Annotated in this window: 46 protein-coding genes, 1 tRNA gene and 1 pseudogene (1 of these 48 only partly in view); 30 read left to right on the forward strand and 18 right to left on the reverse strand. The window is 69.8% G+C overall.

Features of this window, described 5'->3' with window-relative positions:
- Positions 1-120 precede the first annotated feature (120 nt).
- Positions 121-936 carry an inositol monophosphatase family protein gene (gene suhB / locus LMJ29_RS06340; protein ID WP_229604666.1) on the forward strand — a complete coding sequence of 272 codons (816 nt, stop codon included), beginning with the start codon at positions 121-123 and terminating at the stop codon, positions 934-936.
- Positions 937-1,048: 112 nt separating this feature from the next.
- On the opposite strand, the gene secF is transcribed toward suhB, so the two are convergent.
- The 5 genes from secF to queA all read right to left on the reverse strand — a co-directional run bounded on the left by secF (position 1,049) and on the right by queA (position 6,456).
- Positions 1,049-1,963, reverse strand: a complete 915-nt coding sequence (gene secF / locus LMJ29_RS06345) for a protein translocase subunit SecF (protein WP_229604667.1) — start codon at positions 1,961-1,963, stop codon at positions 1,049-1,051.
- Between the two features lie 13 nt (positions 1,964-1,976).
- A complete protein-coding gene (gene secD / locus LMJ29_RS06350; protein ID WP_229604668.1) occupies positions 1,977-3,839 on the reverse strand; it encodes a protein translocase subunit SecD in 1,863 nt (620 codons plus the stop codon).
- 62 nt (positions 3,840-3,901) lie between these two features.
- Positions 3,902-4,243, reverse strand: coding sequence for a preprotein translocase subunit YajC (yajC, locus tag LMJ29_RS06355; protein WP_229604669.1), 342 nt, complete (start codon positions 4,241-4,243; stop codon positions 3,902-3,904).
- 36 nt (positions 4,244-4,279) lie between these two features.
- Positions 4,280-5,395: a tRNA guanosine(34) transglycosylase Tgt gene (tgt, locus tag LMJ29_RS06360; protein ID WP_229604780.1), complete on the reverse strand. Its 1,116-nt coding sequence runs from the start codon at positions 5,393-5,395 to the stop codon at positions 4,280-4,282.
- 5 nt (positions 5,396-5,400) lie between these two features.
- Positions 5,401-6,456, reverse strand: coding sequence for a tRNA preQ1(34) S-adenosylmethionine ribosyltransferase-isomerase QueA (queA, locus tag LMJ29_RS06365; protein ID WP_229604670.1), 1,056 nt, complete (start codon positions 6,454-6,456; stop codon positions 5,401-5,403).
- Positions 6,457-6,727: 271 nt separating this feature from the next.
- Here queA and LMJ29_RS06370 point away from each other — a divergent pair, with 271 nt between their 5' ends.
- From LMJ29_RS06370 to LMJ29_RS06390, 5 genes are all read left to right on the forward strand, one after another.
- Entirely contained in the window at positions 6,728-7,915 is a 1,188-nt protein-coding gene (locus tag LMJ29_RS06370; protein WP_229604671.1) for an acetate kinase, read from the forward strand.
- A 142-nt stretch (positions 7,916-8,057) separates the two neighbouring features.
- On the forward strand, positions 8,058-10,187 hold the full coding sequence (pta, locus tag LMJ29_RS06375; protein WP_229604672.1) for a phosphate acetyltransferase: 2,130 nt from the start codon (positions 8,058-8,060) through the stop codon (positions 10,185-10,187).
- Positions 10,188-10,289: 102 nt separating this feature from the next.
- Positions 10,290-10,376: transfer RNA gene (locus LMJ29_RS06380), tRNA-Leu, on the forward strand.
- A gap of 66 nt (positions 10,377-10,442) precedes the next feature.
- Positions 10,443-10,937, forward strand: a complete 495-nt coding sequence (locus tag LMJ29_RS06385; RefSeq protein ID WP_229604673.1) for an RDD family protein — start codon at positions 10,443-10,445, stop codon at positions 10,935-10,937.
- 83 nt (positions 10,938-11,020) lie between these two features.
- Positions 11,021-12,433 (forward strand): hypothetical protein, encoded by a 1,413-nt coding sequence (locus LMJ29_RS06390; protein WP_229604674.1) that lies wholly within the window; start codon positions 11,021-11,023, stop codon positions 12,431-12,433.
- A 46-nt stretch (positions 12,434-12,479) separates the two neighbouring features.
- On the opposite strand, the gene lptG is transcribed toward LMJ29_RS06390, so the two are convergent.
- Positions 12,480-13,541: an LPS export ABC transporter permease LptG gene (gene lptG, locus LMJ29_RS06395; protein WP_229604675.1), complete on the reverse strand. Its 1,062-nt coding sequence runs from the start codon at positions 13,539-13,541 to the stop codon at positions 12,480-12,482.
- Positions 13,528-14,655, reverse strand: a complete 1,128-nt coding sequence (gene lptF, locus LMJ29_RS06400; RefSeq protein ID WP_229604676.1) for an LPS export ABC transporter permease LptF — start codon at positions 14,653-14,655, stop codon at positions 13,528-13,530. Before lptF ends, lptG begins: the two co-directional genes overlap by 14 nt.
- Before the next feature lie 145 nt (positions 14,656-14,800).
- Between lptF and LMJ29_RS06405 the strand changes: the two genes are divergently transcribed.
- From LMJ29_RS06405 to LMJ29_RS06440, 8 genes are all read left to right on the forward strand, one after another.
- On the forward strand, positions 14,801-16,291 hold the full coding sequence (locus LMJ29_RS06405; RefSeq protein WP_229604677.1) for a leucyl aminopeptidase: 1,491 nt from the start codon (positions 14,801-14,803) through the stop codon (positions 16,289-16,291).
- Between the two features lie 41 nt (positions 16,292-16,332).
- Positions 16,333-16,752, forward strand: coding sequence for a DNA polymerase III subunit chi (locus tag LMJ29_RS06410; protein WP_229604678.1), 420 nt, complete (start codon positions 16,333-16,335; stop codon positions 16,750-16,752).
- Positions 16,753-16,768: 16 nt separating this feature from the next.
- On the forward strand, positions 16,769-17,134 hold the full coding sequence (locus tag LMJ29_RS06415) for a DNA polymerase III subunit chi (RefSeq protein ID WP_229604679.1): 366 nt from the start codon (positions 16,769-16,771) through the stop codon (positions 17,132-17,134).
- 336 nt (positions 17,135-17,470) lie between these two features.
- Complete coding sequence (locus LMJ29_RS06420) at positions 17,471-20,302, forward strand: valine--tRNA ligase (protein ID WP_229604680.1); 2,832 nt, start codon at positions 17,471-17,473, stop codon at positions 20,300-20,302.
- A gap of 168 nt (positions 20,303-20,470) precedes the next feature.
- Positions 20,471-21,832 carry a sodium:proton antiporter NhaD gene (gene nhaD, locus LMJ29_RS06425; RefSeq protein ID WP_229604681.1) on the forward strand — a complete coding sequence of 454 codons (1,362 nt, stop codon included), beginning with the start codon at positions 20,471-20,473 and terminating at the stop codon, positions 21,830-21,832.
- Between the two features lie 15 nt (positions 21,833-21,847).
- A complete protein-coding gene (locus LMJ29_RS06430; protein ID WP_229604682.1) occupies positions 21,848-22,144 on the forward strand; it encodes a winged helix-turn-helix domain-containing protein in 297 nt (98 codons plus the stop codon).
- Positions 22,145-22,241: 97 nt separating this feature from the next.
- A complete protein-coding gene (gene rlmF, locus LMJ29_RS06435; RefSeq protein ID WP_229604683.1) occupies positions 22,242-23,285 on the forward strand; it encodes a 23S rRNA (adenine(1618)-N(6))-methyltransferase RlmF in 1,044 nt (347 codons plus the stop codon).
- A 3-nt stretch (positions 23,286-23,288) separates the two neighbouring features.
- The gene (locus LMJ29_RS06440; RefSeq protein WP_229604684.1) at positions 23,289-23,873 is read left to right on the forward strand and encodes an IMPACT family protein; all 585 of its coding nucleotides are present in this window, start codon (positions 23,289-23,291) and stop codon (positions 23,871-23,873) included.
- 182 nt (positions 23,874-24,055) lie between these two features.
- Here LMJ29_RS06440 and LMJ29_RS06445 read toward each other — a convergent pair whose 3' ends face one another.
- Positions 24,056-24,475 (reverse strand): Lrp/AsnC family transcriptional regulator, encoded by a 420-nt coding sequence (locus LMJ29_RS06445; RefSeq protein WP_229604781.1) that lies wholly within the window; start codon positions 24,473-24,475, stop codon positions 24,056-24,058.
- Between the two features lie 144 nt (positions 24,476-24,619).
- Between LMJ29_RS06445 and yjeH the strand changes: the two genes are divergently transcribed.
- The 4 genes from yjeH (at position 24,620) to LMJ29_RS06465 (ending at position 28,375) form a co-directional block, all read left to right on the forward strand.
- Entirely contained in the window at positions 24,620-25,888 is a 1,269-nt protein-coding gene (gene yjeH, locus LMJ29_RS06450; protein ID WP_229604685.1) for an L-methionine/branched-chain amino acid transporter, read from the forward strand.
- Between the two features lie 430 nt (positions 25,889-26,318).
- Positions 26,319-27,497: an MFS transporter gene (locus LMJ29_RS06455; RefSeq protein WP_229604686.1), complete on the forward strand. Its 1,179-nt coding sequence runs from the start codon at positions 26,319-26,321 to the stop codon at positions 27,495-27,497.
- Between the two features lie 126 nt (positions 27,498-27,623).
- The gene (locus LMJ29_RS06460) at positions 27,624-27,983 is read left to right on the forward strand and encodes a cupin domain-containing protein (RefSeq protein ID WP_229604687.1); all 360 of its coding nucleotides are present in this window, start codon (positions 27,624-27,626) and stop codon (positions 27,981-27,983) included.
- 2 nt (positions 27,984-27,985) lie between these two features.
- Positions 27,986-28,375 carry a DUF2784 domain-containing protein gene (locus tag LMJ29_RS06465; protein ID WP_229604688.1) on the forward strand — a complete coding sequence of 130 codons (390 nt, stop codon included), beginning with the start codon at positions 27,986-27,988 and terminating at the stop codon, positions 28,373-28,375.
- A gap of 30 nt (positions 28,376-28,405) precedes the next feature.
- Here LMJ29_RS06465 and LMJ29_RS06470 read toward each other — a convergent pair whose 3' ends face one another.
- The gene (locus LMJ29_RS06470) at positions 28,406-28,939 is read right to left on the reverse strand and encodes a flavin reductase family protein (protein WP_229604689.1); all 534 of its coding nucleotides are present in this window, start codon (positions 28,937-28,939) and stop codon (positions 28,406-28,408) included.
- Positions 28,940-29,057: 118 nt separating this feature from the next.
- Between LMJ29_RS06470 and LMJ29_RS06475 the strand changes: the two genes are divergently transcribed.
- Entirely contained in the window at positions 29,058-29,768 is a 711-nt protein-coding gene (locus tag LMJ29_RS06475) for a Bax inhibitor-1 family protein (RefSeq protein WP_229604690.1), read from the forward strand.
- A gap of 35 nt (positions 29,769-29,803) precedes the next feature.
- Positions 29,804-30,010, forward strand: coding sequence for a hypothetical protein (locus LMJ29_RS06480; protein WP_229604691.1), 207 nt, complete (start codon positions 29,804-29,806; stop codon positions 30,008-30,010).
- 114 nt (positions 30,011-30,124) lie between these two features.
- Here LMJ29_RS06480 and LMJ29_RS06485 read toward each other — a convergent pair whose 3' ends face one another.
- Positions 30,125-30,919 (reverse strand): amidohydrolase, encoded by a 795-nt coding sequence (locus LMJ29_RS06485; RefSeq protein WP_229604692.1) that lies wholly within the window; start codon positions 30,917-30,919, stop codon positions 30,125-30,127.
- Between the two features lie 117 nt (positions 30,920-31,036).
- Positions 31,037-32,185, reverse strand: a complete 1,149-nt coding sequence (locus LMJ29_RS06490) for a pyridoxal phosphate-dependent aminotransferase (RefSeq protein WP_229604693.1) — start codon at positions 32,183-32,185, stop codon at positions 31,037-31,039.
- A gap of 167 nt (positions 32,186-32,352) precedes the next feature.
- Between LMJ29_RS06490 and LMJ29_RS06495 the strand changes: the two genes are divergently transcribed.
- A complete protein-coding gene (locus LMJ29_RS06495) occupies positions 32,353-33,411 on the forward strand; it encodes a serine endopeptidase (RefSeq protein WP_229604694.1) in 1,059 nt (352 codons plus the stop codon).
- Positions 33,412-33,414: 3 nt separating this feature from the next.
- On the opposite strand, the gene LMJ29_RS06500 is transcribed toward LMJ29_RS06495, so the two are convergent.
- From LMJ29_RS06500 to LMJ29_RS06515, 4 genes are all read right to left on the reverse strand, one after another.
- Positions 33,415-34,755, reverse strand: a complete 1,341-nt coding sequence (locus tag LMJ29_RS06500; RefSeq protein WP_229604695.1) for a DEAD/DEAH box helicase — start codon at positions 34,753-34,755, stop codon at positions 33,415-33,417.
- A 65-nt stretch (positions 34,756-34,820) separates the two neighbouring features.
- The gene (locus LMJ29_RS06505; RefSeq protein ID WP_229604696.1) at positions 34,821-35,336 is read right to left on the reverse strand and encodes a LabA-like NYN domain-containing protein; all 516 of its coding nucleotides are present in this window, start codon (positions 35,334-35,336) and stop codon (positions 34,821-34,823) included.
- Positions 35,337-35,369: 33 nt separating this feature from the next.
- Complete coding sequence (locus tag LMJ29_RS06510) at positions 35,370-36,209, reverse strand: SDR family oxidoreductase (RefSeq protein ID WP_229604697.1); 840 nt, start codon at positions 36,207-36,209, stop codon at positions 35,370-35,372.
- Between the two features lie 33 nt (positions 36,210-36,242).
- Positions 36,243-36,482, reverse strand: a complete 240-nt coding sequence (locus tag LMJ29_RS06515) for a CDGSH iron-sulfur domain-containing protein (protein WP_229604698.1) — start codon at positions 36,480-36,482, stop codon at positions 36,243-36,245.
- A gap of 298 nt (positions 36,483-36,780) precedes the next feature.
- Between LMJ29_RS06515 and glgA the strand changes: the two genes are divergently transcribed.
- Genes glgA through LMJ29_RS06560 form a run of 9 tightly spaced genes read left to right on the forward strand, consistent with a single transcriptional unit; the run spans position 36,781 to position 50,556 of the window.
- Complete coding sequence (gene glgA / locus LMJ29_RS06520; protein WP_229604699.1) at positions 36,781-38,337, forward strand: glycogen synthase GlgA; 1,557 nt, start codon at positions 36,781-36,783, stop codon at positions 38,335-38,337.
- Between the two features lie 8 nt (positions 38,338-38,345).
- Positions 38,346-40,127, forward strand: a complete 1,782-nt coding sequence (treZ, locus tag LMJ29_RS06525; protein WP_229604700.1) for a malto-oligosyltrehalose trehalohydrolase — start codon at positions 38,346-38,348, stop codon at positions 40,125-40,127.
- Complete coding sequence (gene malQ / locus LMJ29_RS06530) at positions 40,117-42,195, forward strand: 4-alpha-glucanotransferase (RefSeq protein ID WP_229604701.1); 2,079 nt, start codon at positions 40,117-40,119, stop codon at positions 42,193-42,195. The genes treZ and malQ overlap by 11 nt, the downstream gene beginning before the upstream one ends.
- Positions 42,192-44,996: a malto-oligosyltrehalose synthase gene (locus tag LMJ29_RS06535; RefSeq protein WP_229604702.1), complete on the forward strand. Its 2,805-nt coding sequence runs from the start codon at positions 42,192-42,194 to the stop codon at positions 44,994-44,996. The genes malQ and LMJ29_RS06535 overlap by 4 nt, the downstream gene beginning before the upstream one ends.
- Positions 44,993-45,301 carry a DUF2934 domain-containing protein gene (locus tag LMJ29_RS06540; RefSeq protein ID WP_229604703.1) on the forward strand — a complete coding sequence of 103 codons (309 nt, stop codon included), beginning with the start codon at positions 44,993-44,995 and terminating at the stop codon, positions 45,299-45,301. Before LMJ29_RS06535 ends, LMJ29_RS06540 begins: the two co-directional genes overlap by 4 nt.
- A 21-nt stretch (positions 45,302-45,322) precedes the next feature.
- Positions 45,323-47,476 (forward strand): glycogen debranching protein GlgX, encoded by a 2,154-nt coding sequence (gene glgX / locus LMJ29_RS06545; RefSeq protein WP_377656434.1) that lies wholly within the window; start codon positions 45,323-45,325, stop codon positions 47,474-47,476.
- A gap of 25 nt (positions 47,477-47,501) precedes the next feature.
- Positions 47,502-48,335 carry an endonuclease/exonuclease/phosphatase family protein gene (locus tag LMJ29_RS06550; RefSeq protein WP_229604704.1) on the forward strand — a complete coding sequence of 278 codons (834 nt, stop codon included), beginning with the start codon at positions 47,502-47,504 and terminating at the stop codon, positions 48,333-48,335.
- A complete protein-coding gene (clsB, locus tag LMJ29_RS06555; protein WP_229604705.1) occupies positions 48,332-49,573 on the forward strand; it encodes a cardiolipin synthase ClsB in 1,242 nt (413 codons plus the stop codon). Before LMJ29_RS06550 ends, clsB begins: the two co-directional genes overlap by 4 nt.
- Positions 49,570-50,556 carry a lysylphosphatidylglycerol synthase domain-containing protein gene (locus LMJ29_RS06560; RefSeq protein WP_229604706.1) on the forward strand — a complete coding sequence of 329 codons (987 nt, stop codon included), beginning with the start codon at positions 49,570-49,572 and terminating at the stop codon, positions 50,554-50,556. The genes clsB and LMJ29_RS06560 overlap by 4 nt, the downstream gene beginning before the upstream one ends.
- A gap of 95 nt (positions 50,557-50,651) precedes the next feature.
- On the opposite strand, the pseudogene glgB reads toward LMJ29_RS06560, so the two are convergent.
- From glgB to LMJ29_RS06575, 3 genes and pseudogenes are all read right to left on the reverse strand, one after another.
- A pseudogene (glgB, locus tag LMJ29_RS06565) lies at positions 50,652-52,862 on the reverse strand (1,4-alpha-glucan branching protein GlgB); the annotation flags it as partial.
- Positions 52,859-56,191: a maltose alpha-D-glucosyltransferase gene (treS, locus tag LMJ29_RS06570; protein ID WP_229604708.1), complete on the reverse strand. Its 3,333-nt coding sequence runs from the start codon at positions 56,189-56,191 to the stop codon at positions 52,859-52,861. The gene treS and the pseudogene glgB, both read right to left, overlap by 4 nt.
- 12 nt (positions 56,192-56,203) lie before the next feature.
- Positions 56,204-57,149 carry the 3' end of an alpha-1,4-glucan--maltose-1-phosphate maltosyltransferase gene (locus LMJ29_RS06575; protein ID WP_229604709.1) on the reverse strand. Its footprint extends 1,070 nt past the window's final position, so 946 of the gene's 2,016 nt are visible here — the last part of the coding sequence; its start codon lies beyond the right edge, outside the window; its stop codon occupies positions 56,204-56,206.

Consider the following 57,149-nt stretch of genomic DNA (forward strand, 5'->3'; position numbering starts at 1 on the left):
CACCCCTGAAAAAGGAGACGAATCTTACCCAAGCCCCGCCGCCGGCGCCACGCGCCCTTCATGCCCCCCGCTTTTCTGTTAGAATGTTCGGCTTTCTTTAACAGCCCAGGTGAACCTTCCATGCAGCCCATGCTGAATATCGCGCTGCGCGCGGCCCGCAGTGCCGGCGAACTCATCTTCCGCTCGGTCGAACGCCTGGATGTGCTCTCGGTCAACGAGAAAGATGCCAAGGACTACGTGACCGAGGTCGACCGCGCCGCCGAGCAGACCATCATCAGCGTGTTGCGCAAGGCCTATCCCAACCACGGCATCCTCGCCGAGGAAAGCGGCCTGCAGCCGGGCAGCGGCGAAGGCGCCGACTACCTGTGGGTCATCGACCCGCTGGACGGCACCACCAACTTCATCCACGGCCTGCCGCACTTCGCCGTCAGCATCGCCTGCAAATACCGCGGCCGCGTCGAACACGCCGTGGTCCTCGATCCGATCCGCCAGGAAGAGTTCACCGCCAGCCGCGGCCGCGGCGCCGCCGTCAACGGCAAGCGCATCCGCGTCAGCAACCGCAAGGGCCTGGAAGGCGCCCTGCTCGGCACCGGCTTCCCGTTCCGCGACAGCCAGCTCGACCACCTGGACAGCTATCTGGGCATGTTCCGCAGCCTGGTCGGCCAGACCGCCGGCATCCGCCGCGCCGGCGCCGCCAGCCTGGACCTCGCCTACGTCGCCGCCGGGCGCTTCGACGCCTACTGGGAGTTCGGCCTATCCGAGTGGGACATGGCGGCGGGCGCGCTGCTGGTGCAGGAAGCCGGCGGTCTGGTCAGCGACTTCACCGGCGGCCACGAGTTCCTCGAGAAGGGCCACGTCGTCGCCGGCAACACCAAGTGCTTCAAGGCGGTGCTGACCGCCATCCAGCCGCATCTGCCGCCGGCGCTCAAGCGCTGATTCCGGCAGTCGCCCCGAAAACCCGGCCGTTGCGCCGGGTTTTTTATTGCCCGCCAGAAGCGGGGCATGAAAAAAGCGCCCGCAGGCGCTTTCTTCATTGGCGAGCGATACGTTACGGACGTCCGTCCGCCGCATCCTCGACCACCGGCGGGATCAGGTCCTCGGTGGTCAGGCTCAGCCAGATCAGCACCACGTTGGCGATGTAGATCGACGAGTAGGTACCGGCCAGCACGCCGACGAACAGCGCGATGGAGAAGCCCCACAGGTTGTCGCCGGCGAACAGCAGCAGGGCGGCGATCGCCAGCAGGGTGGAGAGCGAGGTGACCATCGTGCGCAGCAGGGTCTGGGTGGTCGAGATGTTGATGTTCTCGATCAGACTGGCCTTGCGCAGCACACGGAAGTTCTCGCGCACCCGGTCGAACACCACGATGGTGTCGTTCAGCGAGTAACCGATGATGGCCAGCACCGCCGCCAGCACCGTCAGGTCGAAGGTGATCTGGAAGAACGACAGGATGCCCATGGTCACCACCACGTCGTGCACCAGGGAGAGAATCGCGCCGACGGCGAACTTCCACTGGAAGCGGAAACCGACGTAGACCAGGATGCCGCCCAGAGCCAGCAGCATGCCCAGGCCACCCTGGTCGCGCAGCTCCTCGCCCACCGCCGGGCCGACGTACTCGACCTTCTTCACCTTCAGCGGGTTGCCGCCGTTGGCCGCCTGCAACGCCGCGGCCACCTTGTTGCCCAGCTGCGGATCGTCGCCCTGCAGGCGCACCACCACGTCGGTGGTGGCGCCGAAGCTCTGCACCACCGCGTCGCCGTAGCCGGCCGCGGCCAGTTGCTCGCGCACCTGACCGAGGTCGGCCGGACGCTCGTAGCTCAGCTCGATCTGGCTGCCGCCGGTGAAGTCCAGACCGAAGTTCAAGCCCTTGGTGAACCAGCTGCCGAGGGCGATCAGGGTCAGGATCATGGTCAGGGCGAACGCGACATTGCGCACGCCCATGAAGTTGATAGTTCCAAGTTTCATGACTGGCTGCCCCTTAGATCCACAGCTTCTTGAAGTCGCGCCCGCCGAAGATCAGGTTGACCATCGCACGGGTCACCATGATGGCGGTGAACATCGAGGTGACGATACCCAGCGACATGGTCACGGCGAAGCCCTTGATCGGGCCGCTGCCCATGGCGAACAGGATGCCGCCGACCAGCAGGGTGGTCAGGTTGGAGTCGAGGATCGCCGTGTAGGCACGGTCGAAGCCCTCGTGGATGGCGCGCTGCACCGACATGCCGTTGGCGATTTCCTCACGGATACGCGAGTAGATCAGCACGTTGGCGTCCACCGCCATACCCATGGTCAGCACGATACCGGCAATACCCGGCAGGGTCAGGGTCGCGCCCAGCGCCGACATCAGCGCCAGCAGCAGCACCATGTTGAAGGCCAGGGCGACGGTCGCCAGGATGCCGAAGAAGCGATAGATGCCGATGATCAGCAGCGACACGAAGACCATGCCCCAGATCGAGGCATCGATACCCTTGGCAATGTTGTCGGCACCCAGGCTCGGGCCGATGGTGCGTTCCTCGGCGAAGTACATCGGCGCTGCCAGACCGCCGGCGCGCAGCAGCAGGGCCAGCTCGGAAGACTCGCCGGGGCCGTCCAGGCCGGTGATGCGGAAGCTGTTGCCGAGCGGCGACTGGATGGTCGCCAGGCTGATGATCTGCTTCTCCTCCTTGAACGCGGAGACCGGCACTTCCTTCTCCACGCCGTCGACCATCTGCTTGACGTAGCGGGTCACCGGCTTCTGCTCGATGAACACCACCGCCATGCTGCGGCCGACGTTGCTGCGGGTGGCGCGGTTCATCAGCTCGCCGCCGTGGCCATCGAGGCGGATGTTGACCTGCGGGCGGCCGTTCTCGTCGAAGCTGGCCTGGGCGTCGGTGACCTGGTCGCCGGTGATGATCACGCCGCGCTCCAGGTCGACCGGCGGGCGGCCTTCCTGACGGAAGCCGAAGCTCTCGGAGCTGGCGCGCGAGGCGCTGGCGTCGGCGGCCAGGCGGAACTCGAGGTTGGCGGTCTTGCCGAGGATCCGCTTGGCCTCGGCGGTGTCCTGCACGCCGGGCAGCTCGACCACGATGCGGTTGGCGCCCTGGCGCTGCACCAGCGGTTCGGCCACGCCCAGCTCGTTGACGCGGTTGCGTACGGTGGTGAGGTTCTGCTTGATCGAGTACTCGCGGATTTCCGCCAGCTTGGCCTGCGTCAGGGAGAGACGCAGCACCTGCAGATCGTTGCGCTCGCTACGCTGCAGGTCGAATTCGGTGTAGGTCTTGCGGATCAGCGCTTCGCTTTCGCTCAGGGTTGCCTCGTCGGTGAAGCCGAGCTGGATGGCGCCGTCCTGCACCGGCAGCGAGCGGTAGCGCACGCGCTCCTTGCGCAGCAGGCTCTTCACTTCGCCTTCGTAGACGTTCAGGCGCGCCACGAGCGCCTTGTCCATGTCCACTTCGAGCAGGAAATGCACGCCGCCGGACAGGTCAAGACCGAGCTTCATCGGACTGGCGCCCAGCTTGCGCAGCCAATCGGGGGTGGTCGGCGCCAGGTTGAGGGCCACCACGTAGTCGTCGCCGAGGGCGCGGCGCACCGCTTCCTGCGCCGGCAACTGGTCTTCCTGACGGGTCAGACGCAGCAGCGCGCCCTTGTCGGTCAGATTGGCGGCCTTGAGCGCGATGCCGGCGGTCTTGAGCGCCTGCTCGGCGCGGCCGAGGTCGGCCTGCTCGATCTTCAGCGCGGTGCTGGCACCGGTGAGCTGGATGGCCGGATCGTCGGGATACAGGTTGGGCGCGGAATAGATGAAGCCGATCCCGAGTACCACGAGGATCAGCAGATATTTCCACAGGGGATACTTGTTGAGCATGACACAGCCCGTTCAGAACGCGGGGCGCCTTGCGCGCCCCGTCGATAGGTAGAGATGGAGACTCAGATCGCCTTCAGGGTGCCCTTGGGCAGTGCGGCGGCGATGGCCATCTTCTGGATCTTCAGCTCGACGGTGTCGGACACCTCGAGCACGACGAAGTCGTCGGCGACCTTGACCACCTTGCCGGCGATGCCACCGGAGGTCACCACCTCGTCGCCCTTCTGCAGGCCGCCGATCAGGTTCTTGTGTTCCTTGGCACGCTTGGACTGCGGACGCCAGATCATCAGATAGAAGATGACCACGAAGCCGGCCAGCATCAGGAACTGCATGTACTCGCCGCCCGGCGGAGCACCGGCCGGAGCGGCCGCATCGGCGGCGTGGGCGACGGAGATCAGAAAGCTCATGTACTACTCCTGTTGCGAGGTCTGGTAAGGATCGAATCAGTCCAGCGGGGGCACCGGCAGGCCGCGTCGCGCGTAGAAGCCGGCGACAAAGGCGGCCAATGTACCTTGGGCAATGGCGTCGCGCAAACCGGCCATCAGACGCTGATAATGTCGCAAATTGTGAATGGTATTCAGCATGCTACCCAGCATTTCGCCGCATTTATCCAGATGGTGGAGGTAGGCGCGCGAGAAATTGCGACAGGTGTAGCAGTCGCAGGCCGGGTCCAGCGAGGAATCGTCGTGCTTGTGCACCGCGTTGCGGATCTTGATCACCCCGGTTTCGGTGAACAGGTGGCCGTTGCGCGCGTTGCGGGTGGGCATCACGCAGTCGAACATGTCGACGCCGCGGCGCACGCCCTCGACCAGATCCTCCGGCTTGCCGACGCCCATCAGATAGCGCGGCTTGTCCGCCGGCAGCTGCGGCGGCAGGAAGTCGAGGATGCGGATCATGTCCTCCTTGGGCTCGCCCACCGACAGGCCGCCGATGGCCAGGCCGTCGAAGCCGATTTCCAGCAGGCCTTCCAGCGAGCGCAGGCGCAGTTCCTCGTGCATGCCGCCCTGGACGATACCGAACAGCGCCGAGGGATTGCCCTCGTGGGCGATCTTCGAGCGCTTGGCCCAGCGCAGCGACAGCTCCATGGAGCGCTGCGCGGTGTCGACGTCGGCCGGATAGGGCGTGCACTCGTCGAAGATCATCACGATGTCGGAGCCCAGGTCGCGCTGCACCTGCATGGACTCCTCGGGGCCCATGAACACCTTGGCGCCGTCCACCGGCGAGGCGAAGTACACGCCCTCCTCCTTGATCTTGCGCATGGCGCCCAGGCTGAACACCTGGAAGCCGCCGGAATCGGTGAGGATCGGCCCCTTCCACTGCATGAAGTCGTGCAGGTCGCCGTGCTTCTTGATCACCTCGGTGCCCGGACGCAGCCACAGGTGGAAGGTGTTGCCGAGGATGATCTGCGCGCCGATCTCCTCGATGTCGCGCGGCAGCATGCCCTTGACCGTGCCGTAGGTGCCCACCGGCATGAACGCCGGCGTCTCGACCACCCCGCGGGGGAAGGTCAGGCGGCCGCGACGGGCCTTGCCGTCGGTGGCCAGCAGCTCGAAGGACATGTGACTCATCGGGTTTCCTCGGGGCCGCGCGGGGCGGGATTGCGGGTGATGAACATGGCGTCGCCGTAGCTGAAGAAGCGGTAGTCCCCGGCCACCGCCGCGCGGTAGGCAGCCATGGTCTCTGGGTAGCCGGCGAAGGCGGCGACCAGCATGAGCAGGGTGGACTCGGGCAGGTGGAAGTTGGTGACCAGGGCGTCGACCACATGGAACGGCCGCCCGGGGTAGAGAAAGATGTCGGTGTCGCCGCTGAAGGGTTTCAGCACCCCATCGCGGGCGGCGGACTCCAGCGAGCGCACGCTGGTGGTGCCCACCGCGACGACCCGGCCGCCGCGCGCCTTGCAGGCGTTGACCGCGTCCACCACGTCCTGGCCGACCTCAAGCCACTCGCTGTGCATGTGGTGGTCCTCGATGCGCTCGACGCGCACCGGCTGGAAGGTGCCGGCACCGACGTGCAGGGTGACGAAGGCGGTGTCCACGCCTTTCTCGCGGATCGCCGCCAGCAGGGCGTCGTCGAAGTGCAGGCCGGCGGTCGGCGCGGCCACCGCACCGGCCTTGTCGCGATCCGAGTAGACGGTCTGATAGCGCTCGCGGTCGGCGGCCTCGTCGGGGCGGTCGATGTACGGCGGCAGCGGCATGTGGCCGACGCGCTCGAGCAGCACCAGCACCGGCTCATTGAAGCGCAGCTCGAACAGCGCGTCGTGGCGCGCCAGCATCTGCGCTTCGCCGCCGCCGTCGATATGGATCAGGCTGCCCGGCTTGGGCGACTTGCTGGCGCGCACGTGGGCCAGCACGCGCCGCTCGTCGAGCAGGCGTTCGACGAGGATCTCCAGCTTGCCGCCGGAGTCCTTGTGGCCGAACAGGCGCGCCGGGATCACCCGGGTGTCGTTGAACACCATCAGGTCGCCGGGGCGCAGGTACTCCAGCAGGTCGGGGAACTGGCGGTGGCTGAGCTCGCCGCTCGGGCCGTCCAGCACCAGCAGGCGGCTGGCGCGGCGCTCGGCCAGCGGGTGGCGCGCGATCAGCCGGTCGGGAAGCTCGAAATGGAAGTCTGCAACACGCATCGGGGGACTCTCGAAGGGCCGCACAGCTTACCGGAAATGCACTCCAGCCGCCACGCGACGGACCTTCGCCAGGGTCCGGTAAACCCCCTACTTGTCGGGGGTTTTGATTCGACTAAAGAAGAACGGCGGTAGCAAATCCCCCGTGTCAGGATACCGACATCCCTGATTAGTCCATGTTCCACAAGAACGCCGGGCACCCCAACCATAAGAAGTTAGCTTTGAGGTGACCGCACGCGCGTGGTCCCCTCGCGACATTTTCAGGAGCCCTCTCATGTCCGCCCGCAATATTCTGGTGATCAACTGCGGCAGCTCGTCCATCAAGTTCGCCCTGGTGAACGAAGCGCAGAGCAGCTTTCCGCTGCAGGGCCTTGCCGAACGTCTCGGCAGCCCCGAAGCCGTCATCCACTTCGAGAACGCCGCCGGCAAGGAAAGCTTGAGCGTACCGGATGCCGACCACCAGGCGGCGCTGGCCCAGATCCTGCCGCGCGTCGAGGAAGCCGCCGGCGGCCACCTGGACGGCATCGGCCATCGCGTGGTGCACGGCGGCGAGAAGTTCTTCGCCTCCACCCTGCTCAACGGCGACACCCTGGCCGGCATCGAGGCCAACATCCAGCTGGCCCCGCTGCACAACCCGGCCAACCTGAGCGGCATCCATGCCGCCATGAATCTGTTCCCCGAGCTGCCCCAGGTCGGCGTGTTCGACACCGCCTTCCACCAGAGCATGCCGGAGCACGCCTACCGCTACGCCGTGCCGGACCTGCTCTACAAGGAATACGGCGTGCGCCGCTACGGCTTCCACGGCACCAGCCACCGCTATGTCAGCAAGCGCGCCGCCGAACTGGCCGGCCTGCCGGTGGAGAACAGCAGCTGGCTGGTCGCTCACTTGGGCAACGGCTGCTCGACCTGCGCCGTGGTCAACGGCGAGAGCCGCGACACCAGCATGGGCCTGACCCCGCTGGAAGGCCTGGTGATGGGCACCCGCAGCGGCGACGTCGATCCGAGCCTGCACAACTTCTTGCACAACACCCTGGGCTGGGAGCTGAGCAAGATCGACGCCATGCTCAACAAGGAGAGCGGCCTGAAGGGTCTGTCCGGCCTGTCCAACGACATGCGCACCCTGACCGAAGCCCGCCAGGCCGGCCACCCGGGTGCCACCCTGGCCTTCGAAGTGTTCTGCTACCGCCTGGCCAAGTCGCTGGCCGCCATGGGCTGCGCCCTCGAGCAGCTGGACGGCCTGGTGTTCACCGGCGGCATCGGCGAGAACTCCGCCGTGGTGCGCGAGCGCACCCTGGCGCACCTCAAGCTGCTCGGCTTCAAGGTCGACGCCGAGGCCAACGCCCGCTGCACCCGCGGCGTGGCCGGCGAGATCCAGGCCGCGGGCAGCCCGCGCATCCTGGTCGTGCCGACCAACGAGGAGCGCCAGATCGCCCTCGACACCCTCGCGCTGCTCGACGCCTGAGCCAGCCGACTCCGTATGCAGGACGGAACATGACCTGCCGCCGAAACCCGACTGCCATCCCGGCGTCGGGTTTTGTCGTCCTGATCGCCCCCTGCGCCCCGCATTCCACAGTCTGAGCACCTAGCTCCCCCCAGGAGAAACCATGCACACTCTGTTCCTCGCCCCCACCGGTTTCGGCGTCGGTCTCACCTCCATCAGCCTCGGCCTGATCCGTGCCCTCGAGCACGCCGGCCTGAAGGTCGGCTTCTTCAAGCCGATCGCCCAGCCGCTGCCCGGCGACCAGGGCCTCGAGCGCTCCAGCACCCTGATCCAGCGCACCCTCGGCCTGGCTTCCCCCGAACCGCTGCCGCTCGCCCAGGTGGACCGCCAGCTGGCCAGCGGCGAACTCGACCTGGTCCTCGAAGACGTGGTCAGCCGCTACCAGCAGGCCGCCGCCGGCAAGGACGTGGTGATCGTCGAAGGCATGCTGCCGACCCGCGAAACCGACTACGCCTCGCGCCTGAACACCCACCTGGCCAAGAGCCTGGACGCCGAGATCATCCTGGTCGCCGCCCAGGGCAGCGACGGCGTCAAGCAGCTGGCCGAGCGCATCGAGATCACCGCCCAGCAGTTCGGCGGCGCCAAGGACGCCAAGGTGCTCGGCGTGGTGCTCAACAAGGTCAAGAGCGCCGAGGGCCTGCCGGCCTTCGTCGACAGCCTCAAGGCCAACCTGCCCCTGCTCGGCAGCAGCGACTTCCAACTGCTCGGCGCCGTCCCGTTCGCCGAGGAACTGAACGCCCTGCGCACCCGCGACGTCGCCGACCTGCTCGGCGCCAACGTGCTGAACGCCGGCGAAGCCGAGCAGCGCCGCGTCGGCAGGATCATCCTCGGCGCGCGCACCGTGCCGAACATGGTTCACCTGCTGCAGCCGGGCGTACTGCTGGTGACCCCGGGCGATCGCGACGACATCATCCTCGCAGCGAGCCTCGCCTCGCTCAACGGCGTCAAGCTGGCCGGCCTGCTGCTGACCGGCGACTTCACTCCGGACCAGCGCATCCTCGACCTGTGCAAGGCGGCCCTGGATGGCGGCCTGCCGCTGCTCAGCGTGGCCACCGGTTCCTACGATACCGCCACCAACCTGTACGCCCTGAACAAGGAAACCCCGGCCGACGACATCGAGCGCGCCACCCGGGTGACCGACTTCATCGCCCAGCACCTGCACCCGGAATTCCTCCACACCCGCTGCAGCGTGCCGCGCGAGCTGCGCCTGTCGCCGGCGGCCTTCCGCTACCAGCTGGTCAAGCGCGCGCAGGACGCCGACAAGCGCATCGTCCTGCCCGAAGGCGACGAGCCGCGCACCGTGCGCGCCGCTGCCATCTGCCAGGAGCGCGGCATCGCCCGCTGCGTGCTGCTGGCCAAGCCCGAGGCGGTCGCCGCCGTGGCCCGCGAGCAGGGCATCACCCTGCCGGCCGGCCTGGAAGTCATCGATCCGGCCAGCATCGCCGAGCGCTACGTCGCGCCGATGTGCGAAATGCGCAAGAGCAAGGGCCTCACGCCCGAGCAGGCGCGCCAGCAACTGGAAGACACCGTGGTGCTGGGCACCATGATGCTGGCCCTCGACGAGGTCGACGGCCTGGTCTCCGGCGCCGTCCACACCACCGCCAACACCATCCGCCCGGCCCTGCAGCTGATCAAGACCGCGCCGGGCTACAACCTGGTGTCCTCGGTGTTCTTCATGCTGCTGCCCGACCAGGTGCTGGTCTACGGCGACTGCGCGGTCAACCCCAACCCGAGCGCCACCGAGCTGGCCGAGATCGCCCTGCAGAGCGCCGAGTCCGCCGTGGCCCTCGGCGTTTCGCCGCGCGTGGCGATGATCAGCTACTCCACCGGCACCTCCGGTGCCGGCGCCGAGGTGGAGAAGGTCGCCGAAGCCACCCGCATCGCCCAGGAACGTCGTCCGGCCCTGCCGATCGACGGCCCGCTGCAGTACGACGCCGCTTCCGTGCTCAGCGTCGGCAAGCAGAAGGCGCCCAACAGCAAGGTCGCCGGGCAAGCCACGGTGTTCGTGTTCCCGGATCTCAACACCGGCAACACCACCTACAAGGCGGTGCAGCGCAGCGCCTCGGTGATCAGCGTCGGCCCGATGCTGCAAGGCCTGGCCAAGCCGGTGAACGACCTGTCGCGCGGCGCGCTGGTGGACGACATCGTCTTCACCATCGCCCTCACCGCCCTGCAGGCCGCCAGCCAGGCCGAGCAGAAGGCCGCCGCCAAGGGCGAGCTGATCGAGGCGTAAGCCTTGCCACGGATTCGGTCGCGCCCCGCCGCGACCGAATCCGCGCTGCGGCAAAGGGCTGATTGACCGGACCCGGCGGCATCCCTATACTCCGCGGCCATTGCCTCGATGGCGGAATCGGTAGACGCAGCGGATTCAAAATCCGCCGCTGGCGACAGCGTAAGAGTTCGAGTCTCTTTCGGGGCACCAAACGTAGTGAAGAAACCCGCTCAGGCGGGTTTTTTTACGCCTGAAATCCTTGCAAGCGAGCCTGCCATGCCCAAACACCAGCTGCGCCCGCCGGGCGATTTCCCCCCCGCCAGCCTGATTCGGCGCCTGGCGGCGATGTTCTACGACTTCCTGCTCTGTGTGGCGCTGCTCCTGGTGGTCGGCCTGATCTACCAGCAGGGCATCCTGCGCCTGGTCTACAGCGGCGAGGAGCTGATGGCGCTGTCCCAGGCCGGCGCCCTCGACGTCGACCCGATTCTCGCCAGCCTGATGCTGGTCAGCCTGTTCGCCTTTTTCGCCAAGTTCTGGACCCACAACGGTCAGACCCTCGGCATGCAGGTGTGGGGCATCCGCGTGCAGAACCCGGATGGCAGCGCCATCGACCTGTGGCAGGCGCTGCTGCGCTTCTTCGTCGCCATCGCCTCCTGGCTGTGCCTCGGCCTCGGCTACCTGTGGATGCTGTGGGACAAGGACAAGCGCACCTGGCACGACCGCTACTCGGAAAGCGTGGTGGTGCAGCTGCCCAAGCGCAGCAAGCGCTGAGGCCGGCGATCTAGACTGCAAGAACGGGCGCCACGGCGCCCGCTTCAGTCGACCGCAAGGAGGCCTTCGCCGAGGGCACCTGCATGGGCAGCCGGCAGCGCCGCTCCCTTCCCAGCCACCACGCGATCCTGCTGGCCGCCGCCGTGCTGAGCGGCTGCGCCCTGCAGCCGCCGGCCGCGCCCGACGCCTGTGGCCGGGCCTTCGCCCGCTTGCGGTCCGCCACCGCCGCGGTGCGCGACGCCCAGTACCACCCCCTCGCCGACTTTCCCGGCCTGCGCAGCGACCGCGTGCTGGCCGTCCTCGCTGTCGAAGCCACCAGCCCGGCGGCACGCCGTTTGTGGCTGCAGCGCCTGGCCGACAACGACCGCGAGGCCGCCGCCATCGAGCGGGGCAATCTGGCGGCCGGCGAGCGAACTGAATTGCCGGAGCCGGCGCTGTTGGAAGGCTGTCGCCGGCGCCAGGTCGAGAGCCTCGCCAACGATATCCACAGCTTCGCCCGCGCAGCCGCCGCTGCCCGGATTCCCAGCGACTACCGTCCATGGGCGCGTACCCTCGGCCTCTACCCGCTGCTGCGCCCGCTGTATCGACGCAGCATCGCCGCCTGGCAACGCGAAGCCGCGGCGCAGCAGGCCCCCGCGGACACCGCCGCCTGGCTCAGCTATCGTCTGGCCGAGCCGCTCGGCGACACCCCACCGCCGCCGCTGCGCACCGATGTCCTCGGCCTGCCGCAGGCGACGGCGGAACAGCTCGCCGCCCTGTTCGCCCGTCACGCCCCGGAGTTGCGCATCGCCGCGCAGAGCGCCGCCGACCGCCCCGGCGCGCCGCTGTTCGACCGCCGCGGCCGCCGCGGTTTCGCCCGAGACCCGGCACTCGTCTACCGTCGCCACGCCTGGAGCCGCCTGGACGGGCGCTGGCACCTGCAGCTGATCTACCAGTGGTGGTTCAGCGAGCGGCCGGCGAGCGGAGTCCTGGACCTCTATGCCGGCGAGCTGGACGGCCTGCTCTGGCGGGTCACCCTGGACGAGCGCGGCCAGGCCATCCTGTTCGACGCCATCCATCCCTGCGGCTGCTGGCACGCCTTGTTCCTGCCCGCCGACTCGCCGCTGCAGTTTCGCCAGCCGGCCGACGCGGAGCAGCGCCTGGCCCGCCGGCTGACGCTGGCGGGCCGCCAGGCGGCGACCCTGTGGCTGCGCGCCGGCGACCACGCCCTGCTGTGGGTGGACGGCCGCCGCGCGCCCTACCCCATCCACCGCTATCGGCTGGCCGAACTGGACGAGCTGCGCCGCCTGCCCCACCCGGCCGGGCGGCGCAGCCTGTACGGCAGCGACGGCCTGGTGCCCGGCAGCCAGCGCCTGGAGCGCTGGATCCTGTGGCCGTCGGGAGTGGTCTCGCCGGGCGCCATGCGCCAGTGGGGACGCCACGCCAGCGCGTTCGTGGGCGAGGCGCACTTCGACGATCCCGACCTGCTCGGGCGCTATTTCCATACCCCAAAATGAACAGGGCCGGCGAAGGCCGGCCCTGAGAGAAGCGCTGTGTGCCGGCTCAGCCGGCCCGGCGCAGCATCCACAAGCCGGCCAGCGCGCAGATCCCCGCCGGCACCAGCACGGCGAGCAGCGGCGAGAAGCCGAACACCAGGCTGGAGGGACCGAGCAGGTCCTGGGCGATGCGGAACACGAAGCCGACCAGCACGCCGGTGAAGATGCGCTGGCCGAGGGTGACCGAGCGCAGCGGGCCGAAGATGAAGGAGATCGCCAGCAGCACCAGGGTGGCGGTGACCAGGGGCTGCAGCACCTTGGTCCAGAACGCCAGCCAGTACTGGCTGTTGGCCAGGCCCTGCTCGCCGAGGTAGTGGATGTAGCGCCACAGCCCGGTCATCGACAGGGCCTCCGGCTCGACCACCACGGTGCCGAGCAGCTCGGGGCTGAGTTCGACGTCCCAGCGTTCGCTGGGCAGCCGCACCTGCTCGCTGCGGTCGGCGTAGATCTGGGTGGTGGTGACGTTCTCCAGCTGCCAGTGGTCGCTCTCGTAGCGGGCGCGACGGGCGAAGCTGGCGCTCTGCAGGCGGCGTTCGCCGTCGAAGCGGTAGCGGGTCACGCCGAGCAGCACGCCATTGGGCTGCACCGAGTTGATGTGCACGTACTCCTCGCCCTGGCGATGCCACATGCCGCGCTTGGTACTCTGCGCCTCGCCGCTGCCCTGGGCCAGCGAGCGGCCACTCTGCGCCATATTCTCGGTCCACGGCGAGACGTACTCGCCGATCAAGAGGCCGACCAGCATCAGCACCAGCAACGGCTTCATCACCGCCCAGACGATGCGCCCGAGCGACACGCCGGCGGCGCGCATGATGGTCAGCTCGCTGCTGCTGGCCAGGGTGCCGAGGCCGATCAGGCAGCCGATCAGCGCCGCCATCGGCAGCAACTCGTGGATCTGCGAGGGGATGGTCAGCAGGATGTAGCGCAGCGCCTCGGTCACACCATAGCCGGCGTCGAGATCGCCGAGTTCGTCGATGAAGGCGAACAGCAGGGCCAGGCCGACGATCACCCCCAGCACCGCGAGGATGCTGAAGAACACGCTGGTGCCGATGTAGCGATCAAGCCTGGACATGGACGATCTCCTGGCAGGCACGACGCGCCCTCCACTTCAGGCGCAGCGGCTCCCAGTACAACAGCAGCAGGCCGATGGCGAGGAACAGGCCGTGCACCCACCACAGGCCCAGCGCCGCCGGCAGGCGGCCCTTCTCCAGCTGGCCGCGCATGGCGATCAGCAGGGCCAGGTAGGCCATATATAGAAGGATTGCCGGCAGCAGCTTGAGGAAGCGGCCCTGGCGCGGGTTGACCCGGGCCAGCGGCACCGCCAGCACGGTGACCACGAACACCAGCAGCGGGATGGACAGCCGCCACTGCAGCTCGGCCTGGTGGCGCGGGTCGTCGCTGCCGAGCAGCTCGGCGGTGGGGATGCCCTCGCGGTCGTTCACTTCGCCGGCCACTTCCGGCTTGGGCAGCAGCACGCCGTAGCGGTCGTACTGGATCGCCCGGTAGTCGGGCTGGCCGGGCTGACCGTCGTAGCGGTAGCCGTTCTCGAGGATCAGGTAGCGGCTGCCGTCGGGGCGGATCTCCTGGCGGCCCGTCTCGGCCACCAGCACGCTGATGCCGCGCTTCTTGTCGCCGTCGCGCGACAGGCGCAGCTCGGAGATGAACACCCCGCCCAGCTCGCGGCCGTCCTCGGACAGACGTTCGGTGTAGGTCACCCGCGAGCCGCTCTTGAGCGCCTGGAAGCGCCCCGGCACCAGGGTGTCGAACTCGGTGAGGGCATCCTGGCTGTTGAGGATCTGCTCGACGCGGGTCACGCCCAGCGGCGTCAGCGACAGGCTCAGCCAGGCCACCGCTGCCGCCACCAGCGCGGCCGGCGCCAGGGTGTAGGCGAGCAGCCGCTGGCGGCTCATGCCGGCGGCCGACAGCACGCTCATCTCCGACTCCAGATAGAGACGGCCGTAGGCGAGCAGGATGCCGAGGAACAGGCCGAGCGGCAGGATCAGCTCCAGGAACCCCGGCATGCGAAAGCCCATGATCATGAACAGCACGCCGGGGTCGAGCAGACCCTGCGCCGCCTGGGCCAGGTACTTGATGAAACGCCCGCTCATGATGATCACCAGCAGCACGGCGCTCACCGCGCTGAGGGTCACCAGCACTTCGCGGGACAGATAACGGAAGATGATCAAACCGGGACTACTCCAGGGTTGTCAGGCTCGGGCCGCAACGCTCAAACTAGCCGCCTCTGCGCTGGCCGCAGCGGCATCGCGCCCGTGAAAAAATTGGCCGGCATTATCCTGCAAACCCGCCTGTTTGTCTTGGGGACCCCCGCCCATGCAATTCCTCGTCAAGAGTGCCCGTCCGGAAACCCTGAAAACCGCCACCCTGGTGCTGGCCGTCGGCGAGGGTCGCAAGCTCGGCGCCGCCGCCCGCGCGGTCGACAGCGCCTGCGCAGGCGCGCTGAGCACCCTGCTCAAGCGTGGCGATCTGGAGGGCAAGCTCGGCCAGACCCTGCTGCTGCACAGCCTGCCGGGCCTCAAGGCCGAACGCGTGCTGCTGGTCGGCTGCGGCAAGGAGCGCGAACTCTCCGACCGCAACTTCCGCAAGGTAGTTTCCGCCACGCTCGCCGTTCTCAAGACCCTGGGCGGCGGCGATGCCGCGCTGACCCTCGGCGAGCTGATGGTCAAGGGCCGCGACCTGTACGCGCGCACCCGCCTGCTGGTCGAGGTGCTGGCCGACGGCGGCTATGTGTTCGACCGCTTCAAGAGCGACAAGGCGCCGGCACCGGCGCTGAAGAAGATCACCCTGCTGGGCGAGGACACCGAGGTCGCCGAGCTCGAGCGCGCCATCGGCCACGGCCAGGCGATCGCCAACGGCATGGCGCTGACCCGCGACCTGGGCAACCTGCCGCCCAACCTCTGCCACCCGAGCTTCCTCGCCGAGGAGGCCAAGGCGCTGGCCAAGCAGCACAAGAACCTCAAGGTCGAGGCGCTCGACGAGAAGAAGCTCAAGGAGCTGGGCATGGGCGCCTTCCTCGCCGTGGCCCAGGGCAGCGAGCAGCCGCCGCGGCTGATCGTCCTCGAGTACAAGGGCGGCAAGAAGGACGAGGCTCCCGTGGCCCTGGTCGGCAAGGGCATCACCTTCGACACCGGCGGCATCAGCCTCAAGCCCGGTCTCGGCATGGACGAGATGAAGTACGACATGTGCGGCGCCGCCAGCGTGCTCGGCACCTTCCGCGCACTGGTCGAAATGCAGTTGCCGATCAACGTGGTGGGCCTGCTGGCCTGCGCCGAGAACATGCCCAGTGGCGGCGCCACCCGTCCCGGCGACATCGTCACCACCATGAGCGGGCAGACCGTCGAGATCCTCAACACCGACGCCGAAGGCCGCCTGGTGCTGTGCGACACCCTGACCTACGCCGAGCGCTTCAAGCCGCAGGCGGTGATCGACATCGCCACCCTCACCGGCGCCTGCATCACCGCGCTCGGCAGCCAGACCTCCGGCCTGATGGGCAACAACGACGCGCTGATCAAGCAGATCCTCAAGGCCGGCGAGCACGCCGCCGACCGCGCCTGGCAGCTGCCGCTGTTCGACGAGTACCAGGAGCAGCTGGACAGCCCGTTCGCCGACATCGCCAACATCGGCGGCCCCAAGGCCGGCACCATCACCGCCGCCTGCTTCCTGTCGCGCTTCGCCAAGCAGTTCCCCTGGGCGCACCTGGACATCGCCGGCACCGCCTGGATCAGCGGCGGCAAGGACAAGGGCGCCACCGGCCGCCCGGTGCCGCTGCTCAGCCAGTTCCTCATCGAACGCTGCAAGGCCTGAGCCGTTTCCGGCCGGCGCCCCGCGCCGGCCGGAGCTGACCGATGAAACGCATCGACTTCTACATCCTCCAGGGCAGCGACGCCCAGGCGCGCCTGACCTACGCCTGCCGCCTGGCGGCCAAGGCCTGGCGCGAGGGGCACCGCATCTACCTCAACTGCCAGGACCAGGCGCAGGCCGAGGCGCTCGACGCCCGCCTCTGGCAGTTCAGCGCCGCCAGCTTCGTGCCGCACCAGCTGGCCGGCGCCGGTGTGGATGCGCCGCTGCTGGTGGCCTGGGGTGCGGACGCCGGCGGCGAGCAGAGCCTGCTGATCAACCTGGCCAGCACGGTGCCGCCATTCTTCGAGCGCTTCGAACGCATCGCCGAGGTGGTCGACCAGGACCCGCAGACCCGCGCCGCCCTGCGCGCCAGTTACCGCTTCTACCGCGAACGGGGCTATGCTCCCCAGCACCTGCACCTGTAACGCCGCGAGCCATCCGATGGACACGCCACCGATTCCGCCGAAAACCGCCGCCTGGCCCGACCTGATCAACGACGAGCTGCCGCTGCTCACCGAGACGGTCGGCGAGCCGGTCATCCCGGTGCTTTCCGAGCCGCTCGCCGCGGTGCCGCTGCTCTCCGAGCGGGTGGTGCCGAGCAGTCCGCCACCCTTTGTCCCCGCCAGCCCGCCGCCTGCCGCGGCCCCCGTCGAGGAGCCGATGGCGCAGATCGAACGCGAACTGCAGGCCGCTGCAAGGCTGATCATGCAGGAAGTGATCGACGACTACATGCTGCAGATCGAGGCCGAACTGCACCGCCGGCTGGAAGACCACCTGGCCAAGATCCTGCGTGCGGGCAGGCGCTGAATCCCCCCTAACCCCCCTTTTACAAAGGGGGGAATAGGCCAGTGCGGTTGTCGAGACTCTGGTAGGCCGGCGCTCTGTTGCGAATACCAAGCCGGCAATCCCCCCACCCCCCTTTTACAAAGGGGGAGTAGGTCCAGCGTGGTTGCTGTGATTCTGCTGCTCCCTATACCCCGCTACCAACACCACCCCAGCAGACACCACCGATCCATCCCCCCCTTTGCAAAAGGGGGGCTAGGGGGGATTCCGGCTCCCCCGACACCCCGCCCTACGCCCCCGCCTCGATCCCCGTTATACTTCGCGGTTTTCCGATCAGCTGCCGAAAGGGTCCCGCTGCGCATGGACAAGACCTACCAGCCCCACGAAATCGAATCCCGTTGGTACGCCGAGTGGGAGGCGAAGAACTACTTCGCCCCGCAAGGCTCCGGCGAGTCCTACACCATCGCCCTGCCGCCGCCGAACGTCACCGGCAGCCTGCACATGGGCCACGGCTTCAACAACGCGATCATGGACGCGCTGATCCGCTTCCGTCGCATGCAGGGCCGCAACACCCTGTGGCAGCCGGGCACCGACCACGCCGGCATCGCCACCCAGATGGTGGTGGAGCGCCAGCTGGCCGCACAGAACCTGTCGCGCCACGATCTCGGCCGCGAGAAGTTCCTGGAAAAGGTCTGGGAGTGGAAGGAAGAGTCCGGCGGCACCATCACCCGGCAGATTCGCCGCCTGGGCTCCTCGGTGGACTGGTCGCGCGAGCGCTTCACCATGGACGACGGCCTCTCCGAGGCGGTCAAGGAAGCCTTCGTGCGCCTGCACGAGGACGGCCTGATCTACCGCGGCAAGCGCCTGGTCAACTGGGACCCGAAACTGCACACCGCGATCTCCGACCTCGAAGTGGAAAACCACGACGAGAAGGGCAGCCTGTGGAACCTGCGCTACCCGCTGGCCGACGGCGCCAGGACCGCCGAGGGCAAGGACTACCTGATCGTCGCCACCACCCGTCCGGAAACCATGCTGGGCGACAGCGCGGTCGCCGTGCACCCGACCGACGAGCGCTACCAGGCGCTGATCGGCAAGTTCGTCGAACTGCCGCTGGTCGGCCGGCGCATCCCCATCGTCGCCGACGACTACTGCGACCCCGAGTTCGGCACCGGCTGCGTGAAGATCACCCCGGCCCACGACTTCAACGACTATGAAGTCGGCAAGCGCCACGGCCTGCCGCTGATCAACGTCCTCGACAAGAACGCCGCGATCCTCGCCAGCGCCCAGGTGTTCAAGCTAGACGGCAGCGTCGACGCCGAGTTCGACGCCAGCCTGCCGGCCGAATACGCCGGCCTCGACCGCTTCGAGGCGCGCAAGCGCATCGTCGCCGCCTTCGAGTCCCTGGGCCTTCTGGAGAAGATCGACGACCACGCGCTGAAGGTGCCGAAGGGCGACCGCTCCGGCGTGGTCATCGAGCCGTGGCTGACCGACCAGTGGTACGTCACCACCAAGCCGCTGGCCGAGAAGGCCATCGCCGCCGTGGAAGACGGCTCCATCCAGTTCGTGCCCAAGCAGTACGAGAACATGTACTTCAGCTGGATGCGCGACATCCAGGATTGGTGCATCAGCCGCCAGCTGTGGTGGGGCCACCGCATTCCGGCCTGGTACGACGACGCCGGCAACGTCTACGTCGGCCGCGACGAGGCGGAGGTGCGCGCCAAGCACAATCTGGGCGACATCGCCCTGCGCCAGGACGACGACGTGCTCGACACCTGGTTCAGCTCGGGCCTGTGGACCTTCTCGACCCTCGGCTGGCCGGAGCAGACCGACTTCCTGAAGACCTTCCACCCCACGGATGTCCTCGTGACGGGCTTCGATATCATCTTCTTCTGGGTCGCCCGGATGATCATGATGAGCCTGCACCTGACCGGGCAGATCCCGTTCAAGACCGTCTACGTCCACGGCCTGGTGCGCGACAGCCAGGGCCACAAGATGTCCAAGTCCAAGGGCAACGTGCTGGACCCCTTGGACATCGTCGACGGCATCGACCTGGAAACCCTGGTGGCCAAGCGCACCAGCGGCATGATGCAGCCCAAGTTGGCCGAGAAGATCGCCAAGCAGACCCGCGCCGAGTTCCCCGAAGGCATCGCCAGCTACGGCACCGACGCGCTGCGCTTCACCTTCTGTTCCCTCGCATCGACTGGCCGCGATATCAAGTTCGACATGGGCCGCGTCGAGGGCTACCGCAACTTCTGCAACAAGCTGTGGAACGCCACCAACTTCGTGCTGGAGAACACCGACGGCCAGGACTGCGGCGTCAACGACGAGCCGGTCGAGCTGTCCGCGGTGGACCGCTGGATCATCTCCGCCCTGCAGCGCTGCGAGCAGGACGTCACCCGCCACCTCGACCAGTTCCGCTTCGACCTGGCCGCCCAGTCGCTCTACGAGTTCGTCTGGGACGAGTACTGCGCCTGGTACCTGGAGCTGGTCAAGCCGGTGCTGTGGGACGAAACCGCTTCCGTCGAGCGCCAGCGCGGCACCCGCCGTACCCTGGTGCGCGTGCTGGAGGTCATCCTGCGCCTGGCCCACCCGTTCATGCCGTTCATCACCGAGGAAATCTGGCAGCGCATCAAGGCGCTGGCCGGCAAGAGCGGCCCGACCCTGATGCTGCAACCGTGGCCGGTCGCCGCCGATGAGCGAATCGACGCCGGCGCCGAGGCCGACATCGAGTGGGTCAAGCAACTGATGCTCGGCGTGCGGCAGATCCGCGGCGAGATGAAGATCTCCATGGCCAAGCGCATCGACGTGGTGCTGGCCAACGCCAGCGACGAAGACCAGCGCCGCCTGGCCGCCTTCGAGCCGCTGCTGGCCAAGCTGGCCAAGCTGGAGTCGGTGCGCGTGCTGGCTGCCGGCGAGGAAGCGCCGCTGGCCGCCACCGCGCTGGTCGGCGAGATGCAGGTGCTGGTGCCGATGGCCGGGCTGATCGACAAGGACGCCGAGCTGGCGCGCCTGGACAAGGAACTGCAGCGCCTGGAAGGCGAGGTCAAGCGCGTCGGCGGCAAACTGGCCAACGAGGGCTTCGTCGCGAAGGCGCCGGCCGAGGTGCTCGACAAGGAGCGCGCCAAGCTGGCCGAGGCCGAGCAGGCGCTGGCCAAGCTGGCCGAGCAGCGCGCCAAGATCGCCGCGCTGTAAGGCGCATCGTGCGGAAAAGGCCCGCCACCGCGAGGTGACGGGCCTTTTTTCTGCCCGCTGCGACCGCCTGGTGCTTTTCAGCGCTGCCCGCGATCAGGCATGCTCGCCGGCAAGTTGCCGTCAACAAGACAACGTCTCGTCAACCCTGCCTTACCGGAAACCCACCCCATGTACGCCTGGATGGCTCTCATCTTCGTCGTCGGCTACCTCTGCATCGCCCTCGAACACCCGCTGCGCATCGACAAGGCCGCCTCGGCCATCCTCACCGCCGTGCTGTGCTGGACCGCCCTGGTGCTCGGCGAGGCCAGCATCCTGCCGGCCGTGCAGGCCGCCGGCGACGGCAGCCATGGAGCGGTCAGCGAACTGCGCCATCACCTGGGCGAGATCGCCGAGATCCTGTTCTTCCTGCTCGGCGCCATGACCATCGTCGAGCTGGTCGATGCCCACGAAGGCTTCCGCGTCATCACCGACCGCATCCAGACCCGCAAGCGCGTGCCGCTGCTGTGGATCGTCGGCTTTTTCACCTTCTTCCTATCGGCGGTGCTGGACAACCTGACCACCACCATCGTGATGATCTCGCTGCTCCGCAAGCTGATCGGCGAGCCGCGCGAGCGCTGGTTCTACGCCGGCATCGTGGTGATCGCCGCCAACGCCGGCGGCGCCTGGTCGCCGATCGGCGACGTCACCACCACCATGCTGTGGATCGGCAACCAGATCACCACCGGCGGCATCGTCGCCAGCCTGTTCCTGCCCAGCCTGGTCTGCCTGCTGGTGCCGCTGCTGGCGCTGAGCCTCATCCTGCGCGGCGAGACCGCACGCCCGCAGGCGGTCATCGATCCCGAGGAAGGCCACCGCGACCCGACCACGCCGTTCGAGCGCGGCCTGGTGCTGTCCCTCGGCCTCGGTTCGCTGCTGTTCGTGCCGGTGTTCAAGACCGTCACCCACCTGCCGCCGTACATGGGCATCCTGTTCGGCCTCGGCGTGCTCTGGGTGGCCACCGAGGTGATCCACCGCGGCAAGAACGACGAGGCCAAGCACCCGCTGTCGGTGGTCGGCGTGCTGCGCCGCATCGACACGCCGAGCATCCTGTTCTTCCTCGGCATCCTCCTCGCGGTATCCAGCCTGGCCACCGCCGGCCACCTGACCCAGGTCGCCGGCCTGCTCAAGGAGCAGCTGGGCAACGTCTACGCCATCAACATCGCCATCGGCCTGCTCTCCGCCGTGGTCGACAACGTCCCGCTGGTGGCCGGCGCGATGAAGATGTACCCGCTGGTCGCTCCGGCAGCGGTGAGCGGCAGCGAGGCCGAGTGGCTGCAGCACTTCGTCACCGACGGCACCTTCTGGGAAATGCTCGCCTATTGCGCCGGCACCGGCGGCAGCTGCCTGATCATCGGCTCAGCCGCCGGGGTCGCCGCCATGGGCATGGAGCGCATCAACTTCCTCTGGTATCTCAAGTACATCAGCGGCCTCGCCCTGCTCGGCTACCTCGGCGGCGCCGCCACCTTCATCGCCCTCAAGACCCTGACCTGAATCGGAAAGTCGCACATGGACGTGAGCAAGACCCGCACCAGCTTCTACCGTCGCCTGTACGTCGCCTGGCTAATCGACAGCGGCACCGCCACCAGCGTACCGGCGCTGATGGCGGCCACCGGCATGCCGCGGCGCACCGCCCAGGACACCCTGGCGGCGCTCGCCGAGCTGGACATCGACTGCCAGTTCCAGCAGGACGCTGGCGAGCGCCACAACGCCGGCCACTACGAGGTGCGCGACTGGGGCGCGATCGACAAGCGCTGGGTCGGCGACCACCTGGCGCGGATCAGGGACGTGCTCGGCTATCCCTGACTGCGGTGCGCCCTATGGCAGCGCGCCCTCATGGCGGCGCGCACGTCAGCCATGGCTGTGGGACAATGCGCTCCCGCTCCATCGCCGTCCCGCGTCCATGACCCAGCCGCCGAAACCCTCATCTCGTAAGCCTGCCCGCCCCGCGCGTGGCACCGCCAAGACCGCACCGTCCGGCCAGCAGCGCCTGCCCGTCAGCAAGGGCGAACTGCACCCGCGCAACCGCCACCAGGGCCGCTACGACTTCCCGACGCTGATCCGCGGCTGCCCGGAGCTGGCGCCCTTCGTCATCGTCAATCCCTACGGCAAGGAGAGCATCGACTTCGCCGATCCGGCGGCGGTGCGGGTGTTCAACCGCGCGTTGCTCAAGCAGCACTACGGCATCAATCACTGGGACATCCCGCCCGGCTACCTGTGTCCGCCGGTGCCCGGCCGCGCCGACTACGTGCACGCGCTGGCCGACCTGCTCTGCGAAGACGCCGGCGGCGTGATCCCGCGCGGGGCCAGGGTGCGCGTGCTGGACGTCGGCACCGGCGCCAACTGCATCTACCCGCTGCTCGGCCAGCGCGAGTACGGCTGGCGCTTCCTCGGCTCGGATATCGATGCCACCGCGCTGGCCGCCGCGCAGGCCATCGTCCGCGCCAACGGCCTGGAGCGCGCCATCGAGCTGCGCCGCCAGCCGGACGCCAAACACATCTTCGCCGGCCTGCTGCACGCGGACGAACGCTTCGACCTCACCCTGTGCAATCCGCCGTTCCACGCCTCGGCCGCCGAGGCCAGCGCCGGCAGCCGGCGCAAGTGGAAGAACCTCGGCAAGCTCGACCCCCGGCGCAAGCTGCCGGCGCTCAACTTCGGCGGCCAATCCAACGAGCTGTGGTGCGACGGCGGCGAGATCGCCTTCATCCGCCGGATGATCGCCGAGAGCCGCGCGGTGGCGGGCCAGGTGCTGTGGTTCACCTGCCTGGTGTCCAAGGGCGGCAACCTGCCGCTGGTCGAACAGGCGCTGAAGCACAGCGGCGCGCTGGAGATGCGCACCGTGGCGATGAGCCAGGGCCAGAAGCAGAGCCGCTTCGTCGCCTGGACCTTCCACACCGCCGACGCGCGCGCCGCCTGGCACCAGCCACGCGATTCGGCGCAGGGCTGAGCCATGGCCTTCACCCTGGCCGGCCCCGCAGAGTACCGCGAGGAGATCCGCAAGAGCCGCTTTATCGCCCTCGCCGCGCCGATCGCCAGCCCGGCCGAGGCGCAGGCCTTCCTCGACGCGCACAGCGACCGCGCCGCCTCGCACAACTGCTGGGCGTGGAAGTGCGGTGCGCAGTACCGCTTCAGCGACGACGGCGAACCGGGCGGCACCGCCGGGCGGCCGATCCTCGCCGCCATCGAGGGCCAGGACTGCGACCGCGTGGTGGTGCTGGTGATCCGCTGGTACGGCGGCATCCAGCTCGGCACCGGCGGCCTGGCGCGCGCCTACGGCGGCAGCGCGGCCAAGTGCCTGCAGGGCGGCGAGCGCAGCGAACTGGTGGAGCGCCTGGCGGCGCGCTGCCACGTGCCCTTCGCCGAGCTGGCGCGCATCCGTGCGCGGCTGGCCGACTGGCAGGTGACCATCGAGCAGGAACAATTCGACGCCGCCGGCGCCGAGCTGCGCCTGGCCCTGCCGAGCGGCCAGCTGGAAACCGTGCGCCGCCAGCTGGCCGACCTCAGCCGCGGGCAGATCCAGCTGCACGCGCTTTAGGCCTCAGAGTCTGCTCACGGTCTCGCGAGCTAGAGCCAGGCAAGGCCTGGGCGGCCCCGCGAAATCGGCTGAGGAAGCGGAGTTGCCGCCCTTGCGGGCGTTCAGTGGCAAGCCACTGTCCGAAGCCGATTGACTCTCTGCGTTGCAACGCAGCATGGCCGACGCGCAGCAGATCGTGAACCTCACATCGCCCACTCCTGCACCACCACGTGGGTCTTGATCCGCTGGATGCCGGGGAAACGCTCGATCTCGGCGCGCACCTCGCTGAGCCGCGCCATGCTCGGCGCCTCGACCAGCACGAGCATGTCGGTCTCGCCGCTGATCCCGCAGCACTGGCGGACCTCGGCGAAGCCGCGCAGGCGCTCGACGTACTCCTGGCAGCGGCTGTCCTTGTAGAACAGTTCGAGATAGGCCTTGATCCCGGCGCCGGCCGGATCGCTGACCTGGGCGTGGTAGCCGCGGATCACCCCGCCCTGCTCCAGCTGGCGGATCCGCTCGCCGACCGCCGAGCGCGACAGGTTGACCGCGCGGGCGATCTGGCTGACGGGGGTACGCGCGTCCTCGCGCAGCAGGGCGATGATCTGGCGATCGAACTTATCCAGGCTTTCCACGACGGTCTCTCGGCAACGGGCAGTTTGACGCGCAAAACCGGCGGATCGCCGGCCAATGCCGTCGCTCCGCCAGGGGCGCCGCAAGGCGCAGAAGCCTAACATGGGTGATCGACCACAGGGCCGGAGCCTACCCCCATGAGCCGTCTCAACCAGGAGCTGGGCCTGCTGCAGGGCGTCGGCCTGCTCAGCACCTCGCTGCTCGGCACCGGCATCTTCGTGGTGCCCGCGCTGGCCGCCACGGCCGCCGGCACCGCTTCGCTGTGGGCCTGGCTCATCCTCATCGCCCTGGTGCTGCCGGTGGCCTTCACCTTCGCCCAGCTCGGCCGCCGCTTCCCGCACGCCGGCGGCGCGCCGCACCTGATCGGCCGCGCCTTCGGCGTGCGCCTGGAGCGGGTGGTTGCCCTGCTGTTCCTCGCCGTGCTGCCGGTCGGCCTGCCGGCGGCGCTGCACATCGCCACCGGTTTCTGGCAGGCGCTGCTGCCGCTGGACCGCGGCGAGGCGCTGGCCATCCAGCTCGCCACCCTCGCCGCCATGCTGCTGCTCGGCCAGCGCCCGGCGCGCGCCTCCGGGCTGGTACAGGGGCTGATCGCGGTGGCCATCCTCGCCACCGTGGCGCTGATCTGGTGGGCCGGCGATCTACCGCTGCGCGAGCAGCCGCTGCTGCCGCCGCTGGCGGCGGACGACTGGTCGCGCATTCCGGCGGCGCTGGGGGTGATGTTCTGGTGCTTCGTCGGCATCGAGGCCTTCACCCACCTGGGCGAGGAGTTCAAGCGCCCGCAGCGCGACTTCCCGCTGGCCCTGCTGCTCGGCGTACTGCTCGCCGGGCTGGTGTACTGGGCCTGCTCGGTGGCGATCCTCAGCTTCGCCATGTACGGCGACGCCGAGCGCGACGCCAGCGCCCTGCCGCGACTGATGGAGCTGCTGCTCGGCGAGCGCGCCCGCCTGCTGGTGGCGGTGGTCGGCTACCTGGCCTGCTTCGCCTCGATGAACGTCTACGTGCAGGGCTTCGCCCGGCTGATCTGGAGCCTGGCCGACGAGGGCAAGCTGCCGCGCGCCCTGGCCCGGCGCAACCGCCACGGCGTGCCCGGCCGCGCGCTGCTGCTGGTGGTGCTGGCCAGCGCCCTGTGCGCCCTGCTCGCCAGCGGCCTGCAGCTTTCGGTGGACGAGCTGATCCGCTACGCCAACGGCAACTTCGTGCTGGTCTACCTGCTCAGCATGGCCGCCGGCGTGGTGCTGCTGCGCGGCGTCTGGCGCGCCGTCGCCCTGCTCAGCTGCCTGCTGTGCGCGCTGGTGCTGGCCATGCTCGGCAGCGACGCGCTGTACGCCCTCGGCCTGCTCGCCGTGCTGGCCCTGGCCAGCCTGTGGTGGCGACCCCTGCCCCTCGGCGCCCGCCCGCCGCTCTGAGCCGGGCGGTACGCGGGGCGGACAACCTGCCGGCCGGCCATCGCCGGCCTGCGCGTGGCGGATCTCGCCCGCTGGCGGCGCGCCGACCTCTGGCCGGTGCCCGTCCTGGCCACCGCTCGGGGTGCGGACCAATTTCTCCCGCCCGGCCGGTGTACGTCGCTCTGCGCATCGGTCCTAACCCCTCGGCTGGCCGTCGCGTCGCAGCCCGGCAGACGCGCCATCGCCCTGCGCTGGCCAGCGCCACTCCGCCACGCTCCATCGTCGACCGCACCGGCCACCGTCCCGCTGGTCCCCATTCGCCCCGCACCGCTGATCGCGCGGACCAGGGCACGTGCCGCTGCGCGCCCTCTCGGAAACCACTGCAACCGCGCTAGAATGCGCCTTCCGCGCCACCCCCACGCTTCGTGCCCCGCCAGGAATCCCCCCGCGCATGTCCGCCCAGACTCTGCTTTCCCTCCCCTTACTGGCCCTCGCCCTCGGCGGCTTCGTGGTCGGCAGCAGCGAATACATCATCATGGGCCTGCTGCCCGAGGTGGCCCGCGATCTAGGCGTCAGCCTGGCCGACGCCGGCCTGCTGGTCAGCGCCTACGCCATGGGCGTGGTGGTCGGCGCGCCGCTGCTCGGCCCGCTGCTCGGCCGCCTGCCGCGCAAGCAGGCGCTGATGTGGCTGATGGGCGCCTACACCCTCGGCAACCTGGGCTGCGCGCTGGCGCCGGACTATGCCTGGCTGGTCGCCGCGCGGCTGTTCACCGCGGTCAGCCATGCCGGCTTCTTCGGCTGCGCCACCCTGCTCGCCGCCGAGCTGGCGCCGCCGCAGCGGCGCGCCTCGGCGATGGCCCTGGTGCTCAGCGGGCTGACCATCGCCAATGTGCTCGGCGTGCCGCTGGGCGCCTGGTTCGGCCAGGCCAGCAGCTGGCGGATGACCTTCTTCGCCGTCGCCGGCTTCGGCGTCTGCACCCTGCTCGCCCAACTGCTCTGGCTGCCGCGCGGCCAGGGCGTGCCCAGCCATGGCGGCGGTGCCTGGAGTGGCGTACTGCGCCGTCCGGTGCTGCACGCCCTCGGCGTGTGCTGCCTGTCCTCGGTGGCGCTGTTCAGCGTGTTCACCTACATCAGTCCCCTGCTGCGCGACAGCGGCGGCTTCTCGGCCAACCTGAGCAACACGGGCCTCTTGGTATTCGGCGTCGGCCTGACCCTCGGCAACCTGCTCGGCGGCCGCCTGGCCGACCGCGGCATCCGCCATGCCGTACCGCTGGCGATGGGTTGCAGCGCCCTGGCGCTGCTCGGCCTGTTCGCCTGCATCGACACGCCGCCGGTGGCCATGGCCCTGCTGCTGTGCTGGGGCATGGCCAGCTTCGCCATTTCCTCGCCGCTGCAACTGCTGCTGGTCGAGCAGGCCGGCGACTCGGCGGGCCTGGCTGCCACCCTCAGCCACGCCGCCTTCAACCTCGGCAACGCCAGCGGCGCCTGGTTCGGCGGCCTGTGGCTGGGTGCCCAGTTCGGCCTGGCCCAACTGCCGCTGCTGGGCGTCGCCCTGCTGCTGGCGACCATCGCCGCCGCCTGGCCGCTGCCACGCCTGCGTCCGGCGCGCGAGCGCCTCGGGCTGCACTGACGCCATACTTCCGGGCGCCACACGTCCGGGCGTCGGCTGGCCGGGCCGCGACTGACCTACCCTTGAACTGTTGGCCCGGCTGCATCGGGCGGCCGGCCCGGGACACCTGAGCACGGGAGGTTGACGATGGACATGGCGGCACTCAAGCACTTCGACAAGCCGGACGAGGTCCGGGAGTTCCCCAAGGGCCGGGTGGAGCTGGTCACCATCGGCGGGGCCACCGTGGGCCGCGCCATCTTCGAGCCCGGCTGGCGCTGGGCGACCTCGGTACAGCCATTGGTCAAGACCAGGAGCTGCGAGGCGCCGCACTTCCAGTATCACGTCTCCGGCGTGCTGCACATCCTGATGGACGACGGCACCGAGTTCGACTGCCATCCGGGCGACGTGTCGCTACTGCCCTCGGGCCATGACGCCTGGGTGATCGGCGACGAACCGGCGGTGGTGGTCGACTTCCAAGGCATGATCGACTACGCCAGGACGCACTAGACATGCACTGGGGCCTGGCCGCCGACGCCATCCTGGTCGTGCACCTGGCCTTCGTGCTGTTCGCCCTGTTCGGCGGCCTGCTGGCGGGCCGCTGGCGCCTCTTCCTGCTGCTGCATCCGCCGGCGGCGGCCTGGGCGATCTTCGTCGAGCTGACCGGGCGCGGCTGCCCGCTCACCGCCTGGGAGCAGCAGCTGCGCCTGCGCGCCGGCGAGGCCGGCTACAGCGAAGGTTTCATCGAGCACTACCTGCTGCCGCTGCTCTACCCGGACTGGCTGAGCCTGCCGGTGCAGTACGTGCTGGCCGCCTTCGTGCTGCTGGTCAACCTGGCGATCTACATCTGGGTATGGCGACGCTACCTGCGCCACGACGCGCAGGCGCTCGGGCAGCGCTGAGTGGGCCGTCCGGACGACTCCCGAGCGCTGCTAGCGCATCGCCGAGCCGCTCTGCACCTCTTCGCCGGCGATCATGAACCTGCCGTAGCCGCGATGGTGCAGGGTGCGCGGCGCGGTCACCTGCGGGTCGTGCCAGGCCTGCAGCACCTCGAGGAGGAAGAAGTTGTAGCTGCCGACCAGTTGGCGATCGATCACCCGGCACTCTAGGTTCGCCCAGCACTCCTCGACGCGCGGCACGGCGACCTGCGCCGAGGACACGGCGGTGAGGGCGAAGCTGGCGAACTTGTCGACCTGGTCGCCATGGCTATTGCCGCAGGCCACCAGCCGGTCGAGCAGCTCGGCGCTCGGCACGTTGAGCACGCACTCGCCGGTTGCTTCCAGCGCGGCGAAGGAATGGTTCGCCGCGCTGACCACGCAGCCGACCTGCGGCGGCTCGAACTCCAGCATGCAGTGCCAGGACATCGGCATCACGTTGGCCCGCCCCGCCTGCGCGGTACTCAGCAACACCACCGGGCCGGGTTCGAGCACGGCGTAGACCTCGGCCAACGGCAGTTCGACTTTCATCGCGGACGCTCCTCTGCAGATCTCCTGGAGAATAGACGGGGCGTGCGGCGCTGCATTACCTTGGCCCCCTCACCCGCTCGTTTGGATGGACGGGCACTGCACGGACGCAGGAGAGCCGATGGACAGCCTGTCGCTATACGAAAAAACCTTCCTCATCCTCGGCAGCCAACTGGCGCTGACCTGGCTCAGCACCCTGCTGCTGATCGGCCGGCTGCGTCGCCAGTACCATGCCCGGTCGGCCTGGGTCGGCGGCAGCATCGGGGCGAACGGCCAGCTCGACCTCCACCTCGACTGGTACTACGTCAAACCCTGGTTCTACGCCCTGCTGGCGCTGGACTTCGGCGTCTTCCTGATTCTGCTGTTCTTCGGCCGCCACGACCTCAGCTACGGCGTACCGCTGTTCAGTCTCTGGTCGGTGCTCGGCGGGCTGCTGCTGGCCCTGTGTCTGGTCTCGGTGGACGAAAACCTCGGCGGCCGGGTCCTGGGCCTGACCGCACTGATCACCCTGGCGGCCGGACTGATCGGCAGCCACTCGGGGATAGACTTCTCCTCCCTGCGAGGCCCCCTGCACTCAGCCCTCCTGCTGCTCATCGCGATCGGCATATTGCGCCTGTTCGTCGCCATCGACGGCTGGCTGCGCCGGCTCATCGCCCTGGCGGGCATCGCGGTATTCACCGGATACCTGCTCTACAACTTCCACAAGCTCAGCCGACTCAACCAGGTGGAAGCCGCCAACGACTGGGAGGTCGCCATGTCGATGGCGATCAGCATCTACCTGAACATCCTCAACCTGTTCCTCGACCTGCTGGACCTGCTGAGCACCAGATGAGCCATGCTTCAGGCAGGTAGCCGCGAGGGGCGCAGATGAACGCAGCGACGACCGACGAGCGGTGCTGGGTCCTCTATCGGATCGACGACAACGGCAACGAGGTGGAGATGTGTCGCTTCGCCAGCCGCAGCGCGGCCGAGGCGGCGATGCGCAAGTACGAGGCGCGCGGGCACAAGCAGGCGTATCTGGTCAGGGAAGACAAGGGCGGGGGGTCGCAGGGTGGGTTAGGCCGCAGGCCGTAACCCACCAACCAGCCCGCAGGGCTGGCCCACCCCCAACAGGCGACCTGGCGGGCGCCCTGGTGGGTTGCGCCGCGTTGCGGCTTACCCACCTACGCAAAGAGCTCGCGCCCGGCTTCAGCCCTTCAGCTCGAACGCGTCGGCATCGCGATAGGCCGGGAAGCGCGTGCGGAACTTGGCCAGCGCCTGCGCCGACAGGGTCACCTGGAACACGCCCTCGGCATCGCCCGCCGCCAGCAGGCTGTCGCCCTGGAAGTCGAGCACCTGGCTGTCGCCGGCGTGCGGGTAGCCGTTGCCGTCGGCGCCGATGCGGTTGACCGCCGCCACGTAGCAGAGGTTCTCGATGCCGCGCGCCGGCAGCAGGCGGTTCCACGGATTGCGGCGCGCCGCCGGCCAGCTGGCGATGTACAGCAACAGGTCGGTGTCGTGCGGATCGCGGCTCCACACCGGGAAACGCAGGTCGTAGCAGACCAGCGGACGCACCTGCCAACCCTTCAGCTCCAGCAGCACACGCTCCTCGCCGGCCGCGTAGTGCTCGTGCTCGCCGGCCATGCGGAACAGGTGGCGCTTGTCGTAGTGGGCGCAGCTGCCGTCCGGGCGCGCCCAGTACAGGCGGTTGCGGTAGCTGCCGTCGGCGGCGCGGGTGATCACGCTGCCGACCACCACGGCGTTCAGGCGTGCGGCCTGGTCGAGCAGCCAGGCGCGGGTCGGGCCGTTCTCGGCCTCGGCCAGCGCGGCGGCGTCCATCGAGAAGCCGGTGGCGAACATCTCCGGCAGGATCACCAGGTCGGCGCCCTCGGCCTGGTCGAGCAGGCGGGCGAAGTGGGCATGGTTGGCGGCCGGGTCCTGCCAGACCGGGGCGGTCTGCACCAGGGCCAGCTTGAGGTCGGGCAAGGCGGTCAGGTCACGCATGGGAAGTCTCCGCAAATCCTTGGTCGTCGGCTGACGTAGGGTGGACAACGGCGCAGCCTTGTCCACCGGGGCGCACATTGGTGGACAAGCGCTGACGCGCGTTGTCCACCCTACCGGTCACACCCGGCACAGCTTGTCGGTGGCCTGGCGCAGGGTGTCCTCGCGCTTGGCGAAGCAGAAGCGCACCAGGCGCAGGTCCTTGGGCGCGTCCTGGTAGAACACCGACACCGGGATGGTCGCCACGCCGTGCTCGCGGGTCAGCCACAGCGACATCTCGACGTCATTCAGGTCGTCGCGGATCGCCGAGTAGTCGGCCAGCTGGAAGTAGGTGCCGGGGGTGCGCTTGAAGGCGAAGCGCGAGCCCTTGAGCAGGTCGCAGAACAGGTCGCGCTTGGCCTGGTAGAAGGCCGGCAGCTCGGCGACGTGCTCGGGGTGGGCGGTCATGAAGTCGGCCAGCGCCCACTGCAGCGGGGTGATGCCGCAGAAGGTGACGAACTGGTGGACCTTGCGCAGCTCGGCGGAAAGCTGCGCCGGCGCCACCACGTAGCCGGTCTTCCAGCCGGTGACGTGGTAGGTCTTGCCGAACGAGCTGACCACGAAGGCGCGCGCGTACAGCTCCTCGTGGGCCAGCACGCTGGCGTGCTCGACGCCGTCGAACACCAGGTGCTCGTAGACCTCGTCGCTGATCAGGTAGATCTCGCGCTCGCGGATCAAGGCGGCCAGCTGGTCCAGCTCGGCGCGGGAAATCAGCGCGCCGCTGGGGTTGTGCGGGCTGTTGAGGATGATCAGCCGGGTGCGCGGGCCGATGGCATCGGAAAGGCGCTGCCAGTCGATGGCAAAGTCCGGCAGCGCCAGCGGCACGTGCACGCAGCGCCCGCCGGCCAGCTCCACCGACGGCTCGTAGCTGTCGTAGCAGGGATCGAAGACGATCACCTCGTCGCCCGGGCGCACCAGCGCCTGCACCGCGCAGAAGATCGCCTCGGTGGCGCCGGGGGTGATGGTCACCTCGGCGTCCATGTCCACCTGGCGGCCGTAGCTGCGGGCGATCTTCGCCGCCACCTGCTCGCGCAGCGCCGGCAGGCCGGTCATCGGTGCGTATTGATTGTGTCCGGCCATCACGTGGCGGCCGACCGCCTCGCGCAGCGCCTGCGGGCCGTCGAAGTCGGGGAAGCCCTGCGACAGGTTGATGGCGCCGGTCTGCGCGGCGAGCTGGGACATGGTGGTGAAGATGGTGGTGCCGACGTTGGGCAGCTTGCTGACGATCATCGCAGTTCCTGAGCCAATGGAGCGCAAGCGGCGAGGATAGCCGATCCGCCGCCGCGCGGCAGCCGGGCCGAAGGCCCAGCGCATGCGCGAAACTGGCGGCTGCGTCCGCCGCCCGGCAAGGGCGCTGCGCTATGCTCAGGCGCAGTCCAGAGAGAAAGGATGCTCACATGAACAAGGCCCAGCGCCGCTCCGAGAAATTCTTCCAGCTCGCCCTGTGGCTGGTCGCCGTGGTGTTCGCCGGCTTCCTGGTCAACCTCGGCGGCGCGCTGGTGCGCAACCTGCCGCTGGTCGAGCAGCAACTGGCGATGGAGGACTTCCTCGACCAGGCCGCCGCCCGGCGCGCCGAGCAGGAGATCAAGCGCCAGCGCGCGCTGACCGAGGAGGTCGACGACGCCCTCGAACAGGACCGCCTCAAGCTGGAGGCGGCGCGGCAGAACAGTCAGGCCGCGCGCGACGCCCTGAACGCCTGGCTGGCCAGCCGCCAGGTGACCCAGCAGGCTTCGCGCGACGAGGAATTGCTCAAGCGCACCGAGGCGCTCGAGCACCTGCGCCTCGTCGAGCGCCAGGTGCGGGGGACGGTGGAGGCCGACGAGCAGCGCCTGCTCGACGCCCAGCAGGCGCAGCGCCATGCGCAGAAGCAACTCGACGCGCTGCACGCGGATGCCTACGAGCGGCTGGCCGGCGAGCAGCGCAAGCAGGAACTCAAGGTGTTCCTGATCCGCCTGGCGATCACCCTGCCGCTGCTGCTGGTGGCCGGCTGGCTGTTCGCCCGCCAGCGCAAGAGCACATGGTGGCCGTTCGTGTGGGGCTACATCTACTTCGCGCTGTTCGTGTTCTTCGTCGAGCTGGTGCCCTACCTGCCGAGCTACGGCGGCTACGTGCGCAATATCGTCGGCGTACTGATCACCGTGCTGGTCGGCCGCCAGGCGATCGTCTCGTTCAACCGCTACCGCCAGCGCCAGCTGGAGGCCGAGGCCAAGCCCGACGTGGAGCGGCGCCAAGAGATCTCCTACGACACCTCGTTGCTGCGCCTGGCCAAGAAGGTCTGCCCCGGCTGCGAGCGGCCGGTCGAGCTGGACAACCCGCAGATCGACTTCTGCCAGCACTGCGGCCTCAGCCTGTTCGACCACTGCGGGACGTGCGACGCACGCAAGAGCGCCTTCGCGCGCTTCTGCTTCGCCTGCGGCAGCAGCGCGGCCCAGGCGAGCGCGCCGCCGGCGCCGTAACGGTTACTTCTTCTTGCTCGGCCCTGCCGGCTTCTTGGCGCCGCCCAGGCCGGGCATCTTGCGCACCGACTTGACCTTGGGCGCGCTGCTGTCGATCCAGTTGCCCAGCGGCTTGCCGGCCTTGCCCGGCTTGCCAAACTCGACCTTGGGCGCCTTGGGTTTCTTCGGCTTCTTCACCACCTGGCCGTCGATGGTGGTCTGCGGCACGCGGTGGTCGGGAATGAAGTCCGGCTCGTCGCGGCGCGGCAGCACCTGGCGGATCAGCAGTTCGATGGCGGCGAGCAGCTGCACCTCGTCGGCGCACACCAAGGACAGCGCCTCACCCGTCGCGCCGGCGCGGCCGGTGCGGCCGATACGGTGCACGTAGTCCTCGGCGACGATCGGCAGGTCGAAGTTGACCACCAGCGGCAGGTCGTCGATGTCCAGGCCGCGTGCCGCCACGTCGGTGGCCACCAGCACCTGCACCTCGCCGGCCTTGAAACGCTCCAGCGCGCGCAGGCGCGCCGGCTGCGGCTTGTCGCCGTGGATCGCGTCGCTGCTGACGCCCAGGCGCTGCAGCTCGCCGACCAGCTCGTCGACGCCCTTGCGGGTCTTGACGAACACCAGCACCTGGCCCCAGCGCCTTGCCTTGAGCAGGTGGCAGAACAGCTCGGACTTGCGCTTCTTGTCCACCGGGATCAGCCACTGCTTGACCGACTGCGCCGCGGCGTTGCGCGGGCTGACCTCGATGGACAGCGGGTCGCGCAGCAGCACCCGCGCCAGCTCGCGGATGGTCTCCGAGAAGGTCGCCGAGAACAGCAGGGTCTGGCGGCGCCGCGGCAGCATGGCGAACAGCTCGTTGAGCTCGCGGGCAAAACCCAGGTCGAGCATGCGGTCGGCCTCGTCGAGCACCAGGAACTCCACCTGCTCGAAGCGCACCGCGTTCTGGCGGAACAGGTCGAGCAGCCGGCCGGGGGTGGCCACCAGCACGTCGACGCCCTTGCGCAGGCGCATCATCTGCGGGTTGATGCTCACCCCGCCGTAGGCGGCCAGGGTGCGCAGCGGCAGGTGCTGGCCGTAGACGCGGAAGCTCTCGTGGACCTGCTCGGCCAGCTCGCGGGTCGGCACCAGGATCAGCGCGCGCACCGAGTTGGGCGCCACCACCCCCACCTGGCTCAGGCGCTGCAGCAGCGGCAGGGCGAAGCCGGCGGTCTTGCCGGTGCCGGTCTGCGCCGCCGCCATCAGGTCGCGGCCCTTGAGCACGGCGGGAATCGCCTGGCTCTGCACCGGCGTGGGGGTCTGGTAGTCGAGATCGGCGAGTGTGCGCAGCAGCGGCTCGATCAGGCCGAGGGAAGCGAAGGTCATGGCAGGCAACCGGCAAAAAAACGAGGGCGCCAGTTTACCCGCAAAGGCCGCCGACTGCCGGAGGATCAGCCACGCAGCAGCAGGGGGCCCTGGATCGGCACGTAGCGGTCGGCGGCGCGCAGCAGCGACTGCGCGGTGAGCCCCGGCACGCCGTACACAGTGGACTCGACGCCGGCGCGGCGCACGCGCTCGAGCAGCAGGTCGAAGTCGCCGTCGCCGGAGGCCAGCACCACCTCGTCGACCCGCGCCGCGGCGTCGAGCACGTCGATGGTGATGCCGACGTCCCAGTCGCCCTTGGCGCTGCCGTCGCTGCGCTGGATGTAGGGCTTGAGCTTCACGGTGAAGCCGAGCTTGCTCAGGGTGCGCTGGAACTTCTGCTGGCGCGGGTCGCCGCGGTCGATGGCGTAGGCGTAGGCCTCGACGATCTCCCCGCGCGCCGCCACCTCGGCCCACAGCACGGCGTAGTCGAAGTGGCAGCCATGCGCCTGGCGCACGGTGTAGTAGAGGTTCTGCACATCGGCGAACAGGGCGATGGTCTTCACGGGGAGTCCTTGCGGCGCGGCGAATGGCGGATTATCCATCCAGGCCTCCGGCAGGGGCCACTTCATTCGCCCCTACGAGGGCTTGAGCCCGGATAGCCGCGGCACCAGCAGCCGCTCGAACAGCCGCGGCGCCAGGCGCGCCAGCAGCCGCGCCAGCCAGTTGACGTTGGAATGCACCAGCAGGCGCTTGCGGCGCACCGCGGCCTGGAAGATCGCCTCGGCGGTGTCCTGCGGCGAGCTGACCTTGCCGACGAACGGGATCGGCTGGCTGATCACCGAGCCGTCGCCGACCAGCGCACGCTTGCGGATGTCGGTGGCGGTGAAGCCGGGGCACACCAGCATGACGTTCACGCCGCTGCCCGCCAGCTCCAGGCGCAGGGTGTCGAACAGGCCGTGCAGGGCATGCTTGCTGGCGTTGTAGGCGCTGCGGTTGAGCATCGGCGCAAAACCCGACAGCGAGCTCATCACGATCAGTTGCCCGCGCCGCGCCAAAAGGCTCGGCAGGGCCGCCTGGGTACAGTGCAGGGCGCCGAAGTAGTTGACCGCCATGATCCGCTCGAACACCGCCAGGTCGGTTTCGGCGAAGGCGCTGCGATGGGTGATGCCGGCGTTGTTGACCAGCACGTCGATGCCGCCGAAGCGCTCCACCGCCAACGCCACCGCCGCCCGCACCGCCGCGGCGTCGGCGATGTCGCAGCGCAGGGCCAGGACCTGGGCGTTGTGGTGCTCGGCCAGGTGCTGGGCCAGGCTGTCGAGCGCCGCCTGGTCGAGATCGAGCAGCACCAGGCGCGCCCCGGCCTGGGCGAAGCGCACCGCCAGCGCCCGGCCGATGCCGGCGCAGCCGCCGGTGATCAGCACCACCTTGCGCTGGAACACCTTGCTGACGAACACCTTGCGGATGACGCGGCGCATGCGGTCCTCCTGGCGGGTCGGACGGCTGCCCGTCTACAGCCGCTTGTGGCTGCCGTCGCACAGCGGCGGCGAGGCGGTGTGCTTGCAGGCGCAGAAGTACAGGGTCTCGCTGCGCAGGGCGCGAAAGCGCAGCGGGCGGAAGGGGCCGACCCGGTGCGAGCCGTCGCAGAACGGCTGGCTCTGGCTCAGACCGCAGCGGCACCACCAGTACTCCTTGCCGGCCTCGACCGTCACCGCCAAGGGACCGCGCTGGGCAACATGAGGCTCGGACATGGCATATCTCCGTGGTTTCTATGCCTTATCAGCATAGCGAGCGGACGAGGGTCGCCGCATGGCCGGCCCGCAGCGCTGTCTAATTAAAGCACCTTCGAGCCCCGGTGGTCGGATCGGGCAACGGTGAGAGCCACAAGGGCTACACTGCATCGATACCGCATCATCTAGCTCGATTTATGGGTCAGTGCCGTCGATCGTCTGGCTTGTTTGGGTATGTCTTTGGCACCGGCAGTGATGGGACTCTCGCGACCCTGCCCAGCAGCGGCTCGCGACTGGACACCCTCTTGAGGAGGATCTCATGCCTGATATCAGGCTAAGAGCCGCCGAGCCATATCGCCAAGACGAGCACAGCACCGCCGTCCTGCCCGATCGCCGCAAGCCGAACCTGCAGGTTCGCAGCTTCCAGCAAGACAAACGGAGAATTCTTTTCGTCACCTCAGAACTGGCCGACCTGGTCAAGGCCGGGGGCCTGGGCGACGTTTCCGCCGCCCTGCCCCGCGCCCTGGCCGGCCTGCACGATGTGCGCGTGCTGCTGCCGGGCTATCGCGAGGTGCTCGACAGCGGCCATCCGATCCGCATGGTCGGCGGCGTGGCCGGGCATGCCGCCCTGCCCCCCGCGCGGATCGGCCGGATCGACTTCGACGACGGCCTGATCGCCTACGTGCTGATCTGTCCCGAGCTCTACGAGCGCGCCGGTACCCCCTACGTCGACGAACAGGGGCGCGACTGGCCGGACAATCACATCCGCTTCGCCCGCCTGGGGCTGGCCGCGGCCGACTTCGCCAGCGGCCGCGCCGGCATCCGCTGGTGCCCGGACCTGCTGCACAGCCACGACTGGCCGGCGGCGATGACCCCGGCCTACCTGCGCTGGCGGGGCAGCGCCACGCCCGTGGTGTTCACCATCCACAACCTCGCCCACCAGGGCCTGTGCAGCCTGGAGTGCATCCCCGAACTGGGCATTCCGGCGGCGGCCGGCCACATCGAGGGCATGGAGCTGCACGGCAGGTTGTCCTTTCTCAAGGCGGGCATCGCCTACGCCGACCGGGTGACCACCGTCAGCGCCACCTACGCGCGGGAGATCACCACGGCCGAATTCGGCTGCGGCCTGGAAGGTTTTCTGCGCAGCAAGGCGCGCCAGGGGCTGCTCAGCGGCATCCCCAACGGCATCGACGAGAGCTGGGACCCGGCGACCGACCCGCATCTGCTGGACCACTTCGGCGGCAACGACTGGCAGGGCAAGGCCGCCAATGGCGCCTACACGCGCCGCCTGTTCGGCCTGCAGGACTCGCCCGGGCCGTTGTTCGCCGTGGTGTCGCGCCTGGTGTACCAGAAGGGCCTCGACCTGACCCACGCGCAGGCCGCCCACATCGTCGCCGCGGGCGGCCAGCTCGCCATCCTCGGCCGCGGCGAACCCGAGGTCGAGCAGCACATGCGCGAACTCGCCCAGCGCTTCCCCGGCCATGTCGGCGTGCGCATCGGCTTCGACGAAACCGACGCCCGGCGCCTGTTCGCCGGCAGCGACTTCCTGCTCATGCCCTCGCGCTACGAGCCTTGCGGGCTGAGCCAGATGTACGCGCAGCGCTTCGCCTCGCTGCCGATCGCCCGGCGCACCGGCGGCCTGGCCGACACCATCGAGGATGGCGTCAGCGGCTTCCTGTTCGATCAGCCCAGCGTGGCCAGCTACCGCCAGGCCATCGACCGCGCGCTGCGGGTGCATGCCTGCCCGCCGCTGCTGCACGCCATGCGCTGCCGGGCCATGGCCGCGCGCTGCTTCTGGAGCCATGCCATCGACCCTTACGCGGAGCTCTACCAGAAACTGCTCGAACGCCGCCGCGAGGTCCGCCTGCCGGTTTAGGAGGGGCCATGTCCGTACCGCACGCCGGCGCCGGCCGGCACGGAGCCGTTCTGCTGGAGGGCGGGAACACCCGCTTCAGCCTGTGGGCGCCGGATGCGCAGACGGTCAGCGTCGAGCTGGAGGATGGGGCGCGCTGGCCGATGCGCGGCGCGGCCGGCGGCTGGTTCGTCGCCGAGCTGCCCTGTGGCGCCGGAACCCGCTATCGCTACGCCATCGACGACCGCCTGCGGGTCCCCGATCCGGCCTCGCGCGCCCAGCTCGGCGACGTGCACGGGCCGAGCCTGGTGGTCGATCCCCGCGCCTATCGCTGGCGCTACCCCGACTGGCGCGGCCAGCCCTGGCACCGCACGGTGCTCTACGAACTGCATGTCGGGGCGATGGGCGGCTACCAGCGGATCATCGAGCGGCTGCCCGCACTTGCCGAGCTGGGCATCACGGCCATCGAGCTGATGCCGCTGGCGGAATTCCCCGGGGCGCGCAACTGGGGCTACGACGGCGTGCTGCCCTATGCGCCGGAAGCCTCCTACGGGCCGCCGGAGGCGCTCAAGGAGCTGGTCGACAGCGCCCACGGCCACGGCCTGATGGTGTTCCTCGACGTGGTGTACAACCACTTCGGCCCGGACGGCAATTTCCTCGGCGAATATGCCAGTGCCTTCTTCCGCGCCGACCGCCCCACCCCGTGGGGCGACGCCATCGACTTCCGCCGTCAGGAGGTCCGCGACTTCTTCATCGACAGCGCGCTGCTCTGGCTGCAGGAATACCGCTTCGACGGCCTGCGCCTGGATGCGGTGCACGCGATCCACGACAAGGACTTTCTCCGCGAGCTGGCGGTGCGGGTGCACGCCGCGGTGGAGGCGGACCGGCAGATCCACCTGGTGCTGGAGAACGACGACAACGCCGCCAGCCTGCTGCTCGGCCAGGGCTTCACCGCGCAGTGGAACGACGACGTCCACCACGCGCTGCACGTGCTGCTGACCGGCGAGGCCGAGGGCTACTACGCCGACTACCAGGACGAGCCGACGCGCCTGCTGGCGCGGTGCCTGGCCGAGGGCTTCGCCTACCAGGGCGAGATGAGCCGGCGCGGCGTGCCGCGCGGCGAACCCAGTGCGCACCTGCCGCCGAGCGCCTTCGTGCTGTTCCTGCAGAACCACGACCAGATCGGCAACCGCGCCTGCGGCGAGCGGCTGAGCGCGCTGGCCGACGCCGAGGCCCTGCGCGCGGCGACCACCCTGCTGCTGCTCGCGCCGATGATCCCGCTGCTGTTCATGGGCGAGGAATTCGCCGCGCGCCAGCCGTTCCTGTATTTCACCGACCACCACGGCGAGCTGGCCGAGGCGGTGCGCAGCGGCCGGCGCAACGAGTTCGCCGCGTTCGCCGCGTTTCGCGATCCGGCCAGCCGCGCGGCCATTCCCGACCCGAACGCCGAAGCGACCTTCGCCGCCTCGCGGCCGGACTTCGCCTGCGCCGCGGCGCCCGACCACGCGCAATGGCTGGCGCTGTACCGCCAGCTGCTGCAGCTGCGGCATGCCGAACTGATGCCCCTTCTGCCCGGTACCTGCGCGCTGGGCGCCGAGGTGCTGGGCGCGGGCGCGCTGCGCGCGCGCTGGCGGCTGGGCGACGGCCAGGTGCTGCGCATCGAACTCAACCTCGCCGCGGGGGAGCTGCCGCTGGGCGCCGCGCGTCCGGCGCGGCTGCTGTTCGAGAGCCGCGAGGCCGACGTCGCGCGCCGCGCCGGGCTGCTCGCGCCCCGCCTGGCGCAGGTGTTCCTGGAGCCGGCCGATGAGCGATAAGCGCCTGCTCGCCCTGGCCGAGGCGGCCGGCGTCGCCGCCCATTGGGTGGATGCCAACCAGCGCCCGCAGCGGGTCTCCGCCGAGGCGCTGCGCGCGGTGCTGGACGGTCTCGGGCTGCCGGCGCAGAGCGATGCGCAGGTCAGGGAAAGCCTCGCCCGGCTGCGCCAGGACGCCGGCGCGGCGGAACCGCCGGCGCTGCTGACCCAGGAAGCCGGACAGCCGCTCTCGTTGGCCGCCCATTTCCCGGCCGGTACGCCATTCGAACTGCTGGGCGACGATGGCGGCCGCCTCGATGCCCGCCTCGACGCGGCCGGCCGTCTGCCGGGGCTCGATGCGCTGGGCTACCACCAACTGTGCATCGGCGACCGCCAGCTGACCCTGGCCGTCGCCCCGGCCCAGGGCGCCACGCCCCAGGCGCTGCTGGACAGCGCGCAGCCGCGCGCCTGGGGGCTCGCCGTGCAGCTCTACGCGCTGCGCCGCGCAGGCGACGGCGGGATCGGCGATACCCGGGCGCTGGAGCGGCTGGCGCGCGCCGCCGCCCAGCAGGGCGCCGACGCCCTGGCGATCAGCCCGGTGCACGCCATGTTCAGCGCCGACCCGCGGCGCTTCAGTCCCTACGCGCCGTCGAGCCGCTGCTTCTTCAACGTCCTGCATGCCGCCCCGAGCAGCCTGCTCGGCGAGCAGGCGGTGCGCCAGGCGATCGACGCCGAGGGCCTGGGGCCGGAACTGGCGCGCCTGGAACGCCTCGAACTGGTCGACTGGCCCGCCGCGGCCGCCGCCCGGCTGCGCCTGCTGCGGCGCCTGTTCGAGACGTTTCGCGGCGGCGCCGGCCGCCAGTGGCAGGACTTCCTCCGCTTCCGCGAGCAGGGCGGCGAGGGGCTGGAGAACCACTGCCGCTTCGAAGCGCTGCAGGCGCGCCATCTGCGCGCGGGGAGGCCCTGCGACTGGCACGCCTGGCCGGCCGCGCTGCGCGATCCGCGCAGCCCGACGGTGGCGCGGTTCGCCGCCGAGCACGCCGACCAGGTGAGCTTCCACGCCTTCGCCCAATGGCTGATCGTCCGCGGCCTGCAGCGCGCCCAGCGCGCGGCGCGCAACGCCGGCATGCGCATCGGCCTGATCAACGACCTGGCGGTCGGCGCCGACGGCGGCGGCAGCCAGGCCTGGAGCCGCCAGGCCGAGCTGCTCTCGGCGCTGAGCGTGGGCGCGCCGCCCGACCTGCTCAACCCCATCGGCCAGGACTGGGGACTGTGTGCCTTCTCGCCGCGCGGCCTGCAGCAGCACGGCTACCGCGCCTTCATCGAGATGCTCAGGGCCAACATGGCGCACGCCGGCGGCCTGCGCATCGACCATGTGATGGGCCTGCAGCGCCTGTGGGTGATCCCCCGGGGCGCCGAACCGCGCGACGGCGCCTACCTGCACTACCCGCTGGGCGATCTGCTGCGCCTGCTCACCCTGGAGTCCTGGCGGCAGCGCACGCTGATCCTCGGCGAGGATCTGGGCACCGTGCCCGCCGGCTTTACCGCGGCGCTGGCCGCGCGGGGCGCGCTGGGCATGCGCGTGCTGCTGTTCGAGCACGACGCCCGGGCCCGCTTCCGGCGGCCGGCCGCCTGGCCCGCCACGGCCATGGCCACCACCACCACCCACGACCTGCCGACCCTCTCCGGCTGGTGGCTGGAGCGCGACCTGGAGTGGCGCGAGCGCCTGGCGCTGTACGACCGGCCGACCCTGGAAGCCGCGCGCCGCGACCGCGAGCGCGAGCGCCACGGCCTGCGCCGGGCGCTGGCGCGGGACACCGGGGTGCGCCTGGACGAAGGCGTGGACGCCGCCACGCTGCTCGACGCCAGCATGAGCTTCCTCGGCCATACCCCAGCGCCCCTGGTCCTGCTGCCGATGGAGGACGTGCTTGGCCTGGAGGAACAGGCCAACCTGCCCGGCACCGTCGATCAGCACCCCAACTGGCGGCGGCGCTGGGCCGGCGACAGCGGCCGGCTGCTGGAAAGCGCGCAGGCCAGGCAGCGCCTGCGCCTGCTCGCCGAGGCGCGCCGGCAGGCCGCGGAGGCGCCATGAAGCCGCTCAGCGCGACCCTGCGCCTGCAGTTCCACCGCGACTTCACCCTGGACGACGCCACCGCGCTGGTGGACTACTTCGCCGCCCTGGGCATCAGCCACCTGTACGCCTCGCCGCTGCTGGCCGCCCGCGCCGGCTCGCAGCATGGCTACGACGTGGTCGACCCCACCCGCATCAGCGCCGAGCTGGGCGGCGAGCCGGCCCTGCGCCGGCTGGTCGAGGCGCTGCGCCGGCACGGCATGGGGCTGATCCTCGACGTCGTCTCCAACCACATGGCGGTGGGCGGCGCGGCCAACCCCTGGTGGCTGGACGTGCTGGAGTGGGGGCCGCGCAGCCCCTACGCGGAATTCTTCGATATCGAATGGCACTCGCCCGACCCGCTGCTCGAAGGCCAGCTGCTGGTGCCCTTCCTGCGCAGCGACTACGGCGAGATGCTGCGCAGCGGGGAGATCGCGCTGCGCTTTGCGGCCGCGCAGGGCAGCTTCCATGCCGAGCACCAGGAGCACCACTTCCCGCTCGCCCCGGCGACCTACGCCGAATTGCTGGGCAGTGCCGGTCACCCGGCGCTCGTCCACCTGGCGGCGCGCTTCGCCGCCCTCGCCCACCAGCCCGCCCCCCGCGACACGGCCGCCGAGCTCAAGGCCGAGCTGGCGCAGCTGGCGGCCCGCGCCGAGATCGGCGCAGCGCTGGAGCGCATGCTCGAGCACTACGATTCGCGCCGGCCGGACGGCCTGGCGCGCCTGCACCGCCTGCTGGAGCGCCAGCACTACCGCCTGGCCAGCTGGCGCACCGCCGCCGACGACATCAACTGGCGACGCTTCTTCGACATCAACGAGCTGGGCGGGCTGCGGGTGGAGCGGCCGCGGGTGTTCGAGCAGACCCACCGCAAGCTGTTCGCGCTGATCGAGGACGGCCTGGTCGACGGCCTGCGCATCGACCACATCGACGGCCTGGCCGACCCGCGCGGTTACTGCCGGCGCCTGCGCCGGCGCGTCCAGCGCCTGCTCGGCGCGCGCCCGGGCGAGGCACCCGCGCACGTGCCGATCTACGTGGAGAAGATCCTCGGCCAGGGCGAGCAGCTGCACCGCGACTGGATGGTCGATGGCAGCACCGGCTACGACTTCATGAACGAGGTGTCGCTGCTGCAGCACGACGCGGCCGGCGCGGCGCCGCTGGCGGCGCTGTGGCAGGCGCGCAGCGGCCGGCCGGCGGACTTCCTCGAGGAGGTGCGCCTGGCCCGCCAGCTGGTGCTCACCAGCTCGCTGGCCGGCGACTTCGAGACCGTGGCGCAGGCGCTGCTGCAGGTGGCGCGCGGCGACCTGATGACCCGCGACCTGACCCTCGGCGCGATCCGCCGCGCGCTGCTGGCGCTGATCGTGCATTTTCCGGTCTACCGCACCTACATCGCCGCCACCGGCCGCCGCGCCGAGGACGAGCCGTTCTTCCAGGAGGCCCTGCAGGGCGCGCGCGCCAGCCTGGGCGAGGCCGACTGGCCGCTGCTCGAGCACCTCGAGCGCTGGCTCGGCGGCGAGCCGCCGCGCGCGCTGCCACCCGGTCCCCTGCGCCGTGCCCGCCGCCAGGCCTGCGTGCGCTTCCAGCAGCTGACCGCGCCGGCCGCCGCCAAGGCGGTCGAGGACACCGCCTGCTACCGCTCGGCGGTGCTGCTGTCGCGCAACGACGTGGGCTTCGATCCGCAACGCTTCAGCGCGCCGGCCGAGGCCTTCCACACCGCCTGTCGCGCCCGCCAGCACGCCTTCCCCCACGCCCTGCTGTGCACCGCCACCCATGACCACAAGCGCGGCGAGGACACCCGCGCGCGTCTGGCGGTGCTCAGCGAACGCGCCGAGTGGTTCGCCGCGCGGGTGGACGACTGGTGGCCGCTCGCCGAACCGCTGCGCCGGACCCTGCCCGACGGCCCGGCGCCGAGCCCGGGCGACGAGCTGATGCTCTGGCAGACCCTGCTCGGCAGCTGGCCGCTGGAGCTTTCCGCCGACGACGCCGACGGCCTGCGCCGCTACGCCGAGCGGGTCGCCCAGTGGCAGCTCAAGGCGCTGCGCGAGGCCAAGCTGCGCAGCAGCTGGACCGCGCCGCACGCGGCCTACGAGAGCGCCTGCGGCGAGTACCTGGCGGCCCTGCTGGGCGCCCCGCAACAGGCGCCGCTGCGCCGCGCGATGGCCGCCGCGGCGGACGCGATCGCCCCGGCCGGCGCGCTCAACGGCCTGGTACAGACGCTGCTGCGGATGACCGTGCCGGGCGTGCCGGACCTCTACCAGGGCGGCGAGTTCTGGGACTTCAGCCTGGTCGACCCGGACAACCGCCGGGCGGTCGACTTCGCCGCCCGCCGCCGCGCGCTGCAGCCCGGCGCCGCGCCCGCCCAGTTGCTCGCCAGCTGGCGCGACGGGCGCATCAAGCAATGGTTGATCGCCCGCACCCTGGCGTTGCGCCTGCGCTGTCCGGCGCTGTTCGCCGGCGGGCGCTACCTGCCGCTGCCGGTCAGCGGCAGCCAGGCGCGGCGGGTGCTGGCCTTCGCCCGCGAGCTGGAAGGCGAACGCCTGGTGGTGATCGTGCCGCGCCTGTGCAGCGAACTGCTCGGCGCGGCCCGCCAACCGCTGATCGCCCCGTCCCGCTGGGGCGACACCCGCGTGCGCCTGCCGGCGGCGCTCGGCGAGCAGCGCTGGAGCGGTCTGTTCGCCGATCCGGCGCTGGCCCCCGGCCAGCAGGAGCTGCCGCTGGCGCAGGCGCTGGGCGAATTTCCCGTCTGCGTGCTCTATCCCCTCAACTGCCCAGGAGCGATCTCATGAACCTCGACGAACAACGAATCCGCGAGCTGGCCTACCAGATCTGGGAGAGCGAAGGCTGCCCGGAGGGCGGTGCGCAACGCCATTGGCAGATGGCCCGCAAGCTGCTCGAAGCCGAGCTGCAGGCCCAAAGCCCGGCTGCGCCCGCTCCGCGGGTGCGGCGCACCAACACCGCGCGGGCCACGCTGACCACCGCCGCAGCCCCCGCGAGCACGCCCACGGCCGCGAAGAAGCCCGCCGCGCCGAAGAAGCCGAAGGCCGCGATCCAGGCCCAGAAACCGGCACCCGATGCCGAGCCCGCCGGCTAACGGCGCGGCGAAGGAGGTCGAATGCACCGCAAGCGCAAGACCGCGGCGCCGGCAGCACAGGCGATGACCGCGTCGCGGATCCGCGAGGGTCTGCCCTTCCCGCTGGGCGCCAGCTGGGACGGCCTGGGCGTCAACTTCGCGCTGTTCTCCGCGCATGCCCACATGGTCGAGCTGTGCCTGTTCGACGCCCGCGGCGAGACCGAGCTGGAGCGCATCCAGTTGCCCGAGTACACCGACGAGGTGTGGCACGGCTACCTGCCCGACGCCCATCCCGGCCAGATCTACGGCTACCGCGTGCACGGCCCCTACGCCCCCGACGCCGGCCACCGCTTCAATCCCCACAAGCTGCTGGTCGATCCCTACGCCAAGCAGCTGGTCGGGCAGCTGCGCTGGTCGGAAGCGCTGTTCGGCTACGTCATCGGCTCGACGGACGGCGACCTCAGTTTCGACCAGCGCGACAGCGCGCCCTTCGTGCCCAAGAGCAAGGTCATCGACCCGGCCTTCACCTGGGGCCGCGACCGCCGCCTGCAGCTGCCCTGGGAGCGCACCATCCTCTACGAGACCCACGTGCGCGGCTACACCATGCGCCATCCGGCGGTGGCGGAGCCGCTGCGCGGCACCTTCGCCGGGCTCAAGACCGAGGCGGTGCTCCAGCACATCAGGCGCCTGGGCGTCTCGGCGGTCGAGCTGCTGCCGGTGGCCGCCTTCGTCAACGACCAGCACCTGCTGCACAAGGGCCTGAGCAACTACTGGGGCTACAACACCCTGGCCTACCTCGCCCCGCACCCGCGCTACCTGGCCAGCGGCGTGCTCAGCGAGTTCAAGGAGATGGTCGCGCACCTGCACGACGCCGGGCTCGAGGTGATCCTCGACATGGTCTACAACCACACCGCCGAGGGCAACGAGCTGGGCCCGACCCTGTCGATGCGCGGCATCGACAACCTCAGCTACTACCGCCTGCAGGACAGCGAGCCGCGTTACTACGTCAACGACACCGGCACCGGCAACACCCTCGACCTCACCCACCCGCGGGTCCTGCAGCTGGTCACCGACTCGCTGCGCTACTGGGTCGAGGAGATGCACGTGGACGGCTTCCGCTTCGACCTGGCGACCATCCTCGGCCGCGCCCCGGAGGGCTTCGACGAGCGCCACGGCTTTCTCATCGCCTGCAGCCAGGACCCGCTGCTGAGCCAGGTCAAGCTGATCGCCGAGCCCTGGGACTGCGGCCCCGGCGGCTACCAGCTGGGCGGCTTCCCACCCGGCTGGGCGGAATGGAACGACCGTTTCCGCGACACCGTGCGCGCCTTCTGGCGCGGCGACGACGAGCAGCTCGCCGACATCGCCTCGCGCCTGACCGCCTCGGGCGACCTGTTCAACCAGCGCGGCCGCCGCCCGCACGCCTCGATCAACTTCGTCACCGCCCACGACGGCTTCACCCTGCGCGACCTGGTGTCCTACAACGACAAGCACAACGAGGCCAACGACGAGGACAACCAGGACGGCAGCGACAACAACCTGTCCTGGAACCATGGCGTCGAGGGCCCCAGCGACGATCCGGAGATCCGCGCCCTGCGCCTGCGCCAGATGCGCAACTTCATGGCCACCCTGCTGTTCTCCCAGGGCACGCCGATGCTGGTGGCCGGCGACGAATTCGCCCGCACCCAGCACGGCAACAACAACGCCTACTGCCAGGACAGCGAGCTCGGCTGGGTCGACTGGACGCCGGACGAGGACGGCGAGGCCCTGCTGGCCTTCGTGCGCCAGGCGATCAGGCTGCGCCTGAGCTACCCGATCCTGCGCCGCGGGCGCTACCTGACCGGCGCCTACAACGAGGAAATCGGTGTCAAGGACGTCGCCTGGCTGGCGCCCAGCGGCGAGGAGATGACCGTCGAGCAGTGGCACGAGCCGCACGGCCGCTGCCTGGGCATGCTGCTCGACGGCCGCGCGCAGCCCACCGGCATCCGCCGCGTCGGCGAGGACAGCACCCTGCTGCTGATCGTCAACGCCCATCACGACCTGGTGAATTTCCGCCTGCCGGAGGTGCCGGAAGGCGTTGGCTGGCTGCGTCTGCTCGACACCAACCAGCCCGCGGCGCGGGTCGAAACCTTCGCCTTCGGCTGCGAGTACGGCGTCACCGGTCGCTCGCTGCTGTTGCTTGAGCTGACCCGGATCTGAACCGCCAGGGCACGGGCAGGTCCGAATGAGTATGCCCCTGCGCCACCAGGAGAGCCCCGTGACCATCGACACCACCGGGCAGGGCGCCGGCGTGCAACGGGTGGAAACCGCCAGCCCGGTGCACGTCGTGCGCATCCTGACAGTGAACACCCACAAGGGGTTCACCCTGTTCAACCGCCGCTTCATCCTCCCCGAATTGCGCGAGGCGGTGCGCAGCGTCGACGCCGACGTGGTGTTCCTGCAGGAGGTGATAGGCCTCCACGAGCGCCATTCGCAGCGCATCCACAACTGGCCGCCGACCCCGCACTACGAATTTCTCGCCGACAGCATGTGGAGCGACTTCGCCTACGGGCGCAACGCGGTCTACCCCGAGGGCGACCACGGCAATGCGCTGCTGTCGAAGTACCCCATCGCCCGCTACGACAACATCGACGTGTCGATCGCCGGGCAGGAAGGCCGCGGCCTGCTGCATTGCCGGCTGCAGTTGCCGCGCCAGCAGGAACTGCACGCCGTCTGCGTGCACCTGGGGCTGCGCGAGGATCACCGGCGCAAGCAGCTCAAGCTGCTCTGCCGCCTGCTGGCCAGCCTGCCGCCCGACGCACCGGTGGTGGTCGCCGGCGACTTCAACGACTGGTTGCTGTACGCCGATCGCCTGCTCGAGGGCGAGGCCGGCCTGCACGAGGTGTTCAAGCGCGCCAACGGCGCGGTCGCGCGCAGCTTCCCGGCGCGCTGGCCGGTGCTGCGCCTGGACCGCATCTACGTGCGCAACGCCAGCAGCCATGTCCCGCAGATCCTTTCGCGGCGCCCCTGGTCGCACCTGTCCGACCACCTGCCGCTGGCGGCGGAGATCCACCTATGAAATTTTCCTGGCGCGACGGCAACCGCGTGGACCTGCTGGAGAACGGCGAGGCGTATTTTCCCCGGGTGTTCGAGGCGATGCGCGGCGCCGAAGTGGAGGTGCTGGTCGAGACCTTCATCCTCTTCGAAGACAAGGTCGGCGAGCAGCTGCGGGCCGAGCTGATCGCCGCCGCCCAGCGCGGGGTGCGCGTCGAGCTGACGGTGGACGGCTTCGGCTCGGCCTCGCTGAGCGGCGAGTTCATCGCGGCGATGACCACCGCCGGCGTGCGCGTACACATGTTCGACCCGCAGCCGCGCCTGCTCGGCCTGCGCACCAACATGCTGCGCCGCATGCACCGCAAGCTGGTGGTGATCGACAGCCGCCTGGCGTTCGTCGGCGGCATCAACTTCTCCGCCGACCATCTGGCCGACTTCGGCCCCGAGGCCAAACAGGACTACGCGATGGAGGTGGAGGGGCCGGTGGTGCAGGACATCCATCGCTACGCCCTGCTCATGCTGCAACCGCGCAGCAAGATCCTGCGCCGCTGGCTGCAGCGCACCAAGCCGCAGGTCGAGGCCGCGACCGGCACGCCGGCGGGATCGGCGCGCGCGCTGTTCGTGGTGCGCGACAATCGCCACCATCGCAAGGACATCGAGCGGCACTACCTGAAGGCCATCCGCGCCGCGCGCCAGCGCGTGGTGATCGCCACCGCCTACTTCGCCCCCAGCTATCGCCTGCTGCGCGCCATCCGCGACGCGGCGCGGCGCGGCGTGCAGGTGCAGCTGATCCTGCAGGGCGAGCCGGACATGGCGATCGTCCGCTTCGCGGCGCGCATCCAGTACGACTACCTGATGGGCGGCGGCGTGCACGTCCTCGAGTACTGCCGCCGGCCGTTGCACGGCAAGGTGGCGCTGGTCGACGACGAGTGGACGACGGTCGGCTCCAGCAACCTCGACCCGCTGAGCCTGGCCCTCAACCTGGAGGCCAACCTGATCGTCCTCGATCGGGCCTTCAACCGGACGCTGTACGAGAGTCTGCAGGCACTGAGCTGCGAGCACTGCACGGAAATGGATCACCGCGAACTCGGCCGCAGCGCCTGGTGGCGCATGCCGCTGGCGTTTCTCGGCCTGCGCCTGCTGCGCTACTTCCCGGCCTGGGCCGACTGGCTGCCGGCGCATACGCCCAGGCTCGCCCGGCTGCGTCCCGAGGCGCCGGCCAAGGCGGACGCGGACCGGCCGCCGCAGCGTGGCCAGCCATGAGCCGCCATCGCCGTCCACATCCCCCGCAGCCGGCCGGGCGGGACTGGCGCAGGCTGCGCCGGGTGCTCAACCTGCTGTTCTTCGCCGCGGTGCTGGCGCTGCTGGTCGCCTTCGGCCGCCGCCTGGACTGGGGCGAGGTGTGGACCAGCCTGCGCGACTACCGCCTGGAAACCCTGCTGGCGGCCAGCGCGGCCGCCTTCGGCAGCTACCTGCTGTACTGCGGCTTCGACCTGCTCGGACGTGCCTATACCCGCCATCACCTGCCGCTGCGCCAGGTCATTCCGGTCACCTTCGTCTCCTACGCCTTCAACCTGAACTTCAGCGCCTGGGTCGGCGGCATCGCCCTGCGCTATCGCCTGTACTCGCGCTTCGGCCTGCAGCCCTCGGTGATCACCAAGGTGCTGACCCTCAGCCTGATGACCAACTGGCTGGGCTACATCGGCGTGGCGGGCGTGGTATTCGCCCTCGGCCGGGTGCGGCCGCCCGGAGACTGGGAAGTGGGCGTGCACGGCCTGCGCGTGCTCGGCTACGGGCTGCTGGCCGTGATGCTGGTCTACCTGCTGCTCTGCGCGTTCTCCCGCCGGCGCTTCTGGAGCGTCCGCGGCCACCGGTTCTATCTGCCCTCGCTGCGCCTGGGCCTGCTGCAACTGGCCCTCGGCGCCGGCAACTGGCTGTTGATGGCGCTGGTGCTGGACATCCTGCTGCCGGCCCAGCTGGCCTACTCGACGACCCTCGGCGCCCTGCTGGTCAGCGCCATCGCCGGGGTGATCACCCATATCCCGGCCGGGCTCGGCGTGCTCGAGGCGGTGTTCATCGCCCTGCTGCAGCGGCAGACCCCGGCGAGCGCCTTGCTCGCCGGGCTGCTCGGCTACCGGGTGGTCTACTACCTGCTGCCGCTGGCGCTGGCGGGGGTGACCTATCTGGTCCTCGAACTCCGCGCCCGGCAGAACAACGCCGGCCGGGCGGCGGCGGGCAAGACCTAGCCGAGGTCGGGAGGCGCCGCGCCGGACGTCGTGGCGGCAAACTCGGCCTGCCTGCCGGACGGGCTGGCCCCTTGGGCGACGAGGTCATGGGCCAGCGGCCGCAGGACGACCACCGCCAGCGGCGGCAGGGTGAGCTGCAGGGAAACGGCCTGGCCGTGGCTGGGTTCGTGCTCGGCGCTCAGCTCGCCGGCGTTGCCGACGTTCGAGCCGCAGTAGCATTCGGCGTCGCTGTTGAGCAGCTCCCGCCAGGGCCCGGCGAACGGCACGCCGACCCGGTAGGGATGGCGCACCACGGGGGTCAGGTTGGCCACCACCAGCAGCGGATAGCCCGCGCGGCTCCAGCGCAGCCAGGCATACACGCTGTTGGCGTGGTCGTCGCCGATCAGCCACTGGAAGCCCGCCGGCTTGCAGTCCTGCTCGTGCAGCGCCGGCTCCTCGTGGTACAGCCGGTTGAGGTCAGTGACCAGCTGCTGCACGCCGCGGTGCTCGGCGTAGTTGAGCAGGTACCAGTCCAGCTCGCGGTCGTGGTTCCACTCGCGCCACTGGCCGAACTCGCAGCCCATGAACAGCAGCTTCTTGCCCGGATGGGTCCACATGAAGGCGAGGAAGGCGCGCAGGTTGGCGAACTGTTGCCAGCGGTCGCCGGGCATCTTGTCGATCAGCGCGCGCTTGCCGTGCACCACCTCGTCGTGGGAGATCGGCAGGATGAAGCGCTCGGAGAAGGCGTAGAGCAGGCCGAAGGTCAGTTCGTCGTGGTGATAGCGGCGGTGGATGGGGGAATGCTGGATGTAGCGCAGGCTGTCGTGCATCCAGCCCATGTTCCACTTGTAGGCGAAGCCCAGGCCGCCTTCGGCGCTGGCATGGGTGACCCCTGGCCAGGCGGTGGACTCCTCGGCGATCACCATGGCGCCGGGCACCTCGCTGGCCACCACCTCGTTGAGATGGCGCAGGAAGTCGATGGCTTCGAGGTTCTCGCGCCCGCCGTAGCGGTTGGGGATCCACTCGCCCGCGTTGCGCGAGTAGTCGCGGTAGAGCATCGAGGCCACCGCATCGACGCGCAGGCCGTCGGCATGGAACTCCTTGAGCCAGTACAGGGCGGCGGCCAGCAGGAAACCGTGCACCTCGGTGCGGCCGAGGTTGTAGATCAGGGTATCCCAGTCCTGGTGGAAGCCCTCGAAGGGGTGCGCATACTCGTAGAGCGCCGTGCCGTCGAACTGTGCCAGGCCGTGCGCGTCGGTGGGGAAATGCGCCGGCACCCAGTCGAGGATCACCCCCACGCCGGCCTGGTGGCAGGCGTCGACGAAGGCGGCGAAGTCTTCCCGGCTGCCATAGCGGCCGCTGGGCGCGAACTGGGCGAGCGGCTGGTAGCCCCAGGAACCGCCGAAGGGGTGCTCCATGATCGGCAGCAGCTCGATATGGCTGAAGCCCATCTGCTTGACGTAGGGAATCAGCCGCTCGGCCAGCTCGCGCCAGGCGTAGACGCGCCCCTCCTCGTTGTCCTCGCCGCTCTCGCGGCGCCAGGAGCCGACGTGCACCTCGTAGATCGACAGCGGCGCCGTGGCGGCCTGGACGGTGGCGCGCTGGTCCAGCCAGTCGCTGTCGCCCCAGACATGCGCGAGCGGCGTCGCCACCCGCGAGGCGGTGCCGGGCGGCACCTCGCAGGCCAGCGCCAGCGGGTCGGCCTTGAGCGGCAGCAGTCCGTGGCGGCCGAGGATCTCGTACTTGTACAGCTCGCCCGCCGGCAGGCGCGGCACGAACAGCTCCCAGACCCCGGCCGGATGGCGCAGGCGCATCGGATGGCGGCGTCCGTCCCAGGCGTTGAAGTCGCCGACCACCGAGACGCGCCGGGCGTTGGGCGCCCATACCGCGAAGCGCACCCCGTCGACCCCGGCGACCGTCAGGGTCTGCGCGCCCAGGCAGCGCCCCAGGTCGCGGTGATTGCCCTCGGCGAACAGGTACAGGTCCATCTCGCCCAGCAGCAGGCCGAAGCTGTAGGGGTCCTCGGTGAGCTGTTCGCCCTCGGGCCAGCGGATGCGCAGCAGATAGGGCTGCAGCTGGGCCGGCCGGCCGACGAACAGGCCGGGCACGGCGCCGCTCTCCAGTTCGCAGAGCAACGCCTGGTCATCCGCGCCATCCAGGGCAACCGCCGCGACGGCGAGCGCCCCGGGCAGGTAGACGCGGATCAGCGGGCCCTCGGCGTCGGTGTGCGGGCCGAGGACGGCGAACGGGTCGGCGAGCTCGGCGCGGACCAGCGCCTCGAGCGCCTGCGCGGTGGTCTCCTGGCCGTTGGTCGGTGGCGGGCTCATCGGCGGCCTCCCCTCTCCAGGCGCTCGGCCAGGGCCAGCAGGCCGTGCAGCGGCACCGCCAGCCAGGCGGGCCGGAACGTCGCCTCGTAGGCGATTTCGTAGGCGGTCTTCTCCAGGCTGAACAGCCGCAGGGCGGCTTCGGCGCCTTCGGCGTCGCGCCAGGCATGGGAGATCTCGGCCGCGGCCTGTCGATACGCGGCCAGGAAGATTGTCTGCGCGCGCTCGCGATAGTCGCCGGCGATCAGCCGGCGGGCGCGGTCGGCCGCTTCCGAGGTGTCGGCACTCTGCGCGTTGCGCTCGGCCGCGGTCGCCGCGTAGTCGATGGAGCGCAGCACGCCGGCGACGTCCTTGTAGGGGCTGTGCTTGGCCCGTCGCTCGGCCAGCGGGCGCGCCGGCTCGCCCTCGAAATCGATCAGGTAGGCGTCGCCCTGCACCACCAGCACCTGCCCCAGGTGCAGGTCGCCGTGCACGCGGATGCGCAGGCCGCCGACCGCCTGGCCGGCGAGCCGCGCGACCTCGGCGAGCAGCGCCGCCCGCCTGGGCAGCAGCGCCTCGAGCGCGGCCCGTTCGGTCGCGCCCAGGGTGCCGCGCTGCTCGACGAGGATGTCCAGGGCGCGGCCGAGCTGGGCGCCGATGTCCTGCGTCCACCTCTGGGCATCCTCGTCGTCGCTGATCAGCGGGGCGAAGTCCGGGTCGTCGCTGTCCTGCGCCAGCAGCCGGTGCATCTCGCCGAGCCGCTGGCCGAACATCCGGGAGAAGACGTCCAGCTGCTCGAGGGCGGCGTCGCGACCCTCCGCATGGTCCGGGCTGCCGCTCAGCTCCTCGCGGATCGCCCGCTCCAGGCAGTTCTGCGTCCAGTTCCAGGCATCGCCCTGGTTGGCCAGGTAGCGCTGGGCGATCAACAGGGTATGCGGGAGACCGTCGGGGGCGACGCGCTGCGCCTCGCCGAGCACCTCGGCGATATGGGTGAATCCGCGTGCGCCCAGTTCGCGGTTCATTTCCAGCTCGGGGTGGATGCCGGCCGCCAGCCGGCGGATCAGCTTGAGCACCAGCTTGCCGCCGATGATCGCCGAACTGTTCGACTGCTCCGCGGCAACCTGGAGCACCTCCGGCGCCGCGCCCAGCTCCAGCCCGGCCAGCGCCGCGCCGGGGAGGAACGCCAGCTCGCCGTCGCCGCAGGCGTAGCGGCGCCCCTCGCGCAGGGCCTGCAACAGGTCGAGGAGGAAGGCCTCGAGGCTGAAGGCGTCGGTCAGCTGGCCGATCTGCCGGCCGCGGCGCACGCGGGCCAGGGCCAGCTGGTGCGGCAGCGCGCTGCCCGGCGCCTCCTCGTCGATGTAGCCGAGCGGCAGCTGGTAGCGCTCGCGGCTTTCGCCCCGGGTCACCTCGATCTCGCTGAGCAGGGTCGGCCGCTGCGGATCGCCGAAGGGGATGGCGTAGGCGATGCGCACGCCGTCCAGCGCCGCGTCCTTGCCGGCGAACCAGCGCCGCTTCGGCAGGTAGGCCGGCAACGCCTCCTGCTCCAGCACGCGCCGCGCCGGCCCTTGGCGCAGGTCCTCGAAACGCTTGAGGACCAGGGTGCGCAAGTCCGGCAGCATCTCCACGGCGTGGGCGTGCCAGGCCGGCATCTGCGCCTCGGCGGCCAGCTGGAACCAGTAGAAGCCGTAGGGCGGCAGGGTCAGCAGGTAGGGCAACTGGCCGATCGGCGGAAAGGCGCTGCCGCCGATCATCTCCACCGGCACCATGCCGGCGTAGCTGGACAGCTCGAGCTCGGCGGCCTGGGCCGCGCGCGAGACGTTGGCTACGCAGAGGATCACCTCGCTCCTGCCGTCCGCGCCCGGAAACTCGCGCAGGTAGGCGAAGATGCGCCGGTTGGCCGGCGCCAGCAGTTTGATGCTGCCGCGGCCGAAGGCCTTGAACTGCTTGCGGATCGCCAGCAGGCGGCGGGTCCAGTTGAGCAGCGAGAAGGAATCCTTGTGCTGGGCCTCGACGTTGATGGTCTGGTAGCCGTACAGCGGGTCCATCAGCGGCGGCAGCACCAGGCTGGCCGGATCGGCGCGGGAGAAGCCGCCGTTGCGGTCGATCGACCACTGCATGGGCGTGCGCACGCCGTCGCGGTCGCCGAGGAAGATGTTGTCGCCCATGCCGAGCTCGTCGCCGTAGTAGAGCACCGGGGTACCCGGCATCGACAGCAGCAGGCTGGTGAGCAGCTCGATGCGCCGCCGGTCGCGCTCCAGGAGCGGCGCCAGGCGGCGGCGGATGCCCAGGTTGATGCGCGCGCGGCGGTCGGCGGCGTAGTGGTTCCACAGGTAGTCGCGCTCGCGGTCGGTCACCATCTCCAGGGTCAGCTCGTCGTGGTTGCGCAGGAAGATCGCCCACTGGCAGTCCTCGGGGATCTCCGGGGTCTGGCGCAGGATGTCGGTGATCGGATAGCGGTCCTCCTGCGCCAGGGCCATGTACATGCGCGGCATCAGCGGGAAATGGAACGCCATGTGGCATTCGTCGCCGCGGCTCAGGCCATCGCCGCCGAAGTACAGGCGGGTGTCCTCCGGCCACTGGTTGGCCTCGGCCAGCAGCATACGGTCGGGGTAGCGGGCGTCGATCTCCGCGCGGATGCGCTTGAGCACCGCGTGGGTCTCCGGCAGGTTCTCGTTGTTGGTGCCCTCGCGCTCGACCAGGTAGGGCACGGCGTCCAGGCGCAGGCCGTCGACGCCCAGATCCAGCCAGTAGCGCATGACCCCGAGCAGCGCCTTGAGCACCTGGGGATTGTCGAAGTTGAGGTCCGGCTGGTGCGAATAGAAGCGGTGCCAGAAATAGGCGCCGGCCAGCGGGTCCCAGGTCCAGTTGGAGGTCTCGGTGTCGAGGAAGATGACCCGCGTGTCCTCGTACTTGTGGTTGGTGTCCGACCACACGTAGAAGTCGCGCGCCGGCGAGCCGGGCTTGGCCCGGCGCGCGCGCTGGAACCAGGGGTGCTGGTCGGAGGTGTGGTTGATCACCAGCTCGGTGATCAGGCGCAGGCCGCGCCGATGCGCCTCGGCGATGAAGCGCCGGACGTCGGCCAGGCTGCCGTAGTCGGGATGCACGCCGCGGTACTCGGCGATGTCGTAGCCGTCGTCGCGCCGCGGCGAGGGGTAGAAGGGCAGCAGCCAGAGGGTGTTGACGCCGAGCTGGGCGATGTAGTCGAGCTTGGCGATCAGGCCGGCAAAGTCGCCGATGCCATCGTCATTGGCATCGAAAAACGATTTCACGTGGATCTGATAGATCACCGCGTCCTTGTACCACAGGGGATCCTTGATGAAGTCCTTGGGATCGCGCCGTTTCGCTCGGGCCATGGCATCACCCCTTCACTTCGCCGGCTCGATGCGCCAGATGCCGAACGGCAGCTGCCAGGGCTCGATGCGCATCCATTGGGTCTTGCCGTGCCAGGTCCAGCGGTGGCCGTTCATCAGGTCCTCGCCGTGCAGCGAGGCCTCGTCCGGCAGGCCGAACTCCCAGAGCGGCAGCTCGAAATGCGCTTCCTGGGCGTGGTGCGGGTCGAGGCACACCGCCACCAGGATGAAGTTGTCGAGCTTGGGCGTGCGCTTGCCGAAGTAGAAGATGTTGTCGTTCCAGCAGTTGTAGGCCTGGAAGCCCAGGTGGGTGTGCAGCGCCGGGTTCTGCCGGCGGATGCGGTTGAGCTGGGCGATCTCGGCGACGATGTTGCCGGGCGCGTCGTAGTCGCGCGGGCGCAGCTGGTACTTCTCGGAGTCGAGGTACTCCTCCTTGCCCGGCAGCGGTTCGCCCTCGCACAGCTCGAAGCCCGAGTACATGCCCCACAGCCCCGAGCCCATGCTGGCCAGCGCGGCGCGGATGAGAAACCCCGGGCGGCCGCTGGTGTGCAGGAACACGGGGTTGATGTCCGGGGTGTTGACGAAGAAGTTCGGCCGGAAGCAGTCGCGCCAGGGCGGCTGGTTGAGCTCGCTGAAGTACGCCTCCAGTTCGTCCTTGAGATTGCGCCAGGTGAAGTAGGTGTAGCTCTGGCTGAAGCCCAGCTTGCCCAGGCGCGCCATCATCGCCGGGCGGGTGAACGCCTCGGAGAGGAACATCACCTCGGGATGCTGGCTGCGGATGTCGGCGATCAGCCATTCCCAGAACGGCAGCGGCTTGGTGTGGGGATTGTCGACGCGGAAGATCTTCACCCCTTCCGCGATCCAGCCGGCGACCACGTCGCGCAGCGCCAGCCACAGCTCGGGCAGCGCATCGGGCGCGTAGAAGTCGACGTTGACGATGTCCTGGTACTTCTTCGGCGGG

Origin of the sequence: Pseudomonas oryzagri (assembly GCF_020831405.1) — a bacterium.
Taxonomy (GTDB): domain Bacteria; phylum Pseudomonadota; class Gammaproteobacteria; order Pseudomonadales; family Pseudomonadaceae; genus Geopseudomonas; species Geopseudomonas oryzagri.

Coding starts and splice junctions, on each gene's coding strand:
- LMJ29_RS06410 (WP_229604678.1), top strand. CDS start 16,333: ATGAAACGCATCGACTTCTACATCCTCCAGGGCAGCGACGCCCAGGCG.
- LMJ29_RS06430 (WP_229604682.1), top strand. CDS start 21,848: ATGGACGTGAGCAAGACCCGCACCAGCTTCTACCGTCGCCTGTACGTC.
- LMJ29_RS06480 (WP_229604691.1), top strand. CDS start 29,804: ATGAACGCAGCGACGACCGACGAGCGGTGCTGGGTCCTCTATCGGATC.
- nhaD (WP_229604681.1), top strand. CDS start 20,471: ATGTACGCCTGGATGGCTCTCATCTTCGTCGTCGGCTACCTCTGCATC.
- LMJ29_RS06515 (WP_229604698.1), bottom strand. CDS start 36,482: ATGTCCGAGCCTCATGTTGCCCAGCGCGGTCCCTTGGCGGTGACGGTC.
- rlmF (WP_229604683.1), top strand. CDS start 22,242: ATGACCCAGCCGCCGAAACCCTCATCTCGTAAGCCTGCCCGCCCCGCG.
- LMJ29_RS06470 (WP_229604689.1), bottom strand. CDS start 28,939: ATGAAAGTCGAACTGCCGTTGGCCGAGGTCTACGCCGTGCTCGAACCC.
- LMJ29_RS06455 (WP_229604686.1), top strand. CDS start 26,319: ATGTCCGCCCAGACTCTGCTTTCCCTCCCCTTACTGGCCCTCGCCCTC.
- LMJ29_RS06460 (WP_229604687.1), top strand. CDS start 27,624: ATGGACATGGCGGCACTCAAGCACTTCGACAAGCCGGACGAGGTCCGG.
- LMJ29_RS06370 (WP_229604671.1), top strand. CDS start 6,728: ATGTCCGCCCGCAATATTCTGGTGATCAACTGCGGCAGCTCGTCCATC.
- lptG (WP_229604675.1), bottom strand. CDS start 13,541: ATGTCCAGGCTTGATCGCTACATCGGCACCAGCGTGTTCTTCAGCATC.
- LMJ29_RS06505 (WP_229604696.1), bottom strand. CDS start 35,336: ATGGATAATCCGCCATTCGCCGCGCCGCAAGGACTCCCCGTGAAGACC.
- LMJ29_RS06405 (WP_229604677.1), top strand. CDS start 14,801: ATGCAATTCCTCGTCAAGAGTGCCCGTCCGGAAACCCTGAAAACCGCC.
- yjeH (WP_229604685.1), top strand. CDS start 24,620: ATGAGCCGTCTCAACCAGGAGCTGGGCCTGCTGCAGGGCGTCGGCCTG.
- LMJ29_RS06500 (WP_229604695.1), bottom strand. CDS start 34,755: ATGACCTTCGCTTCCCTCGGCCTGATCGAGCCGCTGCTGCGCACACTC.
- LMJ29_RS06440 (WP_229604684.1), top strand. CDS start 23,289: ATGGCCTTCACCCTGGCCGGCCCCGCAGAGTACCGCGAGGAGATCCGC.
- LMJ29_RS06550 (WP_229604704.1), top strand. CDS start 47,502: ATGAGTATGCCCCTGCGCCACCAGGAGAGCCCCGTGACCATCGACACC.
- LMJ29_RS06490 (WP_229604693.1), bottom strand. CDS start 32,185: ATGATCGTCAGCAAGCTGCCCAACGTCGGCACCACCATCTTCACCACC.
- treS (WP_229604708.1), bottom strand. CDS start 56,191: ATGGCCCGAGCGAAACGGCGCGATCCCAAGGACTTCATCAAGGATCCC.
- treZ (WP_229604700.1), top strand. CDS start 38,346: ATGTCCGTACCGCACGCCGGCGCCGGCCGGCACGGAGCCGTTCTGCTG.
- LMJ29_RS06475 (WP_229604690.1), top strand. CDS start 29,058: ATGGACAGCCTGTCGCTATACGAAAAAACCTTCCTCATCCTCGGCAGC.
- LMJ29_RS06465 (WP_229604688.1), top strand. CDS start 27,986: ATGCACTGGGGCCTGGCCGCCGACGCCATCCTGGTCGTGCACCTGGCC.
- LMJ29_RS06415 (WP_229604679.1), top strand. CDS start 16,769: ATGGACACGCCACCGATTCCGCCGAAAACCGCCGCCTGGCCCGACCTG.
- pta (WP_229604672.1), top strand. CDS start 8,058: ATGCACACTCTGTTCCTCGCCCCCACCGGTTTCGGCGTCGGTCTCACC.
- tgt (WP_229604780.1), bottom strand. CDS start 5,395: ATGTCCTTCGAGCTGCTGGCCACCGACGGCAAGGCCCGTCGCGGCCGC.
- clsB (WP_229604705.1), top strand. CDS start 48,332: ATGAAATTTTCCTGGCGCGACGGCAACCGCGTGGACCTGCTGGAGAAC.
- yajC (WP_229604669.1), bottom strand. CDS start 4,243: ATGAGCTTTCTGATCTCCGTCGCCCACGCCGCCGATGCGGCCGCTCCG.
- LMJ29_RS06510 (WP_229604697.1), bottom strand. CDS start 36,209: ATGCGCCGCGTCATCCGCAAGGTGTTCGTCAGCAAGGTGTTCCAGCGC.
- glgA (WP_229604699.1), top strand. CDS start 36,781: ATGCCTGATATCAGGCTAAGAGCCGCCGAGCCATATCGCCAAGACGAG.
- suhB (WP_229604666.1), top strand. CDS start 121: ATGCAGCCCATGCTGAATATCGCGCTGCGCGCGGCCCGCAGTGCCGGC.
- LMJ29_RS06420 (WP_229604680.1), top strand. CDS start 17,471: ATGGACAAGACCTACCAGCCCCACGAAATCGAATCCCGTTGGTACGCC.
- secF (WP_229604667.1), bottom strand. CDS start 1,963: ATGAAACTTGGAACTATCAACTTCATGGGCGTGCGCAATGTCGCGTTC.
- LMJ29_RS06560 (WP_229604706.1), top strand. CDS start 49,570: ATGAGCCGCCATCGCCGTCCACATCCCCCGCAGCCGGCCGGGCGGGAC.
- LMJ29_RS06385 (WP_229604673.1), top strand. CDS start 10,443: ATGCCCAAACACCAGCTGCGCCCGCCGGGCGATTTCCCCCCCGCCAGC.
- malQ (WP_229604701.1), top strand. CDS start 40,117: ATGAGCGATAAGCGCCTGCTCGCCCTGGCCGAGGCGGCCGGCGTCGCC.
- LMJ29_RS06485 (WP_229604692.1), bottom strand. CDS start 30,919: ATGCGTGACCTGACCGCCTTGCCCGACCTCAAGCTGGCCCTGGTGCAG.
- LMJ29_RS06390 (WP_229604674.1), top strand. CDS start 11,021: ATGGGCAGCCGGCAGCGCCGCTCCCTTCCCAGCCACCACGCGATCCTG.
- secD (WP_229604668.1), bottom strand. CDS start 3,839: ATGCTCAACAAGTATCCCCTGTGGAAATATCTGCTGATCCTCGTGGTA.
- LMJ29_RS06535 (WP_229604702.1), top strand. CDS start 42,192: ATGAAGCCGCTCAGCGCGACCCTGCGCCTGCAGTTCCACCGCGACTTC.
- glgX (WP_377656434.1), top strand. CDS start 45,323: ATGCACCGCAAGCGCAAGACCGCGGCGCCGGCAGCACAGGCGATGACC.
- LMJ29_RS06495 (WP_229604694.1), top strand. CDS start 32,353: ATGAACAAGGCCCAGCGCCGCTCCGAGAAATTCTTCCAGCTCGCCCTG.
- queA (WP_229604670.1), bottom strand. CDS start 6,456: ATGCGTGTTGCAGACTTCCATTTCGAGCTTCCCGACCGGCTGATCGCG.
- LMJ29_RS06540 (WP_229604703.1), top strand. CDS start 44,993: ATGAACCTCGACGAACAACGAATCCGCGAGCTGGCCTACCAGATCTGG.